Raw genomic sequence first — 56,584 nt, forward strand, 5'->3', positions numbered from 1 at the left:
GTGGCACCTCCCTCACCCGGCCTGCGGCCACCCTCTCCCTGGGGGCGAGGGGAACCAACAACAGCATCCAAGGGCGCCCTTCATGGGCGCCCTTTTCTTTTCACGGGGTGGCCGTTATAATGAGTGGCTGCGGCTTCGCCCCGGGAGGTTGTCAACGTGCATAAGTTAGCCAAGGTGGACGAGATGAACGCGGTGCTGGAGGAGCTCTCCGGCCAGCACCTCAAAGGCAAGGTGAGGGCTTTGCGACTGAGCCTCATGGCCCTTCTGACCGGAGGGCACATCCTCTTGGAGGACATCCCCGGGCTGGGGAAGACCACCATGGCCCTGGCCTTCGCCAGCGCACTCGGACTCTCCTTCGGCCGAGTCCAGTGCACCAGCGACCTCCTCCCCTCCGACATTACCGGCCTCTCCGTCTTCGACCGCACCGAGGGGCGCTTCAACTTCATCCGGGGGCCGGTCTTCAACAACATCGTCCTCATCGATGAGATCAACCGCGCCATGCCCAAGACCCAGAGCGCGCTCCTGGAGGCGATGGAGGAGCGGCGCGTCACCGTGGAAGGGGTCACCTACCAGCTCCCCGACCCCTTCCTCGTCCTGGCGACGCAGAACCCGGTGGAGCAGGTGGGGACCTACCCCCTGCCGGAGTCGCAGATGGACCGCTTCCTGATCCGCACCGGGATAGGCTACCCTCCGGAGGAGATCGAGAAGGGGATCCTGAAGCAGGGGAGCATACGGGACGAGATCCTGCACATTCCGGCGCTGGTGCGCATCGACGACCTCAAGACGGCGATCGACTGCGTGAAGAACGAGGTGTACGTCGGCGAGAAGGTGACCGACTACGTCTACGCCATCATCAAGGCGACCAGGAACCACCCGCTGATCCAGGCCGGCCTTTCCACCCGCGGCGGCATCGGTGTGGTCGACGCCGCCAAGGCCGCCGCCTATCTGCACGGCCGCGACTTTGTCGCGCCCGAGGACGTCAGGGACGTGGTCCACGCCGTCTGTCCGCATCGTCTCATCTTCCGCCCGGAGCACGAAGGGGTGGACAAGGGGCACGTATTAAACGCGATCTTAAAGGGGATTCCTCTCCCGCTCACATAAGGTTCACGAAGGGAGGGGGGCTGTACGTCGCTGCCACCCTGCTGCTGGGGGTCTCCGCGGTCAACACCGGCAACAACCTCCTCTTTCTCATCGTCGCCGCCATGCTTTCCTTCATGGCGACCACCGGTGTCCTGGGGTGGCTGAACATCCGGGGGCTCGCCCTCAGCGTGCATCTGCCCGACGAGGTCTATGCCGGCACCGAAACCTTCCTTTCGGTCACCCTCGCCAATAGCAAGAAGTTCCTCCCTTCCTTCCTGATCCGGGTTACCGTGTCGGGACGTGCAACCACCTTTTTGATGGTCGAGAAGGGGAGGGCGCAATCGGGCTCCCTGCTCCTTTCCTTCCCCCTGCGCGGCCCCCTGCAGACGCTCCCCGCCTCGGTGAGCTCGCCTTTCCCGGTGAACTTCTTCGTCCGTGCCGCCGCGGTCACCGTTTTCCAGAGCTGCACCGTGTTCCCGGCGCCTCGCGGGGGGATGGTGCCGCCGCCGGGCGGCAAACCGGATGCCGGGGAGGCGGCTTCCGTCGCCGCCTCCGGCTACGACGGGGAACTGGCCAAGATCTCGGACTACCGTGGCGGCGAGCCCCTGAAACTCATCCACTGGCGCCTGTCCGCCAAGCACGAGGTCTTGAAGGTGAAGGAGTTGACCGCGACGGCAGCAGAGCCGCTGCTGCTCGACCTCGACCTGATCCCGGGGCGCGACCTGGAACAGCGCCTTTCCTTCTGCACCTTCCTGGTGAACCGCCTCATCAAGGGGGGGCGCCCGGTCGGCCTGAAGCTGGGGGAGCGGGTCATCCCTCCCGCCACCACCCGGGCCCATCGGCTCAGACTGCTCACGGAGCTCGCCGGCTATGGTAAGGATTGACCTCCTCTTGAGCGGGCTCACCGCCTGCATCGCGCTCGTCGGTTACCTGCCGCTGCAGGCCTACCTCGACCCCTTCGCGCGCTACTTCTTCCCGGTGGCGCTCGTTGCGGCGTCCCTCCTCCATCTGCGGGGACGGGCCCTGCCGCCGCGGCTGTTGACGCCGGGCTCGATACTGCTTTTCCTGTACCTCGCCTCCGGATTTTCCATGAGCCGGCTGGTCCCGGTGACCGCCGACCTGCTGGTGGTTTTTCTCGGCGTGAGGCTTCTGGGGGAACGGACCGCCCGCAACTACCTGCAGGCATTCGCCCTGTCCCTGTTCTGCCTGGCCGCCTCTTCCCTCTACGAGATCTCCGCCCAGTTCCTGATTTACCTCTTCTCCCTGCTGCTGCTGCTCGCGGTGGCCCTGGTGCTTTTGACCTTCCACGCCGACGACCCGGCCAGCGTCCTCACCGGCACGGAGGCGCGCAAGGTTCTCGGTGTCGCCGCACTGTTGCCGGTCGCGTCCCTGCCGCTGCTCATTTTTTTCTTCTTCTTTCTCCCCAGGACCCAGTTTCCGATCTGGAACTTCATGAACGCGCCGGTGGGGAAGAAAACCGGGGTGTCGGACACGGTGCAACCGGGGAGCGCTCAGGCGGTCGCGGAGGTGAAAGGGGTGGTGCTGCGGGCGGTCGCCCCGAAGGTGCCGGAGGAGAAGCTCTACTGGCGCGCGGTGGTCTTGAACGCCTTCAGGGAGGACGCCTGGGTGAGGGAGGCTGTGCCGGCGGACACCCCGGCGCTGGTCGGGGGGCAGACTGTGCTCCAGGAGATCTACCCGGAACGCTCCGACACGCCCTATCTCCCGGCGCTCAACGTACCCAGGTCCGTCACCGGGTTGCGCAACGACGAGGCCAGCGACGGCGTCTTCAAGACGCGCCGCCCCCTGGACAAGAAGGTCAGGTACCTGGCCGGTTCCGGGCTCACCGGCACGGTCCAGGTGCGGGGCATCGACCGCGCCTTCTACCTGAGGCTCCCGGCGCACATCTCCCGGCGTATCGTCTCGCAGGGGCGGGCCCTGGCTCAGCCGGGCCGGAGTGCCGAGGACAAGATGAGGGCGCTTGAGTCGTTTTTTCGCGGGCAGCGCATCACCTACTCCAACACCGGTCTTCCCGTGGGGGGGGACCCGCTCGGCTCCTTCCTCTTCGACAAGAAACGGGGCAACTGCGAATACTTCGCCTCCAGCTACGCGATTCTGCTGCGCCTGTCCGGCATCCCCTCGCGCCTGGTGGGCGGGTACCGCGGGGGGAGCTACAACGCCATGGGGGGGTATTACCTGGTCACCGAGGACATGGCGCACGTCTGGGTCGAGGCCTACCTGGACGGGGTGGGGTGGCGAACGGTGGACCCGAGTGCCTGGGCGCTGGGAGCGGTGCGCGGCACGCAGGCCCACGGGCTTTCCATGTACATCGACATGGCCGGGTTCTACTGGGACAAGGCCGTGGTTACCTATGACCTTGACAAACAGCTGGCCTTGGTGCGAAATGCCGGAGACAAGGCGCGCGACCTGCGGCTCCCCCGCGGGTTCGGCAGGGGGGTGTTGCTGGCCCTCCCGGCGCTGGTGCCGCTGGCGCTTTGGGTTCTCTGGCGCAGGCGTCGCCCCCCCAGCATCGAGGCGCGCCTTTTGCAGCGTATGCTCCGCATTCTGGCCCGGCGCTATCCGGGCGAGATACAGGGGGGGGAGGGGCTCTTCGAGCTCTCGGCCCGGCTGCACGACCCGCACCTCGCGCGGTTCGTCGCCGTGTACGGTTCCGCACTCTATCACGACCGCCCCTTGACCAGGGGCGAGGCGGCGCAGCTCCGTGAAATCCTTCGTGAGGCATCCCAGGATGGTTCTTGACACGGGACCGGCTTTGATTTAGTTTTAGCTTTCCGTAATTCTAGGGGTATGAGGCGTTAACTTGGCTTCCAAAAAAGACAAAATTCTCGAGAGTGCCCAGCGCTTCGTGCTGAAGGGGCAGATCGACAAGGCGATCAAGGACTACCAGCAGGTGGTTGCCATGGAGCCTGGGGACATCAGGCCCCGCCAGCGTCTGGCCGAGCTCCTGGTGCGCGACAACCGCAAGGATGAGGCGATCCAGCAGTACGAGGATATCGGCAAGCACTACGCCGACAACTGCTACTTCCTCAAGGCCATCGCCATCTACAAGCAGATCCAGCGCCTGAACCCCGGCAATCCCGCCACCGCGCTCACTATCGCGCATCTGAACCACCAGCAGGGGCTGATCGGCAACGCCCTGGCGGAATACGCACAGGTGGCGGCGCTTTACGAGAAGGAAGGTGACCTGAAAGAGGCGCTCAAGGTGGTGGAGAAGATGCTGGGCGTCGATGCCGAGCATGTCGCCACCAGGATGAAGCACGCGGAACTGCTGTATTCGACCGGGTCGGCGGACCAGTCCCGCCAGGCTTTCGCCGAGCTGGCCGGCACCCTGCGTGGGCGCGGCCTGCAGCAGGATGCCGCGTCGGTGGACGCGCGCGCCCGGGAACTCTTCCCGGAAGAGGACACGCTGCAGCCGGCACCGTACTTTGACGGTAAGGAACTCTCCGCAGACGGTTTCGGGGGGGGGGAGGAGGTGCCCGGCGTGCAGGGACCAGCCGCCGCCCCGTGGGAGTCACCCATCGAGGAGCCGGTCCTCCCTGACTGGGACGCTCCGGGGGGTGAACTTCCCGACCCCTTCGCGGCGCCTGCCGCGACGTCGCAACCCGAACCCGCACCTGCCGCCGGGACGGCATCCCCGGCCACCTACGAGGCTCCTGCGCCTTGGGACACGGAGCAAAACGAAGATGAGGCTGAAGGCTCTATAGCCTGGGAAGAGGAGATCGAACTCGATCTCGACGACGACATGTTCGATGCGGCGCCGGCTCCCGAACCGGCACAGGGAGGCGAACTGCCCGCGGCCTTTCCCGAACCGGCCCCCGCCCCGTCCGCGAACGTGGAACTTCCGCTTGATTTCTCGCTGGAACTGAACTTTGACGAGGTGGGTGAGGAACTGGATGGGGGCGAGCCGGAGGAGACCGCTCCGGTGGTTGAGCTCGACCTTGACCAGGGGGGGGAGCTGGAGTTGACCCTGCCTGAACAGGAAGCGCCCTTCGGCGATTTTTCCTGGGGCGAACAAGAGGGCGCGGAGCCGCAGCAAGAGCCCGATGAACAGGAGCCTGCTCAGCTGGCTGACTACGAGGAGGCCGAGCTCGAACTCGAACCGGAACCGGAGACGGAGCTGGAGTTGGAACTGGAGCCTGAGTCAGAGCTGGAGCTGGAGCCGGAGCCGGAGTTAGAGCTTGAGCCGGAGGCGGAGCTGGAACCGGCGCCCGAACCGGCAGCACCCGACGCTGCGGAGCCCGTCCAGGTGCGGGGCTGGGAGGAAATCTTCCCCGAAGCGGCGGGAAGCGGCGCCGACTTCGACATCGAGGAACTGGAGTCACATTACGACCTGGGGATCGGCTACAAGGAGATGGGGATGTACGCCGGTGCCATCAAGGAGTTCCAGATCGCCGCGGCCAACCCGCAGCGCCGTTTCGACTGCATGACCCTGCAGGCCATCTGCTATCGCGACAAGGGGGAGGCGGCCCAGGCCGAGGAACTCCTGCGGCGCGGCCTCGACCTGACCGTCATAACCAGGGACGAGCGCACCTGTCTCAACTACGAGCTGGCCGTACTCGCGGAGGGACGCGGCGCGGTGGATGAGGCGATCGGGTTGTACCGTGAGGTGATACGCGCCAATCCCGGCTATCAGGACGCCTCGGACAGGCTTTCCGCCCTTTCCGGCGAAGAGGTCCCGGACATCATCGACCTGGAGCTGGAAGAGGGGAGCTGACCGCTACCAGGAGAGGAGGTTGAGCGGCGGGACCAGGCGTATCGGCGCCTGGAAGAAGTCGCCGATGAAGTTGGCGGGTACCGGGGGGAGCGGACCTGCCGCCTCCAGCGTTCTCTGAACGGCCCGGTCGTAGACGATGTTGCCCGAACTTTCCAAAATGGTGCTGCCGATGATCTCGCCGCTGCGGGTTATGGTGACGTTGACCACGATCGGCGCCACCTTCTGATCCTTCTGTTCCAACCACCACTTCTCGTTCACCCCCTGCAGCAGCCGAATGTAATACTCCTTGATCTCCGGACGGAGCGTCTCGCCGTCGCTGAGAGGCTTGAAGTACCCTTTGGTGAGCCCCATCCCGAAGGTGGTGCGTGACCTTTCCTCCATGGCGGTCTGGGGCTGCGCGGGTTGCGGTACCGGAGCCGCGGGCTGCGCGGCCTGTGCCTGCTGCTGTGGCGGGGTCGGCGGGAGCGGCTCCGCCTCTTCCTGGGGCTGTTCCGGCTCGGGGTCCGGCTCGGGCTGGGGCTTGACTGCGGGAGCGGCCGGGACGGGTGCGGGGATGGTGTTGAGGTCGACGTAGGTCACGGCCGGGCGGGCGGGCTCGCCTCCGCCGGGGATGCCGAGAAGGAGCGCGGCGCAGACCAGGTGCAAAGCGAGCGAGACCGCGAGCCCGGTGAGCAGCTGCTTATTGAGGCTGGTAGGGTATTCCTCTTCCTCGAGCGGATCTAACGCGTCTTGCATGGCTGCTGCCGTCCTTCTCCGGCCCCTAATCTGGGCGTCAGGCGTGGTTGGTGTCCGTCATGTATAGCAAATTGGCGGCTGCTCTGGCAACCAAAGAAAGACGTTTGAGGAAAAAGGAAGGGACCCCGGCGGGGGTCCCTTTTTACGTTCGTTCGCAGCAGTCCCCCCTCCACGTGGGGGAGGGGTAGGATGCCATCATTTCCCTCGGTTGCGGCTTCACCCACCCCCCGTCCCCCTCCCGTCTAGGGTGGGGGAGTTCCGGCAGGCAATCCGGCTTGTCCCGCTACATGCTCTGCGCGTCCACCACGGCGATGGCGGCCATGTTGACGATGGTCGCGACGTCGTCCCCTCTTTGCAGCACGTGCACCGGTTTCTTCATCCCCATCAATAGCGGTCCGATCGCCTCCGCCCCTCCCAGCCGGTGCAACAGCTTGTAGCAGATGTTCCCGGAATTCAGGTCCGGGAAGATGAGGATGTTGGCGGGACCGGTCAGGGTAGAGAAGGTGTAGTTGGCCAATAGTTCCGGCGTCACCGCCGTGTCCGCCTGCATCTCGCCATCTATCTCCAGGCTGGGGACCCTTTCCTTCACGATCTCCACGGCGCGCTTCACCTTCTGGGTCAATGCGTGGTTGACCGACCCGAAGTTTGCGAAGGAGAGCATGGCGATGCGCGGCACGATGTCGAGCAGCTGCACCTTTTCCGCCGCGAGGAGCGCGGTTTCCGCCAACTCCTCCGCGGTCGGCTCGATCTCGACCGTGGTGTCCGCCATGAAGTAGATCCCCTTCTTGAAGACCATCATGTACATGCCGTGCACGCCGGAGAGCTGCGGCTGCCTGCCGATCACCTCGAGGGCGGGGCGGATGGTGTCGGGGTAATGGGTGTCGATCCCCCCGAGCAGCGCGTCGGCGTCCCCCATGTGCACCATCATCGATCCGAAGTGGTTGCGCGACTTGCGGCGCACGATGCGCTGCGCCTCGGAGAGCGTGATCCCCTTGCGCTGCCGCATGCGGTACAGTTCCTGCGCGTAGGGCTCGGTGAGCTCGGAATCCTCGGGGTCGACGATGGTGAGGTTCAGATCCATCCCCAGCTCGGCCATCTTCTCCAGCACCTTGTTCCTGTTGCCGATCAGTATCGGCTTGGCGATCCCCTCCTCCACCAGGTGATAGGCGGCCTTGAGGATCTTCTCATTGTCCCCCTCCGGGAAGACGATCTTCTTGGGATCGCACTTGGCCTTGTTGATGATGGCGCGCATGGTCTCCTTGGAGCGTCCCTGCAGGGTTTCCAGCCACTCCACGTAACGGTCCATGTCCTCGATGGGGGTCCGCGCCACGCCGCTTTCCATGGCCGCTCTGGCCACGGCCGGCGCCACCCGCAACAGGGCCCGCGGATCGAACGGCTTGGGGATGATGTAATTGCGCCCGAAGGAGAAGCTCTCGTTACCGTAGGCGCGGCAGACCGAGTCCGGGCATTCCTCCTGCGCCAGCTGCGCCAGGGCGGAGACCGCCGCCTTCTTCATCTCCTCGTTGATGGTGCTGGCCCTGACGTCCAGGGCGCCCCGGAAGATGAAGGGAAAGCCGAGCACGTTGTTCACCTGGTTCGGGTAGTCGCTCCTGCCCGTGGCCATGATCACGTCGGAGCGGACCGAGAGCGCCTCTTCCGGGGTGATCTCCGGGTCAGGGTTGGCCATGGCCATGATGATGGGGTCCTTGGCCATCTCCCGCACCATCTGCGGGGTCACCGCCCCCTTGGCCGAGACCCCGATGAAGACGTCGGCCCCGCGCATCGCCTCCTCCAGGGTGCGCAGTTCCGTGTCCAGTGCGAGCCGCTCCTTGTACGGATTCATCCCCTCCTTGCGCCCCTTGTAGATCACGCCCTTGGTGTCGCACATGCAGAGGTTTTCCGGGGTGGCCCCGAGCGAAATGGCCAGGTTGGCGCAGGCGACCCCGGCGGCTCCGGCGCCGTTCACCACGATGCGCGCCCGCTCGATCTTCTTCCCCACCAGCTGCAGCGCATTGATGAGCGCCGCCGAACAGATGATGGCGGTGCCGTGCTGGTCGTCGTGGAAGACCGGGATGTTCATGCTCTTTTTGAGCTCCTCTTCGATGTAGAAGCACTCCGGCGCCTTGATGTCCTCCAGGTTGATGCCGCCGAAGGTCGGCTCCAAAAGCTGCACCACCTTGATCACGTCGTCCGGGTCCTCCGACTTCACCTCGAGGTCGAAGACGTCGACGTCGGCGAAACGCTTGAAGAGCACCCCTTTCCCCTCCATGACCGGCTTGCCGGCCAGGGCCCCGATGTTGCCAAGCCCCAGGACGGCGGTGCCGTTGGAGACCACCGCGACCAGGTTTCCCTTGGCCGTGTAGAGGTAGGCGTCGGAGGGGCGCTGCTCGATGGCCAGGCAAGGCTCGGCGACGCCGGGGGTGTAGGCGAGTGAGAGATCGAGAGAGGTCAGGCAGGGCTTGGAGGAGACAACTTCGATCTTCCCCTTGCGGCCGCTGGCGTGATATTCGAGCGCGTCTATCTTCTTCGTCATGACATCCTCCTCAAACAGGGGTGACGGTGAACTATCCTGACTATGAAAACGGCTGAAGCGAACTTCACGAATGAAAGAAGGAAACGGTGCTGCCACATCGAGATGCGTCAGAAATAGGAGGTTTAGATGGGGGATGCGAAATTATAGCATGTGACCTCACCGGATCAATCTCCGGTCGCTCCGCCAGATCAAGATCATTTCCAGCGCGAGCCTCGGCTCCACTCTTGTAGTGACAGGTCGTGGTTGTAAATTGAGAGAATCTGGATAATAATCTTGGCGGCTATAACAGGAAACGATGGGGAGGAGTCATGGACAGGCTTTGGGCGCCCTGGAGGATGGAATACCTGACGCAGCCGCCGGCGCCGGGCTGCATATTCTGCGCTGAGGGGGACGACCGGGAGCTACTGATCATCCACCGCACCCCGTCGGCCCGGGTCATGCTGAACCGCTACCCGTACTGCAACGGTCACCTGCTGGTTTCGCTGCACCGTCACACGGCCGAGCTGAACGATCTGACTGGCGACGAGATGCAGGAGCTTTTCCGCGTCGTCGCCCTGTGCAAGGAGGTGCTCGCCCGCTCCAGCAGTCCCGACGGTTTCAATATCGGCATGAATCTCGGGAAGGCGGCCGGGGCCGGCGTCGTGGACCATCTCCACCTGCACGTGGTGCCGCGCTGGAACGGCGACAGCAACTTCATGTCCGTGGTGGCGGAGGCGCGGGTGCTCCCCGAGGCCCTGCTGGCGACCTACGACCGGCTGCTCCCCTTCTTTCCGAAAGCGGAGGTGGCGTGACCCGGGAATTGTGCATCGGCGTCGATCTCGGCGGAAGCAACCTGAGGATGGCCCTGGTGGACCGTCAGGGGAGTGTGCTGGCGCGCAGCGCGGAGCCGACCCTGCCGGCGGCGGGGCTCGACTCACTGCTCTCGCGGCTCCTGGCCGGGGTCGGGAGGTTGCAAGGGGAGGCGACCCGCATCGGCGCCCGCACCGTGGCGCTCGCGGTCGGGGTTCCGGGGCTGGTATGCAGCGACGGCGTCGTGCGCGCCAGCGTCAACGTCCCCGGGCTCGAGGGGGTGCCCCTGGCCCGGGAGCTCTCCCTCGCGACGGGGCTGCCGGTGGCGGCCCTCAACGATGCCAACGCCTGCGCGGTGGGCGAAAAACGCTACGGCGCCGGGCGCGACTACCGCTCCCTCATCGCGCTCACCATAGGGACCGGCGTCGGGGCCGGGCTGATCCTTGACGGCAAACTCTGGACCGGGGCCGACGGCGCGGCGGGGGAGTTCGGTCACATCCCGGTCGAACCCGAGGGGCGCCCCTGCGGCTGCGGTAGCCGTGGATGTCTGGAGCAGTACGCTTCGGCTGGCGCCATCGCCGGGGAGGGGGGCGATGCCGCCGTGGTCGCTAACCGGGCGCGGCTGGGGGATGCCGCGGCGCTTGCCGTCTTCGCCGAGGCGGGACGCTACCTCGGCATCGCCATGGCGGGGGTGGTGAACCTGCTGAACCTGGAAGCCGTGATCGTGTGCGGCGGCGTGGCGCGGAGCTTCGACCTGCTGGCGCCCGCCCTGCTCCGGGAGCTCGACTCCCGCACCTTTTCCGTTGCCGGCGGCCGGGTCCGTGTCGAACCCGGGATGCTGGGAGACGACGCCGGCGTACTGGGGGCGGCGGCCACCGCGTTCGAAACCGTTCTTTAGGAAAAACGCTCATTATTCAAGCGCCGTCTGCGGCGAAGCTATGTTATAGTTACCGCTGTCCCGCCGGGCGGGGCTTCATAATTGATCACTGGAGGCGCCCATGTCGTTTAGAAGGATCTTTACACCACTGTTCACCGCGTGCGTTTTGTTCGCCCTGGCGGCAACATCGTTCGCCGCTGCCCCGGTCAAGCCCGAGGAGTCTTTCCGCAACGCATTCCCCACGGTTCCCGTGGACAGCATGACTCCGACCGAAATCCCGGGACTCTACGAGGTGATCTCGGGCCAGCGCATCTTCTACTACTACCCGGACAAGGAACTGGTGCTGACCGGCGAGATCGTGGGGAAGGATCTGAAGAGCCGCACCGCCGAGCGCAAGGGGGCCATCATGGCCAAGGTGGTCAAGGACCTGCCTTTGGACAAGGCGCTCAAGATCGGCGACGGCAAGAAGATAGTGGTGGAGTTCACCGACCCGGACTGCCCCTTCTGCCGCAGGGGCGCCGAGTACTTCACCAAGAGGACCGACGTGACCCAGTACATCTTCTTCGCGCCTCTGGCACACCCGGGGGCGATCACCAAGATCGAGTACATCCTTTCGGCGGAAAACAAGGTGCAGGCCTACGACGCCATGATGCTGGGGCAGGATATCCCGGCCAACGCGAAACCCGCCTCACCCGAGATCAAGCGCCTGGCCCAGGAACACATGGAGCTGGCCAGGAAATCCGGCGTCACCGGGACCCCCACCTTCTTCGTCAACGGGCAGATGGTGGTGGGAGCCGACCTGGCCAGGCTGGACGAACTGCTCAAGTAGCGTCGCCATCAGGCGCTGAGACCGAGACGGTGCCGAATTTGCCGTCGTAGCCGGCCTTGATCTCCACCTCACCCGAACGCATCCTCCCTATACCCGCCGCCAGCGTCGTCGTCGACCTGGCGGCTATTTTTTCGAGCGACGCCTCGAGCAGGATGTGGAATTCGTTCCCAAGCCCGCGCAACAGCTCGAAGTAGAGCGCCTCGGCCTTCTTGCTGGAGCACCCGACCCGCAGCGCCCCCCCGATCAGATCTATGAGCGGAATCACGGACCGGAACGGGGGTGCCTCCCCGGGCCTCGCGCCGGCCGGGCGGTCGGCCAGAAGTTCGACCCGGTGCAGCACCCCCACCGTCAGCTTCCCTCCGCAGGCGGGGCAGCGATAGCCGTGCGCGATGGTTTCCCGGGGGGAGAGCCTCACCCCGCAGCATCTGTGGCCGTCGGCGTGATATTTCCCCTGCTCCGGGAAGAACTCTATGGTCCCCGCCACCCCCTTGCCGCCGGCTATGGCCCGGTAGATCCCGTCGTAAGAAAGTTCGGTATCGAAGATGGTCGCCTCGCGTCCAAGCTTGCTGGCGGAGTGCGCGTCCGAGTTGGAGATGAGCGTGATACCGTCCAGGACCGACCAGCGCCAGTTCATGGCGGGGTCGGAGGAGAGGCCGGTTTCGATGGCGTGGACCTCGGGGGCGAGCTCCTCGAAGCATTCCTCCAGGGACTCGAAGCCGGAACAGGCGCCGAAGATGGAGAAGTGGGGGGTCCAGGCGTGGGCGGGGATGAGGAGCCCGTGCGGAGATGCCTGGAGAACCATGGCGAGGAGGTCCTTGGCGTCCAGTTTCAGGATCGGTCTGCCATCGGAGGCCAGGTTGCCTACGCGGGAGAGCGCGAGGTTCAGCCGGTGCGCCGCCCCGAAGTCGGGTAGCAGCACCAGGCAATGCACCTTCCTGGTGCGTCCCCCCTTGCGGTAGATGCAGCTGATCTCGCCGCTGATCAGGAAGGAGACCGGGGCGCGGCAACTGTCCGGCACCTGGCTCTGGGGAGGCTCCCGGCGCAGGCGCAGCAGTCCCGGTTCGGCAGGGATCAGTTCCCGCTCCAGTTCGGCAAGCCATTCGGGATGGGTGCAATCCCCGGTGCCGACCACCCGGATCCCCTTCAACTGCGCCCAGCGCCAGAGTTGGTCGAGGCCCAGGTCGCGGCTGGTCGCCCTGGAGAAGCGGGAGTGGATGTGCAGGTCTGCGGTGAATTTCATGTGAGGTGGCTCGGGGGGGCGCCTGGGCCGTCGTCGAGGGGGAAGGGCAGACGCCGGAAGGGGCGGCGCCGTCAGGCGCCGCTGGCTTGGGAGGAGCCGAACTTGCTGACCATGTGCTGCCGGTAGCTCGCGATGTCGCTACGCAGCGAGGCGAGCCGGGCCATCTTGTCGTCGATCTTCTCGATGTGCTCGTCCAGGATTTCGACCAGCCTGGGCACCATGCGCTCGGTCTGCTTGGCCTCGCCGTACGCCGCGTAGAGGTCCTGCATCTCCTTGATGGTGAGCCCCAGTTCCTTGAGCTTGATGATGAACTTGATGCGGCGCACGTAATAGGGGGTGAAGCCGCGCGTGGCGCCGTCGCTTCTGGGCACGCTTTCGATGATGCCGACTTCCTCCCAATAGCGGATGGTCCTGGTGGTAAGCCCCAGCGCAGCGGCGACGTCCCCGATCGAGGTTATCTCTTCGCCGTCCTTCATGATGTCCATTGAAAAACCTCGTGGTCGAAATGAATGCCCAGCTAATCTAGAACATGGCGTTCTGAGTGTCAATCGCTTTTCCGGCGGGAATGCCAGCTTTGGTGAAAACGCTTCCATACAAAATGCGACATTTACAAAACGGTGTTTTTGGTGTATCAAGTGAGACAGCAGATAAAGGGAGATCGTAAATTGGACATTTTTCAGGCCATAACCGGCAGGCGCAGCATAAGAAAGTACAAGCCTGCGCCCGTCGAGCCCGCGAAAATAAAACAGGTGCTCAATATGGCCCGGCTGGCGCCATCCTGGAAGAACATGCAGTGCTGGCGCTTCCTGGTGCTGACCGGGTCCGGGCCGAGGGGCGCGCTGGCCGGTGCCTTTCCCGATGACAATCCGGGCAAGAAGGCCCTCGTTTCGGCTCCCTGCATCATCGTCGTCTGTGCCGATCCTGGCGAGAGCGGCGTCGAGAACGGCATCGAGTACTACGTCGCCGACACGGCCCTGGCCTTTGACCACCTCTGCCTCGCCGCCCACGGCCTCGGCCTGGGCACCTGCTGGATGGGGTGGTTCGACGAGGGGGAGATCAAGCGCGCCCTGGACATTCCGGAGGGGATCCGGGTGGTGGGGATCACGCCGCTTGGCTATCCGGACCAGTCGCCCAACCCGCGCCCGCGCAAGGAGCTCGCGCAGATCGCCTTTTGCGAAAAGTGGGATAACCCGTACCAGTAGCGACAGGCGCTTGTGCGTCCACACCGGTCTGTGATCGGCCCTTTCTGCCGGCCGTCCAACACTGGGGGCAATCGACGGGTTGCCCCTCTTTTTTTGCCTTTCCAGCACTTTTGAACACACCGTCGTTGTCCCCTTTCCCTTGCGGGAGGTGGCAAGAGGGAAGATGCCATCGCGTATGCACCTGCGGCTTCACGCCCCCCCCCGGCACCCACCCCGTCAAGGAAGGGGGAGCCCCCGTGAGTTCTTTCCCCGTAGCTGTCCCAGGAACTCGTGTCCCACCGGGACTTCCCCCGCTCTGCGGCGGTGCCGGTCAGCGCGATTGCCTGTGCCGCCGGTCCGTGGTATCCTGCCCGTGCGCCGGTTTTCCCGGCAGCGGTCCGTTGCCCTCTCCGCAACGCCGCCATCCTCCTTGCCAAGGCCAGCCATGTCCATCTCGCAGTATCCCGCCAAGGTGACCATGCCCAGGCTCGATGAGCCGTATCCCACCGTGTTCGCCTTTTTGGTGGATCGTTTCCCCAGGATCCCGCGAGAGGTGTGGGAGGCGCGCATCGCGCAGGGTAAGGTGCTCGGCGAGGATGGTTCCCCGGTAAGCATCGCCACTCCGTACGCAGCGCAAAAAAGGGTCTTCTATTTCAGGGAGATGGACGAGGAGAGGGTGATCCCGTTTCCGGAAGAGATCCTGTTTCAAAACGACGAGCTGCTGGTGGCATGCAAGCCTCATTTCCTGCCGGTTACCCCTGGCGGCGCCTACCTCGACCAGAGCCTGTTGCACCGGCTCAGGAAGCGGACCGGCATCCATCACCTGGTGCCGCTGCACCGGATCGATCGCGAGACCGCCGGCCTCGTGCTCTTCTCGGTGAACCCGGAAACGCGCGGCCGTTACGCGGGGCTTTTCCGGGAGGGCCGCATCGAGAAGGAGTACCGGGCGGTCGGCCTGGGGCCGGTCCCCGACGGCAGGGAGAGCTGGCTGGTGGAGAGCAGGCTGGTGCCGGGGGAGCCGTGGTTCGTCATGGGCACCGAGCCGGGGGAGGTCAACGCGCGCTCGCGGATCCGGCTGCTCGAACAGCGGGAGGGGCGGTCCCTGTTCTCGCTGAGCCCGCTCACCGGCAAGACCCACCAGCTGCGGGTCCACATGAGCTCGCTGGGGATGCCGATCCTCAACGACAGACTCTACCCGCGGTTGCAGCCCCGGCAGCCCGATGACTTCGACAGGCCGCTGCAGCTTCTTGCGCGATGGCTCCGATTCAAGGACCCCGTTTCCGGGAAGTGGCTGGAGTTCAAGTCTGATAGGGAACTTTTGTGGTAATCTAGAACGGTTCGCGGGCTCACTGGCGCGGCAGCCGGCTCATAGGGAGGTGTGACATGGGCAAGAACGTGCTCCTGCTGGTCGATTACGGCGTCAACAACAGCATTCACATCGGGCTGTTCAAGATCCGGCTCAAGGAGGCGGGATGGCGCCCGGGCCTCGTGGAAGGGGCGTTCGAGAAGAACCTCGATCTGCCGGATTCACTGATCGAGACGACGGTGCAGGAGGAAGTCGACAGCGCCGCCAATCTGGCCGCCTTCAAGAAGACCTGTTGCGAGCTATTTGTCACAGAGGATGAACTGAAGTTCTGTTGGGACTGGAACACGCCTTGATCACTACCCATTTTCGCACCAGCTTCTGCCACCGTAGATCTAAAATCTCTGGACAACGTCCTGAAAGTTTAGTTACTATCCCGCTATGAACAAAACCGCTGCAGCATTGATCATTTTATTTACAGTCGCAGTGATATCTTTCGGTACCTGGCAGCTTTTCAAAGGGAACTTCGAGGCGGCATTTTCTTCCTTTCCGTTCCTGCTGATAATCTACTTTTTCATCAAGCCATTTCGTAACTCATAAGGTACAGGCCGCAGGGGTGTTGGCTGCTCGCTGTGTTTTTCCGGCGGTGCCCGCGACCGCAGGGAAGGCATCGACGACGCTGCCGCCGTACCAGCCATGCCGATGGGAGACTTCATGTCCAGTTGCGCGCTCGTGATCGATGATTCGGCTGCCATTCGGGAGCAGGTAATACGGACTTTGCAGGACGTAGGGCTTTTCGAGGAGTACCGGGAAGCGAAGGACGGGATGGAGGGGTTCAAGACCTTGATCGAGTCCAAGGCCGACCTGGTGATCTGTGACGTCGAGATGCCGCGCATGGACGGTTACAAGTTCCTGCAACTGGTCGCCTCGCGCCCCGACCTGCAGGGGCTTCCCATCATCATGCTGACCGGCAAGATGGACTTCAACTCCAAGATCAGGGGGCTCGAGCAGGGCGCCAGCGACTACCTCACCAAGCCCTTTGACGCCGGCGAACTGGTGGCGCGCGTCAAGGTTCAACTCAAGATCAAGTCCCTGCAGGACGAGCTGAAAACGGCCAACGAGCAACTCAAGCGGCTCACCAACATAGACCACCTCACCGGGCTCTTCAACCGGCGCTACCTCGCGGAGGTGCTCGAGGCCGAGTTCTTCAGGGCCAGGCGCAATCGCGAGAGCCTTTCCCTGGTCATGGTCGACATCGATTTCTTCAAGCAGGTCAACGACACCTACGGTCATCAAAACGGCGACCTCGTCCTTTCCTCGGTCGCCGGTCTGGTGCAGCAGCAGATGCGCGCCTACGACAGCGCCGCGCGCTACGGCGGCGAGGAGTTCGCCCTGGTCTTCCCCGGCACCTCGCTGAACGGTGGGGTGGTCGCCGCCGAACGCCTGCGGCAGGCGGTGCTCGATTTTTCATTCCCACCTCCTCTCGAGGACCTGACGGTCACCGTCAGCGCCGGGGTCGCCACCTATCCCTCCCCGCAGGTCGACAACATCGACTCGTTGTTCCGCCGGGCCGACGAGGCGCTTTACCGCGCCAAGCAGAACGGGCGCAACAGGGTAGAGACCATGCCCACGTGACGCAGTGATGGTTAGTTTTTTTTAAGAAATTACTTGAAAAAAATTTAATTTGAAGGTAAAGGTTACCTCCTGCTTGCGCTCCAAGGCGCCACATTCGGGAGGACCTGGTATGGACACCTTTGAAGAGGCTTACGCCAACTATCTGAAACTTCTAGCGAAACTCGACAAGACCGACGATATCTCCGAGAAGAACCTGCTCTTTCGCCAGCTCGCCCAGTTGCTGTGCGACCTGGAGCAGGGGCTAAAGAGCAAAAGGACGCTGGGCGGCGGCCGGGAAGAGGTCGCCTACTGGCTTTAGCTCCCTTTGCTTCCCACCGAAATCTCCCCGAAAAATCCGGCAGGAACTCCCCGCCTCCTGCCACGACGCCTCACCTGCTCATGAAAAAGTTTGACACCTCCCGTTCCTCCTATATTCTCTAAGTAAGCGATATCATTCCCGGCTAGTGGTTGGACGGCGCAGGCGTTGCGCGGCTGACAATCACGCCGGAGGAGGTTCATTATGAAGATCCTGGTATGCGTCAAGCAGGTGCCCGACATGGAATCGCGTTTCCGTCCCGACGCCGCTGGCGTCTGGTACGCGGAGACCGACCTCGCCTTTCGCGTCAACGAGTATGACGAGTACGCCATCGAGCAGGCGGTCCTGCTCAAGGAGCAGTTGGGGGGCGAACCCGAGATAACCCTGCTTTCGGTGGGACCTGACCGCGTCGTGGAAGCGATAAAGAAGGGGCTGGCCATGGGGGCGGACCGCGCGGTGCACGTGCAGGATCCGGCTTCCCATCTGAAGGACCCCTTCCAGATCGCCTCGATCATCGCGGCATATGCCAGGGGAGAGGGATTCGATCTCATCTTCACCGGTATGCAGTCCCTGGACCGCGGTTCGAGCCAGGTGGGAGTGGCCCTCGCCGAGATGCTGGGATACCCCTGCGCCACGACCGTCGTTGGTTTCGAGTACGCCGACGGGACCGTGACCGTGAAGCGCGAGCTCGAGGGGGGGGTGAAAGGGATGGTGCGGCTCACGGCGCCGGCCCTGGTGACCTGCCAGCTCGGCCTGAACCAGCCGCGCTACCCGACGCTTCCCAACATCATGAAGGCGAAGAAGAAAGAGGTGAACGTGATCCCGGTTGAGCAGCTGTTAAAGCAGGAGGCGAGGCTGGTTTTGACCCGGTTTCGCGCCCCGGCCAAGAAGGGGGGGGGCGTGGTCCTGGAAGGAGACGTTGCGGACCAGGTCGACCGGCTGATCGGGATACTAAAGGACAAGACCGCGGTGTTGCGCTAGGGAGGCGACCATGAAAGCATTACTCGTCGGCGAATGCCGCGATGGCAAACTGTTGGAGCACAGCCATGAACTGTTCGGTTTCGCCTCGCAACTGGGAGCCGAGACCGCCATGGTCTTGATCGGCAGCGAAGGGGCGCTGCCCAGTTACGGGGGGACCGTCTACCTGGCGGACGCCTCGAAATACGGGGAATACAACCCGGACCTGCACAAGCGGCTGGTGCAGGCGGCGGTGGAACGGGAGAAGCCGGACTACGTGGTTTTCATGCACACCTCGTACGGGTGGGATCTGGCGCCCCGGGTGGCGGCCCTGCTCCAGGCGCCGCAGGTTTCCGAGGTGGTCGCCCTGGCCGAGGGAGGGTTCGAGCGTCCCTGCTGCAGCCAGAAGATGCGGCAGGTGGTGCAGGCGGTTGGAAGCCCGGTGGTTCTTACCCTGCAGGGGGGAGCCTTCCCCGCGGTGGTGCCGGGGGGGACGCCGCAGCAGCAGCCGCTGGACGTTGACGGTAAGGGGCGGGGTGAGTTCCTGGGGTATGAGGCTGCGGCGCGCAAGGGGGTCGATCTCAGCAGGGCGGAGATCATCGTCAGCGCCGGGCGGGGTGTCGGCAAGAAGGAGAACCTGCCGGTGATCGCGGAGCTGGCCAAGGTATTGGGCGGCGAGGTAGGGGCGAGCCGTCCTGTCGTGGACAGCGGTTGGATGGAGGCGGGGGCGCAGGTGGGGGTGACCGGTCAGACCGTGAGTCCCAAGCTGTACATCGCCTGCGGCATCAGCGGTGCGATTCAGCATCTGGCCGGGATGAAGAAATCGGGGTTCATCGTGGCCATCAACAAGGACAGGGATGCCCCCATCGGTGAGGTTGCCGACGTCTTGGTGGTTGCAGACGTGATGCAGTTTGTGCCGGCGCTGACCGCCAAGCTGGCGAAGTAGGACTTGGGTGAACGTGTGACAGTCTGACGGTTTTGGGAGGTTGCGATGAACGGCTCGCACGACCTTATTCTGCCGCACGGAGGGTACCGGAGACTGCGGAGTTTTGCAGTTGCCCTGGCTGCCTACGACGGGACCGTCATCTTTTGCGAGCGTTTTGTTGACAAACGCTCGCGCACCCATGACCAGATGGTGCAGGCTGCGCGCAGCGGCGTACAGAACATCGCCGAAGGTTCCTTGGCCTCAGGAACCTCGAAGAAGACCGAACTGAAGCTGACCGGGGTGGCGCGGGCAAGTCTTGGGGAACTGATCAGGGACTACGAGGACTTCCTGCGGCAAAACAACCTGCCGGTTTGGGACAAGGAGTCACCCAGGGTGCGGGCCATGCGGGCAAGGCTTGCAGGGAAGCTGACCAAGGCAGTCGGAGTGTCGGATGGGGCCGACAGGTCAGACAAGTCAGACAAGTCAGACAAGTCAGACAAGTCAGACAAGTCAGACAAGTCAGACAAGTCAGACAAGTCAGACCGGTCCGACGTCTTTGACGAGCCGCTGTTAGCGGCCCTTCGGGCGCTGCGCGTGAGTACTGCGGAGGTGAGCGCCAACATAATGCTCTGCCTGTCCCACCAGGCAAGCTACCTGCTCAAACGCCAAATGGACCGCCTGGAGAGCGACTTCGTCCAAAACGGCGGCTTCACCGAAAGGCTCTACAACTACCGCAAGGAACACCGCTGACGAAAAACGGGCGCGGCAACCTTGATTGCCGCGCCCGTTGCTCATCTGCTTGCCTGCCGCCTGCTCTTCTGCTGCCGGCTTCTACCGCATCAACTCCAAAAACTCCTCTTCGGTCAGCACGCGCACGCCCAACTGACGCGCCTTCTCGAGCTTGCTGCCAGCGTCGGCGCCGGCCACGACGTAGTCGGTCTTCTTGGAGACACTCCCGGCGGCATGGGCCCCTTCCTGCTCCACCATCTTCTTGGCCTCGTCCCTGGTGAACTTCTCCAGGGCGCCGGTGAAGACGAAGGTCTTGCCGGTGAACCTGCCACCAACCCGCTTCTCCTCTACCTTGGGACTTACCCCGGCGGCCTTGAGCCGCTCCAGCACCTGCAGGTTGTCCTCGCTCTTGAAGAAATCGGCTATGCTGGTCGCGACCTGCGGCCCGACTTCGCGGATGCTGGTCAGTTCCTCCTCGCTCGCTTTAGCCAGGTTCTCGATGCTGCCGAAGGCGCCGGCCAAAAGCTTCGCGGTGTGCTCGCCGACGTGCCTGATGCCGAGCGCGAAGATGAGCCGCGAGAGGTCGCGCTCCTTGCTCGCCTCGATCGCGTTCAGGAGGTTCTCGGCGAGCTTTTTCCCCATGCGCTCGAACTGCATGAAGTCCTCTTCCCTGAGCGTGTAGATGTCCGCTACGTCCTTGATCAGCTTCAGGGCCAGCAGCTGGTCGATGAACTTGTCCCCAAGTCCCTCGATATCCATGGCGCGCCGCGAGGCGAAATGCTTCACCCGTTCCAACAACTGCGCCGGGCAGGTAAGGGCCACGCAGCGTACCGCCACCTCGTCCGGCAGGCGGACCACCTCGCCGCCGCAGACCGGGCAGCTCTCCGGCACCTGAGGCTTGACCGCACCTTCCGGGCGCTGGTCCAGGATGACCTGCACCACGGCGGGGATGACGTCGCCGGCTCGCTCGATCACGACGGTGTCCCCTTCGCGGATGTCCTTTCTCTCCAGCTCCTCCCAGTTGTGCAGGGTGGCGCGGGACACCATGACCCCGGATACGTTCACCGGCTTCAGGAAGGCCACCGGTGTGATCACCCCGGTACGCCCGACCGAGTGGAATATCTGCTCCACGACCGTGGTCGCCTGGCGCGGCGGAAATTTCCAGGCGATGGCCCAGCGCGGCGAGCGGCTTTTCTCCCCGAGCTCCCGTTGCATCCGGAAGGAATCGACCTTAACCACGACGCCGTCGATCTCGTAGGGGAGGTCGTCGCGCTTCTCCATCATCTCCTGGTAGTAGGCGAGCATCTCCTTTATCCCGTTCACTACGCGGGTCAGCGGGTTTACCGGCAGCCGCCATTCGGGGATGGTCTTCAGAAAGTGGCTCTGGGAGGTGAACTCAACGCCCCCCAGTTCCCCCGGCGCGTAGCAGAAGATGCTCAGGGGACGCTTGGCGGTGATCCGGGAGTCGAGCTGGCGCAGGGAGCCCGCCGCCGCATTCCTGGGGTTGGCGAACGGGGGCTCGCCCGCCTCCTCGCGTTCCCGGTTGAACTTGCGGAAAGGGGCCAGGGGGAGGTAGACCTCACCGCGCACCGTGAGCAGTTCCGGCGGTTCGTGCGTTTCCAGGCGCAGCGGCACGTCCTTGATGGTCTTCAGGTTCTGGGTCACGTCCTCGCCCACGACGCCGTCGCCGCGGGTGGAGCCGATCGCCAAAAGCCCCTCGCGGTACACCAGTTCCACGGCCACGCCGTCCATCTTCGGCTCGCAGACGTAGGAGATCCCGGTGTCGGCGGCAAGGCCCAAAAAGCGCTTCACGCGGTCGTCGAAGTCGATCATGTCCTGCCCGGTGAAGGCGTTCTCCAGGGAGAGCATCGGCATGCTGTGGCGCACCTGGGTGAACCTGGCCAGCGGGCGTCCGCCGACCCTGCCGGTGGGAGAGTCGGGGAGGGCGAGCTCCGGGAACTCTCTTTCCAGCCCCTGCAGTTCGCGAAACAGCGCGTCGTACTCCGCGTCCGTGATCTCCGGCATGTCCTGTTCGTAGTAAAGGCGGTTGTGGCGCTCGATCTCTTTGGAGAGCGAGGCGATGCGCCCGGCGGCGGCTTGTGCGTCCATGGTGAACCTCGTGGCGGATTGTCTTGAACGGTGCTTTATAGCACACCCGGGCGCAGTTTGGAACTGGCATGGATATAGCGCCTTGCATTGCCCTTTTGCTTCTGGTAACAATATCCGGCCGCACCTTTCCGGGGACGGCTCTTTTTTGGCCCGCACCCCCGGTGCCGTCCTGCCGCTGTGGCGCAAATGTCCGTTTTATGAGGAATTCATGCTCGACCTGTCCCGTCTCAACCCCGAACAACTCGCCGCCGTGAAACATACGGAAGGGGCCCTGCTGGTCCTGGCCGGCGCCGGGTCCGGCAAGACCGGGGTGATCACCTACCGTATCGCGCACCTGATCCTGAACAAGCAGGTGCCGCCGGACCGCATCCTCGCCGTGACCTTCACCAACAAGGCGGCCAAGGAGATGAAGGAGCGGGTCGAGCACCTGGTGGGGCGCAAGGACTCGAAGGGGATCGTCCTTTCCACCTTTCACTCACTGGGTGTCCGCGTGCTCAAGAGGGACATCGAGCGCCTGGGGTACAAGAAGAACTTCTCCATCTATTCCACCGCCGACCAGGTGGGGCTCGTGCGCCAGATCGTGCGCGAGGTGAACACCGACAGCAAGAAGTACGACGCGGAGAGCATCATCTGGCGCATCTCCGGCGCCAAGAACAAGCTGATCCCCCCCGACCGCTTCGCCCCCAATCCACTGGACGACATCGACATGATGGCCGCGCTGGTCTACCCGCGCTACCAGTCCGCGCTGAAGGCGTTCAACGCCATCGATTTCGACGACATCATCATGCTGACGGCGGAGCTGTTGCAGCACCACCCGCCGGTCCTCAAGCACTGGCAGGAGCGCTTCGGCTACATCATGGTGGACGAGTACCAGGACACCAACTCGTCCCAGTACCTCCTGGTGAACCTCCTGGCGGCCGGCTGCAAGAACCTCTGCGTGGTGGGGGACGACGACCAGTCCATCTACGGCTGGCGCGGCGCCGACGTCGGCAACATCCTCGACTTCGAGAAGGATTTCCACGGGTGCCGCACCATCAAGCTGGAGCAGAACTACCGCTCGACGGGCAACATCCTGGAAGCCGCCAACAGCGTCATCGGCAACAACAAGGTGAGAAAGGCGAAGAGGCTGTGGACCGCCTCGGGGCAGGGACCGCTCATCGACCTCTGCATCGTGCAGGACGACGAGGAGGAGGCGACGAGCGTGGTGGAGCGGATCCAGCTGGAGCGCTTCAAGAAGGACACCCCATACAGCGACTTCGCCATCCTGTACCGCACCAACGCGCAGAGCCGCGCCTTTGAGGAGCAGCTCCGTTTCGAGGACATCCCCTACGTCCTGGTCGGCGGCACCCAGTTCTTCGAGCGCAAGGAGGTCAAGGATTCGCTCTCCTACCTGAAGGTGATCGCCAACCCCCTGGACGAGGTGGCGCTTTTGCGGATCGTCAACTTCCCCAGGCGCGGCATCGGCGACAGCACGGTGATCCGCATCAACCAGTGGTCGCTGGAAAAGGAGATCCCCCTTTTCGAGGCATTCAGCCGGGTGGGGGAGATCGAGGGGATCTCGGAGGCGATCCGGGACAAGGTGCTCGCCTTCCACCAGACCCTTCTCGATGCCGCCGAGGCCTTCCGGGCGGAAGGCGGGCTGGCGGAAAAGGGGAAGACCCTCTTCGAGAAACTGAAGATAGAAGAGGAAATCTTCCGGACCATCGACGATCAGAAGGCCGCACGCCGCAAGGTGGAAAACGTGGAGCAGATCATCAACTCCATGGCCGCCTACGAGGAGCGGGTGCCGCAGGCAACGCTTGGGGGCTTCATCGAGAAGGTGTCGCTCATGGACGAGGACCGCTTCTCCGGCAAGGACAAGAAGGAGCATGGCAAGGACGCGGTGACGCTCATGTCGCTGCACTCCAGCAAGGGGCTCGAGTTCCCCTTCGTGTTCCTGGTCGGGATGGAGGATGAGATTCTGCCCCACAAGCGGGCCATCTACGAGGATGACAGCATCGACGAGGAGCGGCGCCTTTGCTACGTCGGCATCACGCGGGCCCGGCAGCAGCTGGTGATGACGCGGACGCTGTACCGGAAGAAGTACGGGAAACTCGAGGAGCGGGTTCCATCGCGCTTTCTGGAGGAGATACCGGGCACGGTGCTGAACGTGCAGCAAAGCGGGGTGGCCAAGGAAGTGACGCCGGAGGAGGCGGAAAAGAGCGCCGAGGATTTCTTCGCCAAGATGAAGGCGATGATGGGGTAGGGGCGGGGCCAGGCGCCACATTTGATGGCGATGGCAGCTTAACCCACCCCTGCCCCCTCCCGCCTTCGCGGACCGAAGCGCTACGGCGCGCAGGCCCGTCAAGGGAGGGGGGGAGCATGGCAGATGCGATCAGGGTTTGCCGAGGGTCTTCTGGCCCGGCTTCCACCCCAGCGGGCAGAGCGAGCCGGTCTGCAGCGCCTCGAGGACGCGCAGGGTCTCCTCCACGCTGCGCCCCACGTCGAGGTTGTGCACCACCTGGTATTGGAGCACCCCGTCCGGGTCGATGATGAACAGGGCGCGCAGGGCGACACCTTCCTTCTCGTCCAGGCAGCCGTATTTCTGCGCTACCTCCTTCTTGATGTCGGAGAGCAGGGGGAGCTGCAGGTTGCCCAGGTCGCCGCGCTGCACCCAGGCGAGGTGGGAGTACTTGCTGTCGGTCGAGGCACCGAGGACGACGGTGTTCAGCTTCTCGAACTCGGGGAGCGCCTGGTTGAACCCCTTGATCTCGGTGGGGCAGACGAAGGTGAAGTCCATGGGGTAGAAGAAGAGGAGCACCCACTTGCCGCGGTAGTCGTCGAGGGAGATCTGCTTGAACTCCTTGCCGGCGGTGGCGCCGACCCAGGCATCCAGTTTGAAGTTCGGAGCCGGCTCCCCGACCTTGGCGATCTGCTGCAGGTCCGATGCGGCTGCCGCTGGGAGCGCGGTGGTGAAAACGGAGAGTGTCAGTGCCGCCAAGAGGGTAATGGTTGAAACTTTCATTTGGTGCTCTCCTGTGAATATTTTAATGCCATAGCTGCATCACAATGCTGGTTCTGGTACAATCGCTGACTGTACATGATACCGTAGCAACGAGGCTGCAACCAGTAAAAACTTCCCAGGCAGTCCTTTGTGTGATATTGAAGACCGCTGCGACCCTAAAAGGTGCATCAAACCCAATATAAAGGAGCACTATAATGACTGAAGAGAAAAATCCCGTGGTCGTCATGGAGACCTCGATGGGCACCGTTAAGATCGAGCTTTACAAGGACAAGGCTCCCATCTCCGTGCGCAACTTCCTCTCCTATGTCAAGGACGCCTACTACGACGGCACCATCTTCCACCGCGTCATCAAGAACTTCATGGTCCAGGGGGGCGGGCTCGACGAGAACATGCAGCCGAAGAAGACCAAGTTCGCCATCAAGAACGAGGCGACCAACGGCCTGAAGAACGTGCGCGGCACCCTCGCCATGGCCCGTACCTCCGTGGTCGACAGCGCCACCTCCCAGTTCTTCATCAACGTCGTCGACAACGCGTTCCTCGACCACGCCGGCAAGACCCCGGACCGTTTCGGCTATGCGGTGTTCGGGCAGGTGATCGAAGGGATGGACGTCGTCGACGCCATTCGCGATGTGAAAACCGGCAACAAGGGAGGACACCAGGACGTGCCGGTGGAGCCGGTCTTCATCAACTCCATCAAGCTGGCTGAGTAGGAAAGGGTGGACACTCCCCCGCGGGGGAAGAGACAGGTGAGCGGTTGACGGGGATCCGTCAGCCGCTCATTGCGTTTGCAGGGTGACCCTGGCGGTTATCCCCGGGATGACGGCGCCGTTAGCGTCGCGGGCGGAAAAGTTCTCCAGGGTGAAGGCATCGGCCGTGGGAACAACTCCCGCCGCGACCTGGCAGGTGAGGGTCGCCAGCGGACCGACGGTAACTCCGCCGGGATTGGCGATGTTCACCAACAGCAGCGCCCCGGACCCGGCGCCGGCGGGCTGCAGGAAACTCGCGCCTGTGTAACTGCCGCTGACGGCAGGGACCAGCACCCCGTCAGGGAGGAGATTACTGCCGGTACTGGTCGGGAGCGACACCCCGGCCGGGAGGCGCAAGGTGAATTGGGCGGCGTTGAGAACCGAACCGCCGGCAGGCCCCATGGTGGTGATGGTGACCCGCGCGGTACCCGCTACAGGTTCCGGCGTGAGCACGTTGCCATCGTCCCCGGCACCGTTCGAACCAGACCCACCGCATGCGGCCAGAAGCAGGCAGAGCATCACGAGCCAAAGCACTCTCATTGTTTCCTCCCCTTGAAGAACATGGTGAATCCGCTTCAGGTGAGAGCGTGCGGGGGGGAATCATCGCCCGCGCGTATCGACGGAAATCATTGTATCCGGGATTTTGTTGGAATCAATTAATCACGAGTCAGCCGCTCTGGTATCGGGCTTATGACGGGACGGAACTCGTTGATATTGGTCGCATTTAATTATTGACAAAGGTTTTCGCCAACTATACAATCTGCAGGCTTTACAGCTACCTGCTATACACTTCGTTAGGGGGTTTTACCTTATGGAAATGAAGGACTTTATCTTTACCTCCGAGTCTGTTTCTGAGGGGCATCCGGACAAGGTTGCCGATCAGGTATCCGACGCGATTCTCGATGCGATCCTGGCCCAGGACCCCAAGTCCCGCGTCGCCTGTGAGACGCTGGTGACCACCGGTATGGCGGTCATCGCCGGAGAAATCACCACCAACGCCGTCATCGACTACCCGAAGATCGTTCGCGAGACCATAAAAGAGATCGGCTACAACGACTCCGCCATGGGCTTCGACTGGGAGACCTGCGCGGTACTCACCTCCATCGACAAGCAGTCCCCCGACATCGCCCAGGGCGTCACCGAAGGCGAGGGGATGTTCAAGGAGCAGGGTGCCGGCGACCAGGGGCTCATGTTCGGCTTCGCCTGCAACGAGACCCCTGAGCTGATGCCGATGTCGATCCTCATGGCGCACAAGCTGGTTTCCAGGCTTGCCGACGTCAGGAAGACCGGCGTGCTGGACTTCCTCCGTCCTGACTCCAAGTCCCAGGTTTCCATCCAATACATCGACGACAAGCCGGTCCACGTCGACACCGTGGTCATCTCCTCCCAGCACTCCCCCGAGGTCTCCTACGAGATGATCAAGGAAGGGATCATCGAGGAAGTCGTGAAGAAGATCATCCCTGCCAACCTGATGGACGCCAACACCAAGTTCCTGATCAACCCGACCGGGCGCTTCGTCATCGGCGGGCCGATGGGCGACTGCGGCCTCACCGGCCGCAAGATCATCGTCGACAGCTACGGCGGGCATGGCGCCCATGGCGGCGGCGCGTTCTCGGGCAAAGACCCCTCCAAGGTGGACCGTTCCGCCGCCTACATGGGGCGCTACGTGGCCAAGAACCTGGTTGCTTCCGGCGTCTGCGAGCGTTGTGAAGTTCAGGTCGCCTACGCCATCGGCGTCGCAGAACCGGTCTCCGTCATGGTCGACTGCAACGGCACCGGCAAGATCCCGTCCAAGCGCATCTCCGAGATCGTGCGTGAGGTGTTCGACCTCCGTCCGCGCGCCATCATCGAGCAGCTCGACCTGCTGCGTCCGATCTACAAGAAGACCGCCGCGTACGGCCACTTCGGCCGCGAGCTCCCCGAGTTCACCTGGGAGCGTACCGACAAGGCTGCGATCATCAGGGAGAAGGCGGGACTCTAAGGAACACGTTCTACGTTCTAAGTTCTACGTTAAAAACAAAAGGCCTTCCGGATTCCGGAGGGCCTTTTTGCGTAGGCTGCTGTTAGTGTCCAACGTGGACGTAAAACTGCCTTTAGGTTCAGGTCTTCAACGTAGAACATAGAACGGTTGCTAGCTTTTCCTGCTGAACCTGTACCCCACCCCGCGCACGGTCTGGAAGAAAACGGGGCGCGAGGGCTCGGGCTCAAAGTACTTCCGCAGCCGCACGATGAAGTTGTCCAGCGTCCTGGTCTCAGCGTCGGTGGCGTAGCCCCAGACGTTTTCCAGGATCTCGCCGCGTGGTATGGCCTCCCCCTCGCGATGAAAGAACAGCGACAACATGCGCACTTCCAGGTCGGTGAGATCGATCTCCCCCTGCCTGGTCCTGGCCCGGTAGGAGAGCAGGAACACCTCGTTGTCCCCGAAACGATACCCTTCCTCCACCGGTTCCGGCCGGTACCAGGCGCTGCGGCGCAGCATCCCCGAAACCCTGAGCAGGAACTCCTTAAGGTTGAAGGGCTTGACCAGGTAATCATCGGCGCCGGCGGCGAGCCCCGTGATACGGTCGCTCTCGGCGGAGCGGGCGGTGAGCATCAGCACCGGCACCCGCGAATCCACCACGCGGATCTTCTGGCAGACCTCGAAACCGCCGATGCCCGGGAGCATCACGTCCAGGATGATCAGGTCGAACCTCTCCATGGTGACCTTCTCGAGCGCCTCCTCGCCGCTTTCGACGTGGCTCACCAGGTACCCTTCCTGCTCCAGGTTGAAGGTGATACCCCGCGCCAGGTGCATCTCGTCCTCGACCAGCAGTATGTGCGGTTTTTCGCCGGACATTCCTAACCTCGCTGCTGCCTGCCCTGGAGGGGCAGGGTGATGTGAAAGGTGCAGCCTTTGCCAAGCCCCGGGCTCTCGACGGAGATCTTGCCGCCGTGGGCGTTCACCACGGACCGGACGATGTAGAGCCCGAGCCCTGTGCCCCTTATGTTCTCACCGGGGGTACGCACCCGGTAGAACATGTCGAAGATCTTCTCCAGCTCGTTTTTCGTGAGCCCCTTGCCGTTGTCCTGGAAATCGAGCAGGCACTGCCGGCCGCTTACACTGCGCTTGAGCGTGACCCTGATCTCGGGCGATACCGGCGAGTAGAGCAGCGCGTTCTCGAAGAGGTTTCGAAGCGCCATCTCCATCCCCTCCACATCGATGGTCGCGTTGATCCCCGGTTCCACTTCCAGGGTGAGCTTGCCTCCCTCGGGAAGTTCGCCGCTTTTTCCCTGCAGGTAGCCGGCGACGAATTCGGAGAAGTCGATTTTCTTCGCCTTGTCGCCCAACTGGCGGAACTCGATCCTGGTCGCCATGAGCAGGTTGCTGGTCAGGACGTTGAGACGATCGGTATCGGAGAGCATGGTGTCGATGAAGCCGTCGAGCTTGTCTTTGGGGAGATCCCTCATCTTCACCGTCTCCAGGTGCAACTGTATGGAGGCGAGCGGCGACTTGAGTTCGTGGGTCAGCTGCGATATGTAGCTGCGCTGCTGCAGGTAGAGCTTGGCCTGCCGGCGCCAGTAAAGAAAGATGACGTAGACCCCCGCCAGGATGGCGATCGCCATCAGGAGACCTTCAACCAGGACGATCCACTCCATTCCCTGGGCCAGCAGTTCCGGCTTGTAGCGCAGAGCGAGGTTGCGGAACTCCTTGCTCCTGCCGATGAACCAGTAGATCCAGGAGATGACCATGACCACCCAGATCAGCTGGATTCCTATCAGTGCTATCAACGGGTTGGATAGTTTCCGGTTCATTTTCATGCCCCACTGGTAGCATCGCTGCCGGGTTTTTGCAAGGGGTATCTGTGGGGGAAAGCCCCCTTTGTTTTACACTACTATTACAAAAGAATTTGAGCTTCTCTGGTAATGTGTTTACGGTCCAGTCAGATAGTCAGGAGGATGTATATGTTTAAACCGTTGCGCATTGGCAAACACGAGGCACGTTACCCGCTGATCCAGGGCGGCATGGGCGTCAGGATTTCGGCAGGATCTCTCGCTGGGCACGTTGCCAAGTGCGGCGGAGTCGGGCTGGTGGCATCCCCCGGCATAACCTTGAACAGCGAATTTTTCGATGGCAAGAACTACCTGAAAACCAACTCTGTGGCGCTGAAGGATGAGATCCGCAAAGCCTACGAGATCGCACCGGACGGCATCATCGGGGTGAACGTGATGGTCGCGCTAACCGATTTCGAGGAGTTGGTCGTCGCCGCCGTGGAAGCGGGAGCCAAGGTGCTCGTCTGCGGCGCCGGACTCCCCATGACCCTGCCGGGGTTGACCGCCCACGCGCCGGACGTGGCGCTTGTGCCGATCGTCTCTTCCGTGCGTGCGGCGCAGCTCATCGCCAAGAAATGGGACAAGGCTTACAACCGTCTGCCTGACGCAGTCGTGGTCGAGGACCCGGACACCGCTGGGGGGCACCTGGGCGAGAAGATGGAAAATATCGGCACCGGCGAGTACGACCAGTACGAAACCGTGCGCGGCGTGAAGGAGTTCTTCCGGAGCGAGTACGGGCTGGATATCCCGATAATCGCGGCCGGCGGCATCTGGGACCGCGCCGACGTCGTGCATGCTCTCGCCGAAGGTGCGGACGGCGTGCAGATGGCGAGCCGCTTCGTAACCACCGTGGAGTGCGACGCCGAGGATGCCTTCAAGCAGGCCTACCTCGACTGCAAGAAAGAGGACATCGGCCTGATCATGAGCCCCGCCGGACTTCCCGGCCGTGCCATCCTCACCAACCAGGAAGGCATCGTCTCCTACGACCGCGACCGCGGTTCGGTCTGCTCGTATGGCTGCCTCAAGAAGTGCTCCTACAAGGAGAGCGGCGAGCGTTTCTGCATCGTCAAGTCGCTGGACCGCGCCCAGCGCGGCGAGGTCGACTCCGGCCTCATCTTCTGCGGCACCAACGCCTGGAAAGCGACCCGGATCGAAACCGTGCAGGAGATCTTCGACGAACTGTTCGCCGAGGCAGGCGCAGTCGCCGAGGACCAGGCAGCCTGATAGACAACTACTCCAAGTGACAAATATCCCCCTGTGGCTCACGCTGCAGGGGGATTTTTAGTTTCCCACCCAAACCTTTTGCCACAGAGAAAATCTGAGGAAATCTGAGGATGCATGAAACCCATTGGGAGGTGAAATCGCTCACCCGCTGCTGCCTGGTTTCGCGGAGTGTTTCCATACCCTCTCCCTCTGGGAGAGGGGGGAACTCCTTCGGCGGGGGCGCCCGGCCAATGAGCGGTGACCGTCCCATCCCCTCTCCCTCTGGGAGAGGGTGCCCGAAGGGCGGGTGAGGGCGATGGCATCTCCTGCACCCTTGTCCTGCGGCGCCCTCACCCCCGACCCCTCTCCCGGTGGGCGAGGGGGGAACTCCTTCAGCGGAGGCGCCCGGCCAATGAGAGGTGAGCGTCCCATTCCCTCTCCCTCTGGGAGAGGGTGCCCGAAGGGCGGGTGAGGGCGATGGCATCTCCTGCATCCTTGTCCTGCGGCGCCCTCACCCCCGCCCCCTCTCCCGGTGGGCGAGGGGGCGGGAACTCCTTCAGCGGAGGCGCCCGGCCAATGAGAGGTGACCGTCCCATCCCCTCTCCCCGTGGGCGAGGGGGGAACTCCTTCAGCGGAGGCGCCCGGCCAATGAGAGGTGAGCGTCCCATCCCCTCTCCCTCTGGGAGAGGGTGCCCGAAGGGCGGGTGAGGGCGATGGCATCTCCTGCACCCTTGTCCTGCGGCGCCCTCACCCCCGACCCCTCTCCCGGTGGGCGAGGGGGGGAACTCCTTCAGCGGAGGTGCCCGGCCAATGAGAGGGGGAACTCCTGCGGCGGGGGCGCACGGCCAATGAGCGGTAAATAATATGGGTTTCGCCTTGTCAGACGCGGCGCGTCATGCTATATCAAGAAAACTTGATTTAAGAAAGACGCCAAGGTTGATATAGCTATGCTGGAACTTTTCAAGGCGCTGGCCGATCCGTGTCGATTGCGGTTGGTGGCGGTGCTGCTCAAATCGGAACTCACCGTCCAGGAACTGACCCAGATCCTGGGGATGGGGCAATCGCGGATCTCGCGGCACCTGAAGATCCTGGCCGAGGCGGGGGTGCTCACGGTGAAGCGTCAGGGGACCTGGAGCTACTACCGCGCCGGGGAGCAGAACCCCTTTTTCACCGCGATACGCCCGGAATTCGAACGGGCGCTGGAGCAGCTTCCGGAGCGACGCGGGGATCTCGCCGCCGTGGCACAGACCCTGGAGGCCCGCCGTAAAAGGAGCCTCGAGTTCTTCGATCAGCACGCTGCCCAGTGGGACGAGCTGTCGCGTACCCTGCTGCCGGTACCGGAGTACCAGGCGGGGGTGCTCGCGCTGATCCCCGAGGTTGCTGTGCTGCTTGAGATCGGGGTAGGCACCGGAACTCTCATGGCTGAGCTGGCGCGCAAGGCAAAACAGGTGATTGGTGTCGACCATTCACCTGCCATGCTGGTTGAGGCGCGGCGGCGCCTGGTCCAGGACGGTGTCCCGGGAGCCGAACTCCGGCTCGGAGAGATGACCCATCTTCCCATCGCCAATGGTGGCGTGGGGTGCGTTGTAGCCAACATGGTGCTGCATCACGCTCCCGACCCGCAGGCGGTGCTGGCGGAGATAGCGCGTGTGCTCCAGCCGCGGGGAACCGTGGTGCTTGCAGATCTGGCTCGCCACGAGCGGGAGTGGGCCCGAGAGCAGTTGGCCGATCAGTGGCTTGGGTTCGAAGAGGGTGAGCTCAAAGCATGGCTGGAAGGGGCGGGGCTTTTCGAGGTCACAATCGAGCGCCTCGCCGCAAGCGGTGCGGAAGACGTGCTGCTGGTGAAGGCCGTGAAACATTAGTCACTCTCCCGGAGGGAGAGGGGAATCTCCAGGTACAAAACGAAGCGCAGAAGTTAACTCATCGAAAGGAGAAGTAACGTGACCAAGGACTACATCGTAAAGGATATGTCGCTGGCCGATTGGGGCCGCAAGGAGATGATCATCGCGGAAACCGAAATGCCGGGCCTCATGGCGATCCGCGAGGAGTACGCCGCAGCTCAGCCGCTCAAGGGGGCGCGCATCGCCGGCTCGCTGCACATGACCATCCAGACCGCCATGCTCATCGAGACGCTGACGGCTCTGGGCGCCGAGGTGCGCTGGGCTTCCTGCAACATATTCTCCACCCAGGACCATGCCGCCGCGGCCATCGCCGCCGCAGGCATCCCGGTCTTCGCCCACAAGGGCGAGACGCTGGCCGAGTACTGGGACTACACCCACAAGATCTTCGAATGGCACGACGGCGGCGCCCCGAACATGATCCTCGATGACGGCGGCGACGCGACGCTCCTGCTGCACCTGGGCTCCGACGCGGAGAAGGATCCCTCCGTGATCGCCAACCCGACCTGCGAGGAGGAGCAGTTCCTGTTCGCGGCCATCAAGAAGCGGCTCGCCGAGCAGCCGGACTGGTACTCGAAGACCGCCGCCTGCATCAAGGGCGTCACCGAGGAGACCACCACCGGCGTGCACCGCCTGTACCAGATGTACGAGAAGGGGACGCTGAAGTTCCCGGCCATCAACGTGAACGACTCGGTCACCAAGTCCAAGTTCGACAACATCTACGGCTGCCGCGAGTCTCTCATGGACGGCATCAAGCGCGCCACCGACGTCATGGTGGCCGGCAAGGTGGCGGTCATCTGCGGTTACGGCGACGTGGGCAAGGGATGCGCGCAGGCGATGCGCGGACTTCAGGCCCAGGTCTGGGTCACCGAGGTCGACCCGATCTGCGCGCTGCAGGCGGCCATGGAAGGGTACAAGGTGGTCACCATGGAGTGGGCGGCGGACAAGGCCGACATCTTCGTCACCACCACCGGCAACATCGACGTCATCACCCACGACCACATGAAGGCGATGAAGCACAACGCCATCGTCTGCAACATCGGGCATTTCGACAACGAGATCGAGGTGGCGAAACTCAAGCAGTACAAGTGGGAGAACATCAAGCCGCAGGTCGACCACGTCATCTTCCCGGACGGCAAGCGCATCATCCTGCTCGCCGAAGGGCGCCTGGTGAACCTGGGCTGCGCCACCGGGCACCCCTCCTACGTCATGTCCTCCTCCTTCGCCAACCAGACCCTGGCGCAGATGGAGATCTTCTGCAACCCGGGCAAGTACCCGGTCGGCGTCTACATCCTCCCGAAGGAGCTGGACGAGAAGGTGGCGCGCCTGCAGTTGAAGACGCTCGGCGCCATGCTGACCGAGCTGACCGACGCCCAGGCCGCCTACATCGGCGTCAAGAAGGAAGGGCCGTACAAGTCCGAGCATTACAGGTACTAACGGCAACGGCAACGGCAACGGACGAAGGGGGCGTCCCCTCGTCCGTTGCTCGCTGTAGGGGCAAATAAACATTTGCCCAGCCTTTGGTACCCCGACCTCTGCCGATGGCGAGAGAGACGCAGGTGCGGTAAGGGGGGCGAATGATTATTCGCCCCTACGGTTGGTGCGAGGGGAAATATCATCACAACAAAAAGAAAGGGCGCCTGCTTCTAGCGGCGCCCTTTCTTATCCTTCCTGCTCTTTCTCTGCGTCCTTCTTCTTTTTACCCCGGTCCCCGGAGCACGCGGGAGACATTCACGTCTCGATCCCCATGCTGGGGAGGATAAAGCGCTGCAGCACGATCCAGCCCGCTACAATACCACCCAAAATCAACATTTCCTGCATATTCCACCTCCCGAATCTTGGCATCTGCTTTATCGCATATTCGGGAAGGAAAATATACCAAATTAATTATTATTATGAACCGTTCAGCTTTTGGTTCTGCTTCAGGAGCAGCACCTGATGCCGACTTCCCCCTCGCTTAACAGGTCGACTTCCCTCATCAGCGCCAGGTCCACTTCACTCCCGGCCGGGATGAAGGTGGCGTCGCAGGGGAGGGCGGCCAGGGCATCGCACCGGGTCATGGTGCTCAGGATGGCGGTGTGCTGTTCGCCGGCGCAGTAGGCGACGTGTCTGCCGTGCCGCTTCTTCACCGTCACCCTGATGAAGTGCAGCTTGCCGGGTTTCTTGTGGGCGTCCTCGGCCAGGATCCCCTTCACGAACGGGGGCAGCACCCTCTTGTGCCCCATCATCTTCAGCAGGGCCGGCTTCACCAACAGCTCGAAGGTCACCATGGTCGATACCGGATTGCCCGGGAGCGAGAAGATCGGCTTTCCCTGCCATACCGAGAAAGCGGTCGGACCGCCCGGTTTCATCCCGATCTTCCAGAACTGCTCCTCGGCGCCGAGGCTCGCGGCGACCTCCCGGACCAGGTCGCGGTCACCGGCGGAGACGCCGGCCGAGGTGATCAGGGCGTCGCAGCAAAGGCCTTCCCGCATCTTGTCACGGTGGCTCTCCACGTTGTCCCGCGCTATCCCGATGAGTACCGGTTCCGCTCCCGCCTCGCGAACGGCGGCGGCCAGCGACAGGGCATTGGAGTTGATCACCTTTCCGGCCGCGGGGCTCTCCCCCAGTTCGATCAGTTCGTCTCCGGTGGAGAGGATGGCCACCCGTGCCTTGCGATACACCGGCACCAGTGCCTGCCCCATGGCGGCCAGCATCCCAACCTCGGCGGGACGGACCTGGCTCCCGGCAGGGAGGAACTGGGTTCCCGAGGCGACGTCGCTTCCCCTGACCCGGACGTGCTGCCTGGGGAGCACCTTCTGGTTGATCACCACCTGGTCATCTTCCTGTTCGGTTTCCTCGATGGGGACGACGGCGTTGCATCCGGGGGGGATGGGGGCACCGGTCATGATCCGCACCGCGCAGCCGACGGTTACCGCGGGGCACTGCTCGCCTCCGGCGGGTACGAAGCCGGTGATGATGAGGCGGGTGGGGACCGAGGTGCAATCGGCTGCATGCACGGCGTAGCCGTCCATGGCGGAATTGTCGTACTGCGGCAGATCCCACGGGGCGATGACGTCCCTGCTCACCACGCGCCCCAGCGCGTCGGACAGCGGTACGTTTTCCTCTCCCAGCGGGGCGACGTGGGCCAGTATGATGCCTCGCGCTTCTTCAAAGCTTGGCATGATGCACCTCGGTGCTCTCTGCGGCGTCGTCGACGGCGTCGCTTGTTTTTTTTAGCGGCAGCGTTGCCGCTTTGATATCTCCCTCACCCCCAGCCCCTCTCCCGATAGGCGAGGGGGGAGAGGCGCAACGGTCAGGCGGCGTCCACCAGGGTCACCGGGACCGGAGCGTAGGAGATCTCCTGCATCTCCATTTCCAGAAGATCGATGGTGAGCTTGCGGTTCCTGAGCGGCTCACCCTTGCCGAGCAGGATCTTGCAGACTTCGGCGACCTCGAGACTCGCCACGACGGCCGGAGTGAAGCTCGGGTTGCCGAGCTGCTGCTCGATCCCCTTGCCGGCCACCCAGTGCCGGTAGATTTGCTGCACGGTGGTCTCGCCGGGGAACTGGGAGGCGACATGGCCGTACCACCCGCCGATGGCGCCGTGCACCATGGGGATCCCGGCCAGGTTGCAGAACTCGGCCAGCTGCAGCCGGTACGAGATGCTGTCGAGCGCATCCACCGCGACGTGCGTTCCCGCCAGGAGTTCGTGCCCGTTGGCAAGGCAGAAGTAGTCCTGGATGGCGGTGACCGTGACGGCGGGGTTCACCTGCGCCAGCCGCTCGGCCGCAACCGCCGCCTTGGGCTGTCCCAGCAACGCGGGGGAGGAGAGGATCTGCCGGTTCAGGTTGTGCTCCTCGAAGATGTCCGGGTCGATGGCGACGATCTGCCCGACGCCCAGCCGCGCGAGTTCCTCGAGGACGTAGCCCCCCAGGCCGCCGCAGCCGATCACCGCGACGCGGCTTTGGAACAGGCGCAGTTGCTCGTCGATCTGGATCATGTTCCGGTTGCGCTGGTAGCGGGCCGGGAACAAACGGTTTTGCAGGGCGAGCAGTTCCACCGCCCCGTGGCTCAGGTTGAAGCGCTGCGCGGCCGCGTCCTGCGCGCTCCAGGGGAGCAGGCCTTCCTTGGTGTGCTCTTTCAGAAAAGTGATGACCTTGCGCATATCAGCCTCCTCCTACCAGGGGAAAGAGCGATAGGGTATCGCCGTGGCTCAACGTGCTGTCCAGTTCACCGTGCCGGCCATTCAGCATGACGATGCCGATTTCCTCCTCGGTGAGCCCGAGGGAGAGTACCACCTGGCGCACGTCGGTCCCCTCGGCGAGTTCCTGCTCGGCGATCTTGAACCTGCCGTTTCTGAATGTGGCGAAAAGCTTGAGTGTTATCTTCATGCGGCACCTGCGTGTTGGCTCAAACGGAAAAACCCGGCGTGACTTCCGTCACGCCGGGTAGAGGTGGTTCCTAGAAGTTCCAGAACTCGTCGATTTCCGCGTCGGTGAAGTCCCACACCGCGTTGTGCGGTGCGACCGGCTCGGTCTTGAAGAAGTCCGGCAGGCGGTCGTGGACGTTGGTGAGACCGGCCTTCTGGTTGAAGTCACGCTCCAGTTTCAGGATGTGCTTGCCGAGGTTGGTGACGTCGTCGCCGGTGAGGGCGATGCCGAAGCGGGCGTTGATCATGTCGATCAGGGCCGGCAGGCACTCCGGGATGTCCAGCGCCGGGAAGGCGACGAAGATGCACATACCGGTGGAGTCGACTGCTGCGGTCGCGATCTGCAGGTTACGGGAAAGCTCGACCTGGCCGTCCTTCTTGAGCGGATCGACGTAGCCGCCGACGTTCAGGATGTTGGTGGCGATGGTGTAGCCGGAGGTGTGGTCGGCGCCCATGGTGCTGGTGGCGTAGGTGATGCCGATCCCCTTGACGGAGCGCGGGTCGTACGCCGGGATGCCCTGGTTCTTGACGACCGGTACGCGTGTCACGCCGTAGGTGCGGCCGACGGAACCGGCGCCGCCGCCAAGAATGCGGCCAAGGGCGGTACCCTTGCCGATCTCGTCGGTCAGGAGGCGGAGCATTTCCTTGGAGTCGCCCCAGTTGAGGATGCCGGCTTCCATGGCGACGCCAAACATGACGGCGGTCTCGATGGAGTCGATCCCGATGTCGTCCATCAGGTTGTCGGCGCGGGCGATGTCGTCGAGGTTGTCGATGCAGCAGTCAGCACCCAGGCCCCAGATGGTCTCGTACTCGAAACCGGAGGTGACGTATTTGCCGTCCTTGTCGTTGTAGACCTGCGAGCACTGGATGATGCAGCCTGCGTGGCAGCCATGTTTGGGCTTGCCGCCGCGTGCCACGATGGTGTCGTGCATGGTTTCGCCGGAGATCTTGTCGTGCCCTTCGAACTGGCCGGTGGTGAAGTTCCTGGTCGGGAGGCCGCCGGCCTCGTTGAGGATGTTAACGAGGACGTTGGTGCCGTAGGTCGGGAGACCCTCGCCGGAGACGGGGTGCTCGAGAACCGCCTTGGAGAACGCCTTGGCGGCAGCCTTGAATTTTTCGGGATCGGCGATCTTGACGCCCGGGGCGCCTTCGCCGTCGATGGAGATGAACTTGATCTGCTTGGAGCCCATGACCGCGCCCAGGCCGCCGCGGCCGTGGCTGCGGATCTTGCTGTCCGGGTCCTTGACGGAGATGTTGGCTGCGGTCATCTTCAGCTCGCCCGCCGGGCCGATGGTGAGGACGCCGGTCTTCTTGCCGAGGCGTGCCTCGACCGCGTCGATGACGGCGAAGTTACCCAGACCAAGCAGTTCCTTCTCCTCGCTGATGGTGACGCCGTTCACGCCCACAGCCAGGTTGTACCAGGTGCCGTCTTTCGGTGCGCCCTCGATGATCAGGGCCTTGATGCCGAGTTTCGCCAGCATCTGTGCGGCGGTGCCGCCTGCGTTGGACTCCTTGATGCCGCCGGTCAGCGGGCTCTTGGCGCCTGCGGAGAGACGGCCGGAGTTGGCTGCGGCGGTACCGGTCAGAAGGCCCGGTGCGAAGCAGAGGACGTTCTGTGCGCTGAGCGCATGGCAGGTCGGCGGAACTTCGGCGGCCACGATGGTGGAGGTGAGGCCACGGCCACCCAGGCCTGCCCATGCTGCCGGAACTTCTTCGATCTTGGTGGTGAGGTCGGTCATGTTGACGCGAAAAATCTTATCCATGCTTTTCAAGCTCCCTGTTTTTATTTAGTTCTACCGGCGCTACCTGCGACCGGGACTCCTTTCCAAGAGGGAGGCTCCGCCGTTTCCAGCGAAACCCGTTGGCCTGGAGCCATGAGGGACGGTCCCTTTTAGGCTGCGACGGCTCGGAGATTTTTTGATGCGTGACTGACCCGACACCGCTTACGCATCTGTTGCATGTGTTCGGACCTGCGCGGCGGTTGGCCCGCAGGCGGGTTTGCCTATCCCACAGCGGGGAGTGCGGGGGCGAATGATTATTCGCCCCTACAGGTGTTACGGTATCTGCTGCCCCGTTTGCCGTTTGATTTCCCCCTCCCTTGACGGGAGGGGGTAAGGGGGTGGGTGAAGTTGCCATCAGTTATGCCGGTGGCGCCTTCCCCCTCACCCTGTCCCTCCCCCGCAAGGGGGGAGGGGACGTTGGGGCGAGTTCTTACTACATTGCGTCCTTGAAGATCTGGATGACCTGCTCGAGGGTCGCTTTGCGCGGGTTGGTGAACTGGCAAGCGTCCTTCTTCGCGTTCTCCGCCATGATGGCCAGGTCCTCTTCCTTGACGTTGAGGGCCTTGAGGCCGGTCGGGATGCCGATGGAAGCGGAGAGGGTGCGGATCCTGTCGATCGCTTTCTGGCCGGCTTCGGTCACGGAGAGGCCGTCGACGTTCTCGCCCAGAGCCTTGGCGATGTCAGCGAAACGCTTCGGGCAGGCGATCAGGTTGTACTGGCTGACGGCCGGCAGCAGGATGGCGTTGCAGACGCCGTGCGGCAGGTTGTAGAAGCCGCCCAGCTGGTGAGCCATGGAGTGGACGTAGCCAAGCGATGCGTTGTTGAACGCCATGCCGGCCAGGTACTCGGCGTAAGCCATCCTGTCGCGTGCCTCGAGGTCTTCGCCGTTGGCGACAGCCTTGGAGAGGTACTCGGCGATCAGCTCGATGGCCTTGATGGCACAGGCGTCGGTGATCGGGGTGGCGATGGTGGAGACGTATGCCTCGACCGCGTGGGTCAGGGCGTCCATACCGGTGGCAGCGGTCAGAGCTGCCGGCTTGCCGACCATGAGCAGCGGGTCGTTGATGGCGATGTTCGGAGTGCAGCGCCAGTCGACGATGGCCATCTTCACGTGGGTGTCGGTGTTGGTGATGATGCAGAAGCGGGTCATTTCGGAAGCGGTGCCGGCGGTGGTGTTGATGGCGACGAATGCCGGCATGGATTTGGTGGACTTGTTCACGCCTTCGAAGTCGCGGATGTGGCCGCCGTTGCCGATGACCAGGCCGATGCCCTTACCGCAGTCGTGGGAGGAGCCGCCGCCCAGGGAGATGATCGCGTCGCAACCGTTTTCCTGGTATACCTTCACGCCGTCGTGCACGTTGATGTCGGTCGGGTTCGGCTCGGCGCCGTCGAAGATGACGGCTTTAACGCCGGCAGCTTCCACCTGCTCCTTGATCTTGTCGGCAACGCCCATGGCCGAGAGGCCTTTGTCGGTGACGATCAGCGCCTTGGATGCGCCCAGTGCCTTGACCTGCTCGCCGGTTTCCTTAGCGGAACCAACGCCCATCAGCGATACCGTCGGAATGAAGAAACCGTAAGTCTGCTCTCCTAATGCCATTTTCATTTCCCCCTGTTGTTTTTCCGGGCTCTTCACCCGGTTCTTTTTGTTTTTAAGAAATGGTGCGGTGTTGCATACACTTTCCTAAAACGGTTTTCTACGTTATCGCAAAGGGCGTACCAGAATTTGCCGTAAACACAATTTTTCGGGATATCGAATAATATTAACCAGATACCGTATACTTAACGGCCGCTATGTTTACCTTCGCAGTTTGTTCTCCCAAAGTTGCGTTCTGAAATCGAACAGTTGCGGCGTTCCACAATGGAACATTTGCTCTTTTGTGGAACGACCGTTTTGAGCAGCGAACCGCTGGTGCCCGCCTCGCCCGCTTGTTGAATTCAAAAAGACAAAAATCGGTTCGTTTCCCATGTATTCACCAGCTTAGTTCCCCCCTCATTAGTACCTGATCCCGCTTTTTGCTCCGAATCGGGACAATTGGTATCGATATTGCCTTTGTATACAGGCGAGGCATGTTTCCGGAGGGATGAAGGCATGGCACTGATCGATACCTACGGCAGGCGGATCAACTACTTGAGACTCTCGGTCACCGACCGCTGCAACATGCGCTGCTGCTACTGCATGCCGGCGCAGGGGGTGGCGAAACTCGAGCATAAAGAGATGCTGAGCTACGAGGAGCTGTACCGCGTCTCCGCCGCCTGCGTGGCGCAGGGAATAGAGAAGATCAGGGTGACCGGCGGGGAACCGCTGGTGCGCAAGGGGCTGGTCGACTTCCTGGGGCGACTCTCGGCGCTGCCGGGATTGAAGGAGCTGGTACTGACCACGAACGGTCTGCTGCTCGAGGAACTGGCCCAGCCGCTCAAGGATGCGGGGGTGGCCAGGCTCAACATCAGCCTCGATTCGCTGCAGCCGGAGACCTTCGCGCGGATCACCCGGGGCGCCGATCTGCACCGGGTGCTGGCGGGGATAGAGGCGGCCACCAAGGCGGGCTTCGGGCCGCTCAAGATCAACATGGTGGTGATGCGCGGGGTGAACGATCATGAGATCCTGGACTTCGCCGCCCTCACCCTGGAAAAGCCGTACACGGTCCGTTTCATAGAATACATGCCGACCCTCAAGGACGAGGGGTGGGGCGCCCAGAGCATGCCGGGGAGCGAGATCCTCGCTGCCATCGCCGAGCGCTACCCCCTGCTGCCGCTGGTCAGTTCCGAGATGGCGGGGCCGGCCAGGAACTACAAGATACAGGGGGCGGCGGGCGCCATCGGGATCATCACCCCGGTTTCCGGTCACTTCTGCGAGAGCTGCAACAGGATAAGGATCACCGCTACCGGCCGGGTGCGCGGCTGCCTCTTCTCCGATCAGGGGACGGACCTGAAGCCGCTTCTCGCCTCGAATGACCCGGAGGCGCTGCGGCAGACCCTGAAGAGCATCGTGACCCAGAAGCCGGGAAGGCACCACATCGCCGAGGAAGGGGCCGATCAGGCGGTGGTGAACATGTCGAGGATCGGCGGGTAAGGCAGGGGCCAGGGGCTGGGGGGTGGAGACGGCGATTACCGGGGCTGGGGGACTGGCTCCTCAGGTGCCTGTCCCCCTGACAAACTCGGCCTACACGGAGGAAGTTATGAGCGCATCGGTAGTGGCGGTCAACATAAGCCGCAACAAGGGCGAGAGAAAGAAGGCGGCGCCGGAGGTGCACCTGCGGGAGAACTTCGGCATCATCGGTGACGGTCATGCCGGCGACTGGCATCGGCAGGTGAGCCTCCTCGCCCAGGAGAGCATAGACAAGATGGTGCAGTTGGGCCTCGCGGTGGGCGCCGGGGACTTCGCGGAAAACATCACCACCCGCGGCATCGACCTCATGCACCTCCCGATCGGCGCGCGGCTCGGGATAGGGCCGGTGGTGCTGGAGATCTCCCAGATCGGGAAGGTCTGCCATACCCGCTGCGCCATCTACTACCAGGCCGGCGACTGCGTCATGCCCAAGGAAGGTATCTTCGCCACGGTAATCAGCGGCGGGGTGGTGCGCCCCGACGACAAGATCGAGCTGCTCTAGGGCAGCATATTTTAAGGAACAAAAAGAAGGGGAGAAGTCATGAAGGACAGAAGCCAGAAAAAAGTGAACATCATTTCGATCCGCATGAGCGACGACGAGCGTGACGCAATCCAGAAGCTGATGGACAAGAGGGGGAAGAAGGCTTCCTTCATCATGCGCGAGGCGTTCGCACTGTTCCGCGAGCAGTGGGAGCTTTCCAGGGCCAGCCACTAAGACAAAGCCACCAAAACCCGTGGACATGGTGGCCCGGGTGGACCCGGTGGGGTGCGGCTGAAAGTCTGAAACTGCTTGTGCAAAGAAAGGATCTTACATGTACGTGGTGGCTTGCATTAAACAGGTGCCGGATACGACGCAGGTGCAGATTGACCCGGTCACCAACACGCTGGTGCGCGATGGCATTCCCTTCATCGTCAACCCTTACGACACCCACGCGCTCGAGGAAAGCCTGCGCATGAAGGCGCGCTACGGCTTCAAGGCTGCCGCACTTTCCATGGGGCCGCCCAACACTGAGGCGACCCTGAGAAAGGCCCTGGCCCTGGGGGTGGACGAGGCGATCCTCTGCTCCGACCGCGCCTTCGGCGGCGCGGACACGCTCTCCACCAGCAACGTGCTGGCCGCGGCGATCAGGAAGCTGGCACAGGAGGACGAGGTGGGCATCGTGTTCTGCGGCAAGCAGACCATCGACGGCGACACCGCGCAGGTAGGGCCGGGCATCGCCATACGCCTTGGCTTCTCCCAGCTCACGCTGGTGGACCGCATCGAACACCTCGACTTCCTGGCCAAGAAAATCCGGGTCCGGCGCAAGCTGGAGGGACGTTACGAGATCGTGGAGGCGAAGCTTCCGGCCATGATCACCGTGGTGCGCGAGCTGAACCGCCCGCGCTACCCGACAGTCCCCATGCGGCTCAAGGCCGCCAAGGCGGAGGTGAAGGTCTGGGACAACAAGGAACTCCAGCTGGACCCGAACAGCGTCGGCCTGAAAGGTTCGCCCACCTGGGTGAGCAGGATCTTCTCGCCGCAGCGTGCCGCGGGGGAGATCATCGGCGACGGCTTGGGCGACCCGGCGGGGACCGCACGGCTGCTGCTGGAAAAGCTGGTGGCCAGCGACATGCTGGCGGTGTAGTTCTGCCGGCGCTGTGCAATTCAATAACGAGAGGACTTGAGCGGATGGCTGAAGCTACAACCAAACTGAAGAAGCCGCGGGGGAAGGTCAGGCTGATCGAGGGGAAGTGCATCGCCTGCGGCGCGCGCTGCCAGAGCAGCTGTCCGGTGGACGGCATCCAGATGAGCGAGGCGGGCGAGCCCCACATCGAACTCTCCAAGTGCATCGGCTGCCTGAAGTGCGTGAAGGCCTGCCCGGGCTCGGCCCTAGAGATCTTCTACACCCCCGAGGAACTGGAGATCCTGGCGCAGCTGGCCGGACAGCAGGACCTGGCGGAAGAGGATGCCGACCCGGAGGAACTGGCGCGCCGCGAGCTGGTGGCGGCGTACCGCGGGGTCTGGGTCTTCGTCGAGCAGACCGAGGGGGAGGCGGCCCGCGTTTCCTGGGAACTCATGGGTAAGGGGAAGGAGCTGGCCGCCAAGCTGGGTGTCGAGCTCTGCGCGGTGGTCATGGGGGACCAGGTGGAGCACCTGTGTCACGAGGCTTTCGGCTACGGCGCGGACAAGGCGTACCTCATGGACCAGCCGGTGCTCAAGCACTACCGCACCTACCCGTACCTGGACGCCCTGTGCCACCTGATCGACAAGTTCAAGCCGGAGATCGTGCTCATGGGCGCGACCGGCATGGGACGCGACCTGGCCGGCGCCGTGGCGACCCGCGTCAAGACCGGCCTCACCGCGGACTGCACCGGCCTGGACATCGACGCCAAACGGAACCTTATGCAGACCCGGCCGGCCTTCGGCGGCAACATCATGGCGACCATCATGTGCGACCGGTTCCGCCCCCAGATGGCGACGGTGCGCTCCCACGTGATGCCGATGCCGGCGCAGATGCCGGGCCGGACCGGCAAGATCGTCCCGGCCAGCCTCCCCATCTCCGAGGCGGACATCTTCACCAAGGTGCTCCAGGTGATCCGCGACAAGAAGGCCGGGGACGTCGACATCGCCGGCGCCGAGTTCATCGTTTCGGGCGGACGCGGCATGATGGCCAAGGAGAACTTCGCCATCCTGCAGGAGCTGGCCGACGAGCTTGGCGGCGTGGTGGGCGCCTCGCGCAGCGCGGTGGACGCGGGGTGGATGCCCGGCGACCGCCAGGTCGGGCAGACCGGCAAGACCGTGCGACCCAAGATATACATCGCCTGCGGCATCTCCGGCGCCATCCAGCACCTGGTGGGGATGCAGGACTCCGACCTGATCGTCGCCATCAACCGCGACAAGGAGGCTCCCATCTTCGAGGTGGCCAACTACGGGATCGTGGGCGACCTGTTCGACGTGGTCCCGGCCCTTATCGCCGCCCTGCGCGAGATGAAGGCGAGCAAGGGGAGCGTCGAGGTCAAGGACGTCAAGGCGGCGTAGGGGAAGTTCTCTTCCGTCTCTGCCAGCCTGCAAAAACTCTCCCTCGCCCTTCGGGCCTTCGCCCGCCTTAGGGCTTCGACCGGCCGGGAGAGGGTAGGGGTGAGGGCACCGCTTGCCGGGGTAATGCGTCGACGTGGGGTTGAGGCACTGCCCTCACCCTGACCCTCTCCCACCTCCGGACGGCGCCCTACGGAGGGCGAAGGGAAGTGGGCGCAGTGCGACGGAGGCTGCCACCGCCACCGCTTACCAACACACTTACAAGGACACGTAAATGCAACCTGATCCTGTCATCTTTACACCGCTTCTGGCAGCCGCCGGAGTGATCTTCGCCTGGAGCTGCTACCGCCGTTTCCGCCTGGTCGCCGTCGGCGCCTCAGAGGACCGTTTCTCGAGGCTGCCCGAAAGGCTGCAGGGTATGTTCACGTTCGCCTTTTTGCAGAAGAGGGTGGTGAGCCGTCCCTTCGGCATCAACCACCTCTTCATCTTCTGGTCCTTTCTGATCCTCGCGGTCGCCAACACCGAGTTCCTGGTGGCGGGCGTGTTCCCGGCGGCGAAGCTGTCGCGGATCCTGCCACAAGCGCTCTATCACCCGCTGGTCCTGGTGTTCGACGTGGTTTCGCTCTGCGCCCTCACCGCGGTGTTGATCGCAATGGTGCGACGCGCGGTTGCGCCCCCGTACCAGGGTGCCCGCACCGGCGAAGCCTTCGGCATCCTCTCGTTGATCGCCACGCTGATGCTCGCCTATTTCGGCGTCCACGCGGCGGAAATCGCACTGGGAGCGGAGGACGCGGCGCAGTACATGCCGGTCTCCCTGGCGCTCTCGTCGCTTCTCGCGGCTGAGGGGGGGACGACATTGTTGAGCGTCGCCGAGGTCTCCTGGTGGCTGCACGCCGGGGTGCTCCTCTTCTTCCTGAACTACCTTCCCTACAGCAAGCACATGCACATACTTGCGGCGATACCCAACTGCTTCTTCAAGGAACTGGAGACGCCGAACACTCAGCCGCGCGAGGAATTCGAGGAGGGGAACGTCTACGGCACCGGGAGCATCGACCGGTTCACCTGGAAGGACCTCTTCGACTCCTTCTCCTGCACCGAGTGCGGCCGCTGCGAGAAATCGTGCCCGGCTGCCAGCACCGGCAAACCGCTCAACCCGCGGCTGGTGATGCACGACATCAAGGTCAACCTGCTGGCCAACGGCGATCTTTTGCAGCGCGGCGGCGAGCCCACCGTGCCGGTCATCGGCGACGCCGAAGGGAGTATCAAGCCCGACGCACTCTGGTCCTGCACCAGCTGCGGCGCGTGCCTCGCGGCGTGCCCGGTCTTCATCGAACAGATGCCCAAGATCACCAAGATGCGCCGGCACCTGGTGCAGATGGAGGCCGATTTCCCGGAAGAACTCCTGAACCTTTTCGAGAACATGGAACAGCGCTCCAACCCCTGGGGGATAGCTCCGGGCGAGCGCGGCAAGTGGGCCGGCGGACGCGACGTGCATCAGTTCGAGGCGGGCAAGACCGAGTACCTTTACTTCGTCGGTTGCGCGGGCTCCTTCGACTCGCGCAGCAAACAGGTGACCCTGGCCATGACCCGGATCATGGAGGCGGCCGGCGTCTCCTTCGGCATCCTCGGCAAGGAGGAGAAGTGCTGCGGCGACAGCCTGCGCCGCCTGGGGAACGAGTACCTCTTCGACAAGATGGCGAAAGAGAATGTGGCGCTGTTCCAGGAGAAGGGGGTCCGCAAGATCGTCACCCAGTGCCCGCACTGCTTCACCACGCTCAAGAACGACTACCGCCAGTACGGCCTGGAGCTGGAGGTGATCCCGCACGCCGAGTTCATCGAATCGCTGTTGGCCCAGGGGAAGCTGAAGCTCGACCACCACGCCAAGAAGGGGGGCAACATCGTGTTCCACGATTCCTGCTACCTGGGGCGCCACAACGGCGTCTACACGGCGCCCCGGACGGTCATCGCGCAGGCGACCGGCAGCGCGCCCGCCGAGATGGAGAGAAACCGCGAGAATTCGTTCTGCTGCGGTGCCGGCGGGGGACGCATGTGGATGGAGGAGCACCTCGGCGAGAGGATCAACCTGAACCGGGTGAACGAGGCGCTGGCTGGCAAGCCCGGCACCATCTGCACCACCTGTCCCTACTGCATGACCATGATGGAAGACGGGCTGAAGGACCGCTCCAGCGGCGGCACCACGGTGAAGGACATCGCGGAGCTGGTGGCAGAAGGGCTTAAAGGGTAGGGGCAAGCGGGCGGAATCTCCTCCCCCTCCCTTGACGGGAGGGGGACGGGGGGAAGCCGCAAGTTATGGCGCTGATGGCACCTTCCCCCACCCCCTAGCCCCCTCCCGCAAGGGGCGGGGGGACGCAAGTGGATTCGCAAAGGTTGAACGTGATGATGGGGCCAGTGGATGGCTCCTCACGAACTCTCCGCCTCCCGGGAATGGCCGGACGGGACGTCTTGATTGGGGCGGCACCTCCCCTGTCCGGTCGTCTCCCGGGGGGCGAGGGGGTAGTGAATCTCTGCCCGTGACGAAGGCACATCGTAACAACAAGAGGATTCATCAGATGCAAAACAACGCGGCGGCACTGTCCGAGTTCATGCCGGCCAACGAGCCGGCCTTCCTGGAATACCCCTCCAAGCTGTTCGTGGAAACCACCAGCCGCTGCAACCTGAACTGCGTCATGTGCATGAAGCAGAACGGTGACGGCAGCCGGGCCAAGGACGGCGACCTCGACCTTGCCACGTTCAGCGAGCTGGAGCCGGCCCTCCCCAACCTGGAGGCGCTGGTGTTAAACGGAGTGGGCGAGCCGCTGCTCAACACCCGCCTGGAGCACTTCATAAGCCGCGCCAAGAAGCTGATGCCGGCGGGGAGCTGGATCGGGTTCCAGAGTAACGGCCTGCTCCTCTCCCACTTGCGCGCCGTCTCGCTCCTGAACGCGGGCGTGGACCGGGTCTGCCTCTCCATGGACGGGGTCGATGCCACCACCTTCAGTTCTATCCGCTCGGGAAGCCAGCTCGTCGACCTGGAGCATGCCCTGAACGCCCTGGGCGCCGCCAAGACCGCCTGTCATCGCCCCGACATGGAGATCGGGGTCGAGTTCGTGGTCATGCGCGACAACCTGAGCCAGCTCCCGGCGGCTCTCTCCTGGGCCGCGGAATTCGGCGTCAGCTTCGCGCTCGTTTCCCACCTGCATCCGTTTGACGAACCGCACCTCAAGCAGTGCAGCTACGACATCTGCACCGACGAGGCGATCACCCTGTTCCAGAGCTGGAAGAGCAAGGCCGATCTCAAGGGGATCGACATCCGCCGTTATTTCGAAGTTCTCTGGAATTACCACAAGACGGAAAAGGACAGGCAGGTGATAGATTTCGTGGCTGCCATGAAGTCGGATGCCCAGCAGCGCGGGGTAACACTCGACCTGAAGCGGCTTTTCGGGCTGGACATGACCAACATCCACCAGAGCCAGGATATCTTCGAGGAGGCGGCGCAGGTGGCGCGCCGGACCGGGATCGACCTACGGTTGCCGGAGATAGCGCGGCGCGAGAAGCGCGGCTGCAGCTTCGTCGAGAAGGGGAGCGCCTTCATCTCCTGGGACGGCGGGATGCATCCCTGCTACCACCTGTGGCACAACTGCCGCTCCTACGCCAACGGGTGGCTGCACCCGGTCAACCCGTGGGTGTTTGGCAACGTGAAGGAACGCGGCGTGCTCGATATCTGGAACAGCCCGGCGTTCCGGGGTTACCGGGAAAACGTGGTGCGTCACGACTACCCGTCCTGTGCCGAGTGCAACACCTCGCCCTGCGACCTGGTGCAGGCCGAGCGGTTCGACCAGGACTGCTACGTCAACACCGAGCCCTGCGGCAGCTGCCTGTGGAGCTCGGGGGTCTTCAGGTGTTTGGATTGAAAAACAGGGGCTAGGGGACTAGGGGCTAGTAAACCTCTCGGATGTTTCCAGCCCCCAGCCCCTAGTCCCTAGTCCCTTGGTTTCACAGATCCCCGGTCATCTCCTGCAACAGGTAGAGCTTCGGGTTCACCTTGCGCACGCAGTCGATCACCTCGCGCAGCATCATCTCGTCCAGGCCGCACTCCTCGTCGATCCCCTGGAAATAGGGGAACCCCTTGGGGAGCGGGGTGAGCGCGCCGTCGCGCAACAGCATCACGTCGACCACGTCGTTGACCCGTCCCTCCGCCTCCCAGGGATCGCGGTAGTTGAACTGCCGCGCCACCACGTGCAGCGCCATCCCGTTGTCGAAGATCGCCTTCACCTCGAATGAGAACTCCCTCGGCGCGCTGTAGTTCTCGCTGCGTCCGGAGCGCACCATGACCTGGGCGCCCGCTTCCCTCAATATCTCTCCAACCGATTCGGCGGTCATCGGGACCGACGTCGTCTCTTCCATATCTTTCACACCTCCAGTCTCAGTTCGATTCCCCACGGTGCGGGTTTCTCACCATCTGCGGTCAGGACCCACAGGGTCGGCAGCTCCATCTGCTCCGGTACCGGGCCGATGCCGTCGGTGAGATAGATGACCGCGGCGGGGAGGGGATGCATGGTCTTCGCGTACTCGAAGACGGGTCGCAGGTCGGTGAAGCCGCCGCCGTCGTAGCGCTGCGGCACGAAGGCGCTCCCCTTGAACGCCTCCACCTGCTGGATCCTGCTGTTGGCGTAGAGCACGGTGATGGCGGCATCGCGGCCGCGGGCTATCTGCAGCAACTCCGTGGCGAACGCTTCCCTCAACTCCGCGATGTTGGTGGAGTCGCTTACGTCGATGCCGACCAAAAGCGTCAGGCGGTGCCGTTTGCGCGATCCCGGGGTGTCGTGCTCGAAGCGGCGGTGTTCCCGCATCCAGGTGCTCTTCTTGCCGACCCTGCCCGCGGTGGCCACGAACTGCCGCAGCACCTGGCGCCAGGGGATGGGGGAGGGGCGCAGGATGGCGTCCACCACCCCCCTCACCTCGGCCGGGGCTTCGCCGTCGCTGCCGCGCAGGCTCTCCCGGGTCACCGCGCGCAGCATCTCCTCGGCCAGCGGCAGCGGCGTGCTGTCGGCGTCGCTCCAGATGGCGTGATCGTCGAGCGTCGAGGCCCCCGCGGGATCCTTGCCCCCCCCCGATGCGCCCTCGACCTCCTGTGCCTCGTCGCCGAAACCGCTCCCCGCGAGGTTGCCGACGTCGAAGGGACGCACCAGAAGGCGGTAATACTCCTCCGCGGCGAGGCCGTCGGGAAGGTCGAACTGGTTCGGGTAGATCGCGTCTTCGGGCAGCCCCGGGGTGCCCGGGTTGATGGCCAGGTCGCAGCAGAGGTCCCAGTCGTGCGAGTTCTTCCCCTTGCCACGCAGCATGTGCAGGTGCAAGAGGTGCTTCACCATGTGCTCGAGCAGCGCCTGTTGCTGAGGTGCGCTGAGGAGGGAAAAGGAGGCGGGATCGACGGCGAGCGTCGGGGTGCCGTTGCGGATGGTGACACCGGCGGCCTTCCCGTTGAGCGGTCGTTCCTCCCGGCGCAGGTTGAGCAGGAAATGGCCGTAGAAGGGGCGCTCCTTTAAAAGCCGCACGACGGCGTTTTGCAGAGTGCCCGGCGCCATGGGCTACCCCGCCTGCTCGCTGATCGCCTGCATGGCGTCGAAGATGACGGCGTCGTGCTTGTCCTTCACCAAAAGCAGCGCCACTTCCGGGATCTTCAGGAGCGATTTGACGAAGCCGAAGCGGAGGTCGCGCGGCAGGACGGCGATGTAGGAGACGAGGTTGTCCTCCTGCTCCTCGCTGAGTCCGGGGGCGACCTGGAGCAGGGCGGAAAGGTCGTTGATGGTGGCGGCCTGCACGTCGTCGCGCTGCGCCTCGGCCCGCCCTGCCACGTTCGGCCAGTCGTTCAGCACCTCGTCCGCGGTAACCGGCCTTCCCTTGCGGTCGGAGAGCCAGCGCATGAAGGCGATGGCCGCCTCCTTGCCGACGATCCCGGAGTAGACCTCCATCTCCAGGTCGGCGGGGAAGCGGCAGTTCTTCTTGAGGACGCTGACCATCTCCCAGGCGCGCTCGCTCGGTTCCACCTGCATCTCCATCGGCATCCCCTGCTTGGCAAGAAAGCCGTGGTTGCCCGCCAGGAACTGGCGCACCTCGCCGGCGAACTCACGCTTTTGGGCGTAGCGGGCCCAGCACTGGTAATCGGTCTCGACGAAGAGCATCACCATGCGGTCGATGAGCGCGCGGTCCAGGGTCGCCACCTGGTAGCTCCCGTCGGGCGGGTTGATGCTGACCACCACCTTGTGGCGGCGGGAAAGGGTATGGGTGTGGATGGCGCGCAGCATCCCCTCGGCGGGGGGCTCCACGAACTGGAAGATCGCCTGCAGGGTGTCCTCCTGCTGGGCGCGGTTCAGTTCGTCGCAGTGGATCACCGTCGGGGCGTCCTCGTCCCCAGGCAGCCACGACGGGCGCGACCACTGCATCACGTCGCCGATTCTAAACGGGATGCCGACCAGGTCGCCCACCTCCATCTGCCCCAGGCGCAGCGAGACGTATTGCCGGTCCAGCTCGCGGCAGGCCTGGAGAATCCCGGCGCTCTTACCCACGCCGCGGTGCCCCACCACGCAGGGGGTGAGGTCGGTCCTGGAGAGGATCTCCTTCACCACGATCTTCATCTGTTCCACGTTCATGTCGCGTCCTTCCCTTGCCGTCGTAACTCTGTCGATCCGCCATCTTACACAAAATCAAAACCCTTGGCCACGGAGAAAATCTGAGAGAAACCAGAGAACGGCACGGTACCCGAGAGTCCCCCTCCCCTCGCGGGAGGGGGTAGGGGGTGGGGGTAGGTGCCACATTCGCGCTGTTGGCACGTTCACCCACCCCCCTGCCCCCTCCCGTCAAGGGAGGGGGGGGGGAACGGGAGGGGAGGAAAGCTGAAAACGGTCCGGTCTTGACGGTGAAAATACCAACCGGACCACGCCGGGGGGGAGGGGGAATCCGACTTTTGTCGGTCCAGCCCGGCCACGTTTTTGGTGGTTGGACGAAGTTAATTTATATTGGTAGTATTACCGCTGTTGTTCAAAACCTGTAGACGGAGGAGGCGGTATGGGACACAAAGAGTGCTGCGAAGGGGGGTGCATGGTTAAGCTCGTGGTGGGCGGATTGATCGGAGCCGGGCTCGCGCTTTTGCTCGCTCCCCAGGCCGGGAAGAAGACGCGGAAGTACCTGGCGTCGCTGGCCGAAGAGGTGGGGGGTAAGGCCAACGAGACGGTCAGCGACTTTGCGGAGACGGTTTCCGACTTCGTTGACCGGGCCAGCGACCGCGCCTCCGAGTTCCTGAAAGAGAAGGAAGGTCTGACCAAGGAGTCCAAGAAGATGTTGTTGGCGGCTTTGGAGAAGGCACAGGAGAAACTGGAAGAGCAAAGGAAAAGGCTTGAGGATAGCATCTAGAGGAGCATGGTCCACAATCAAAAAATGGAGGTACTACCATGGCAAAAGAACCCTGGGTTGACCAAGACGTCTGTATCAGCTGTGGCCTTTGCACGGACAACGTGCCTGAAGTGTTCCGGTTTGCCGACAACGGCAAGGCCGAGGCCTATGATCCGGGCGGCGCTTCCGAGGATGAGATCCAGCGTAACGCCATCGACGTCTGCCCGGTGAGCTGCATTCATTGGCGCTGATGTTGCGATAGCAGGAAAAGGACGCGGCGAAAAGGCCGCACCCGAGACGGGTGCGGCCTTTTCTGTTTGTTCGCTCTCCCTTTGGGAGAGGGTGCCCGGAGGACGGGTGAGGGGGGATGGCGGCTGCCAGCAACTGGGGGTGACGGCGCTGAGCATCGCCACGGAAGGGGCGCAGGGGGGGGGGAAGGTTCTGGGCTAGCCCCGCCGCGCTTCACGTGCTGCTTCGCCAGGCTCCGGCCGCTCCTCGCCGTCCTCGAACCGGGTCCCCTTGCGGCACCAGCGCCCGCCGCTCACGATGGAGGAGAGGGCGCCCTCGCGCTCGACGGTATCGGCGCGGACCGAAAGGTAGACGTGGATCGGGATGAAGGCGAGGAATATCCACATGATGAGCTGGTGGGCCAGGCGCAGGTACTGCACCCCGATGACCTCGTCCAACCGGACCAGGTACCCGAAAAACCAGTTTTCCGGATCGTAGAGGGCGTACAGGGCAAAGCCGGTGATCAGGGCCAGCAGTCCCACGGCGAAGATGGCGGTGTAGGCGACCTGCTGCAGCGGGTTGTGCCCTATGTAGTGCGGCGGACGGTCGAAACGGCAGAAGAGATAATTCTGCGCCACCTGGAGCAGGTTCTTCAGGTCGCGAACGCGGACCGGGAAGAGGGCGTACCAGCGCTGGAACCGGTTCGAAGCGAGGAAGAGTCCGGCGATGCGCAGGATCGCCGCGCAGAGCAGGAGCCATCCCGCCACGAAGTGGGTGAGCCTCAGCCAGCTCAGGTAGTTGGAGTAACCGCCGGTCACCCCGTAGATGAACCGGCTGCTTCCCATCAAGAGGCCGGTAAGGGAGAGGACCACGATCAGCAGTACCGCCAGCCAGTGCAGCACGCGCAGCTGCCAGTCCCACACCGGCACGTAGTAAAAGTCCCCCGGCTCGTCGCTGCGCCGGCTCTTCTCCCTGGTGGCCCGCACCGGGATGTACCCCAGGAACTCCCAGCTTTCCCCGCCGTCCGGGGCGATACGCCCTCTCCCCACACCAAGCGCCCGGAAGCCGTGCGTCATCTGCATCTCCGCCTGGAGCTCGGCCCGGTAGCGGGTCGCCTCGTCCGGGTGGCAGAGGTAGAGGATGCTGTCCACCTCGCCCCGGGCGTAAAGCACCTCCTCACCCGAATCCACCCGGCGCACCCGGGCCACGCTCCTGGCCAGGCGCGGCTCCAGCGGCGTGAAGCCGGTCTGCTCGTAGTGGCGCAGGTCCTCCTTTTTCGACGCCGCGCTCAAGAGCGCCAGGTCCACCGGATCCCCGGTGCCAAAGGGGGCGCCCAGCGCGGCGGCGATGAGGAGGTCGCGCCGCTTCCTTCGGCCGAAGGGGACCGGGTCTCCCAGCTCGATGCGGATTTCGGATTCCGGTACCTGGTAGAGGCTCATTGCACCTTCACCTCCACGCCGCCGCCACCGGGGACCAGCAGGTGCACGGCGCAGGACTCGCACGGGTCGAATGAGTGGATGGTGCGCAGCACCTCGATGGGACGTTTGGGGTCGGAGAGCGGGTGTGTGCCGCCGCCGGCCAGGGCCTGCTCGAAGGGACCCATCTGGCCGCCGGGGTCGCGGCCGGAACTGTTCCAGGTGCTGGGGACCACGGCCTGGTAGCGGGAGACGCGCCCGTTTTCGATCTCCACCCAGTGCGACAGGGTGCCGCGGGCCGCCTCCATGAAACCGACCCCCTGCGCCTGCCGGGGCCAGCTCGACGGTTCCCACAGCTCCGGGTTGAAGGTGGCGATGTCTCCCGAACGGATCCTTTCGTTCAGCTGGGCGAACCACTGGTCCATGCGCCGGGCGAGGAGCACGGATTCCAGCGCCCGGCAGTAGGTCCGTCCCAGCGTCGAGTTCATCGCCTCGACCCCGGCGTTGAGTTTTGCGAGCCCCTCCCGGGCCAGTTGCGCCGTCTCGGCGTGCCCCTGCGCCAAAGCGAGCAGGATGCGGGCGTTGGGCCCCACCTGCACGGCGCGCCCTTCGTAGCGCGGCGCCTTGCACCAGGTGTACTTGGGCTGGTCGGAGAGCTCCTTGAAGGGGGGCTTGGGCCCGGTGTAGTTCGGCTCGGTGCGCCCCTGCCAGGGGTGGAGTCCCTGCCGGTCCCCCTCGGGCTGGCTGTACCAGGCGGAGGAGATGAATTCGGCGACCTTCCTGGCATCGAAGGGGTGGGCGGTGCGGTAATCGCCGTCCATGATGAGACCTGCCGGGACCGCGCCACCCGCCGGGGCGCCCGGGCAGGAGTAGGCGCTCTCACCGGTGGCCAGGAGGGTGGTGGATGAGGCGCCGATGGCGGCGTACTCGGGATAGAAGGAGGCGATGGCGAGGACGTCGGGGTAGTAGACCTCCTGCACGAAGCGCCGCGCCTGGTCGATCATCCCCGCCATCTCGTCCAGCCGCACCCTGTTGATGGCGATCTGGTTGTCGAGGTTTATGGAGCAGGCCATCCCCCCGACCAGGTAGTTCGGGTGCGGGTTTTTGCCGGCGAGGATGGTGTGCAGGCGGATGATCTCGCGCTGCCAGGAGAGCGCCTCCAGGTAGTGGGCGAGCGCCATCAGGTTCGCCTCGGGGGGGAGGCGGTAGGCGGGATGCCCCCAGTATCCGCCGGCGAAGATACCCAGTCCCCCGCCCGCCGAGTCGGCCACCCGCTTTTGCACCTCGCGGTACCAGGTGGCGGAGTTGTTGGGCCAGGGGGAAAGAGATGCGGCCAGGCGGGAGGTGGCGGCGGGGTCGGCCTTGAGCGCGCTCATCACGTCGACCCAGTCCAGGGCGTGCAGGTGGTAGAAGTGCATCACATGGTCCTGCAGGGTGGCCATCCCGGAGACCAGGCTGCGGATCAGCTCCGCGCAGGGAGGGATCTTGCACTTGATGGCGTCCTCGACCGCGCGGATGGAGGCGATGGCGTGCACGCCGGTGCAGACGCCGCAGATGCGCTGCGCGAAGGCCCAGGCGTCGCGCGGGTCGCGTCCCTGCAGCACCCGCTCGATACCCCTGAACTGGGTGGCGCAGGCCCAGGCGTTGCCGATCCTCCCCCCGTCCGTCTCCAGTTCGATGCGCAGGTGCCCCTCGATCCGGGTGATGGGGTCGATGACGATTCGCTCGCCGGCCATGGCAACCTCCTTTGGTGGCTAAAAACCTCCAACGCGAAGGCGCGAAGGCGCGGAGACGCGAAGAAAGTAACAGGTGAAAAACCGCGAATGAGTTTTCCCTGCTGTCTCTCTTTGCGCCGTGGCGCCTGCGCGTTCTTGCGTCACGTCTTTTGATTTTCGTCCCGCGACGGCGGCTCCGCGTCCCCCAAAACCGCGAGCGGCAGGGTCTCCGGCTTGGCCTTTTTGGTCCGCTTCCGCGCGATCACGGTCGCGGCGGAATGGACCGCCACGCCACCCACCGAGGCGGCCACGGCGGCGACGCCGATGGTGTTGGCGGTCGCCTCGACGCCGAGCCCCGGGACGACGAATCCGGGGAGCCTGCGGTAAAAGGGTGTCATGCGGTCGTAGAAGTGGCGCTCGGTGCACCCAAGGCAGGGGTGCCCGGCCTTGATGGGGAAGCTCTGCCCCAGGTTCCACTCGACCGTTGCGCAGGGGGCGAAGGTGGCGGGACCCTTGCACCCCAGGCGGTACAGGCAGTACCCCCGGCGGGCGTTCTCGTCGTCGAAGCGCTCGGCGAACTGGCCGGCATCGAAACTCGCCCGGCGCGGGCACTTGTCGTGGATCCTCTGCCCGTAGGCGAACAGGGGGCGTCCCTGGCCGTCCAGCGGCGGCGGGTGCCCGTAGGCGAGGTAGTAGGTGAGGGTGGCGGTGATGGTTTCGGCGATGGGAGGGCAGCCGCTTATGTTGATCACGGGACGGTCGGTGATGATGTCGGCGACCCCTACGGCGCCGGTGAGGTTCGGGGATGCGGCCTGCACGCAGCCGTACTCGGCGCAGGCGCCCACGGCCATGATGGCGTCCGCTTTTCGCGCCGCGCGGCGGAGCAGGTTCTCGGCCGAGTCGCCGCCGATGGTGC

Annotated in this window: 50 protein-coding genes and 1 riboswitch (1 of these 51 cut by a window edge); of the genes, 30 read left to right on the forward strand and 20 right to left on the reverse strand. The window is 63.7% G+C overall.

The window, feature by feature from the left end:
* Positions 1–183 precede the first annotated feature (183 nt).
* The 4 genes from KP001_RS01005 (at position 184) to KP001_RS01020 (ending at position 5,812) form a co-directional block, all read left to right on the forward strand.
* Positions 184–1,101 (forward strand): AAA family ATPase, encoded by a 918-nt coding sequence (locus tag KP001_RS01005; RefSeq protein ID WP_217289525.1) that lies wholly within the window; start codon positions 184–186, stop codon positions 1,099–1,101.
* 101 nt (positions 1,102–1,202) lie between these two features.
* Complete coding sequence (locus KP001_RS01010) at positions 1,203–1,964, forward strand: DUF58 domain-containing protein (protein ID WP_263634381.1); 762 nt, start codon at positions 1,203–1,205, stop codon at positions 1,962–1,964.
* On the forward strand, positions 1,951–3,837 hold the full coding sequence (locus KP001_RS01015) for a transglutaminase TgpA family protein (RefSeq protein WP_217287739.1): 1,887 nt from the start codon (positions 1,951–1,953) through the stop codon (positions 3,835–3,837). Before KP001_RS01010 ends, KP001_RS01015 begins: the two co-directional genes overlap by 14 nt.
* Positions 3,838–3,898: 61 nt before the next feature.
* Complete coding sequence (locus KP001_RS01020) at positions 3,899–5,812, forward strand: tetratricopeptide repeat protein (protein WP_217287740.1); 1,914 nt, start codon at positions 3,899–3,901, stop codon at positions 5,810–5,812.
* Between the two features lie 3 nt (positions 5,813–5,815).
* Here the strand turns inward: KP001_RS01020 and KP001_RS01025 are convergent, their stop codons facing one another.
* Positions 5,816–6,547, reverse strand: a complete 732-nt coding sequence (locus tag KP001_RS01025; RefSeq protein WP_217287741.1) for an energy transducer TonB — start codon at positions 6,545–6,547, stop codon at positions 5,816–5,818.
* A 283-nt stretch (positions 6,548–6,830) separates the two neighbouring features.
* Entirely contained in the window at positions 6,831–9,080 is a 2,250-nt protein-coding gene (locus KP001_RS01030) for an NADP-dependent malic enzyme (protein WP_217287742.1), read from the reverse strand.
* Between the two features lie 308 nt (positions 9,081–9,388).
* On the opposite strand from KP001_RS01030, the gene KP001_RS01035 reads away from it, so the two are divergent.
* The 3 genes from KP001_RS01035 (at position 9,389) to KP001_RS01045 (ending at position 11,575) form a co-directional block, all read left to right on the forward strand.
* Entirely contained in the window at positions 9,389–9,871 is a 483-nt protein-coding gene (locus tag KP001_RS01035) for an HIT family protein (protein WP_217287743.1), read from the forward strand.
* A complete protein-coding gene (locus KP001_RS01040) occupies positions 9,868–10,767 on the forward strand; it encodes an ROK family protein (RefSeq protein WP_217287744.1) in 900 nt (299 codons plus the stop codon). The genes KP001_RS01035 and KP001_RS01040 overlap by 4 nt, the downstream gene beginning before the upstream one ends.
* 100 nt (positions 10,768–10,867) lie before the next feature.
* A complete protein-coding gene (locus KP001_RS01045) occupies positions 10,868–11,575 on the forward strand; it encodes a DsbC family protein (protein ID WP_217287745.1) in 708 nt (235 codons plus the stop codon).
* Here the strand turns inward: KP001_RS01045 and KP001_RS01050 are convergent.
* Together KP001_RS01050 and KP001_RS01055 are read right to left on the reverse strand one after the other, a co-directional pair.
* Positions 11,568–12,815, reverse strand: a complete 1,248-nt coding sequence (locus tag KP001_RS01050; RefSeq protein WP_217287746.1) for an endonuclease Q family protein — start codon at positions 12,813–12,815, stop codon at positions 11,568–11,570. The genes KP001_RS01045 and KP001_RS01050 overlap by 8 nt on opposite strands.
* Before the next feature lie 71 nt (positions 12,816–12,886).
* Positions 12,887–13,300 carry a MerR family transcriptional regulator gene (locus KP001_RS01055; RefSeq protein WP_217287747.1) on the reverse strand — a complete coding sequence of 138 codons (414 nt, stop codon included), beginning with the start codon at positions 13,298–13,300 and terminating at the stop codon, positions 12,887–12,889.
* A gap of 180 nt (positions 13,301–13,480) precedes the next feature.
* On the opposite strand from KP001_RS01055, the gene KP001_RS01060 reads away from it, so the two are divergent.
* From KP001_RS01060 to KP001_RS01095, 8 genes are all read left to right on the forward strand, one after another.
* Complete coding sequence (locus KP001_RS01060; protein ID WP_217287748.1) at positions 13,481–14,017, forward strand: nitroreductase family protein; 537 nt, start codon at positions 13,481–13,483, stop codon at positions 14,015–14,017.
* A 424-nt stretch (positions 14,018–14,441) separates the two neighbouring features.
* Positions 14,442–15,323, forward strand: a complete 882-nt coding sequence (locus tag KP001_RS01065; RefSeq protein WP_217287749.1) for a pseudouridine synthase — start codon at positions 14,442–14,444, stop codon at positions 15,321–15,323.
* 56 nt (positions 15,324–15,379) lie between these two features.
* Positions 15,380–15,655 (forward strand): hypothetical protein, encoded by a 276-nt coding sequence (locus KP001_RS01070; protein WP_217287750.1) that lies wholly within the window; start codon positions 15,380–15,382, stop codon positions 15,653–15,655.
* 358 nt (positions 15,656–16,013) lie between these two features.
* Positions 16,014–16,934, forward strand: a complete 921-nt coding sequence (locus KP001_RS01075) for a diguanylate cyclase (protein WP_217287751.1) — start codon at positions 16,014–16,016, stop codon at positions 16,932–16,934.
* Positions 16,935–17,043: 109 nt separating this feature from the next.
* The gene (locus KP001_RS01080) at positions 17,044–17,232 is read left to right on the forward strand and encodes a hypothetical protein (RefSeq protein WP_217287752.1); all 189 of its coding nucleotides are present in this window, start codon (positions 17,044–17,046) and stop codon (positions 17,230–17,232) included.
* Between the two features lie 201 nt (positions 17,233–17,433).
* The gene (locus KP001_RS01085; RefSeq protein ID WP_217287753.1) at positions 17,434–18,210 is read left to right on the forward strand and encodes an electron transfer flavoprotein subunit beta/FixA family protein; all 777 of its coding nucleotides are present in this window, start codon (positions 17,434–17,436) and stop codon (positions 18,208–18,210) included.
* Between the two features lie 10 nt (positions 18,211–18,220).
* Entirely contained in the window at positions 18,221–19,132 is a 912-nt protein-coding gene (locus KP001_RS01090; RefSeq protein WP_217287754.1) for an electron transfer flavoprotein subunit alpha/FixB family protein, read from the forward strand.
* Positions 19,133–19,177: 45 nt separating this feature from the next.
* Positions 19,178–19,861 carry a four helix bundle suffix domain-containing protein gene (locus KP001_RS01095; protein ID WP_217287755.1) on the forward strand — a complete coding sequence of 228 codons (684 nt, stop codon included), beginning with the start codon at positions 19,178–19,180 and terminating at the stop codon, positions 19,859–19,861.
* A gap of 81 nt (positions 19,862–19,942) precedes the next feature.
* Here KP001_RS01095 and ligA read toward each other — a convergent pair whose 3' ends face one another.
* The gene (gene ligA / locus KP001_RS01100; protein WP_217287756.1) at positions 19,943–21,949 is read right to left on the reverse strand and encodes an NAD-dependent DNA ligase LigA; all 2,007 of its coding nucleotides are present in this window, start codon (positions 21,947–21,949) and stop codon (positions 19,943–19,945) included.
* A gap of 208 nt (positions 21,950–22,157) precedes the next feature.
* On the opposite strand from ligA, the gene KP001_RS01105 reads away from it, so the two are divergent.
* The gene (locus tag KP001_RS01105; RefSeq protein ID WP_217287757.1) at positions 22,158–24,194 is read left to right on the forward strand and encodes an ATP-dependent helicase; all 2,037 of its coding nucleotides are present in this window, start codon (positions 22,158–22,160) and stop codon (positions 24,192–24,194) included.
* A 129-nt stretch (positions 24,195–24,323) separates the two neighbouring features.
* On the opposite strand, the gene KP001_RS01110 is transcribed toward KP001_RS01105, so the two are convergent.
* Positions 24,324–24,953 carry a peroxiredoxin gene (locus KP001_RS01110; protein ID WP_224958254.1) on the reverse strand — a complete coding sequence of 210 codons (630 nt, stop codon included), beginning with the start codon at positions 24,951–24,953 and terminating at the stop codon, positions 24,324–24,326.
* Between the two features lie 194 nt (positions 24,954–25,147).
* Here KP001_RS01110 and KP001_RS01115 point away from each other — a divergent pair, with 194 nt between their 5' ends.
* Positions 25,148–25,663 carry a peptidylprolyl isomerase gene (locus tag KP001_RS01115; protein WP_217287758.1) on the forward strand — a complete coding sequence of 172 codons (516 nt, stop codon included), beginning with the start codon at positions 25,148–25,150 and terminating at the stop codon, positions 25,661–25,663.
* Positions 25,664–25,729: 66 nt separating this feature from the next.
* On the opposite strand, the gene KP001_RS01120 is transcribed toward KP001_RS01115, so the two are convergent.
* A complete protein-coding gene (locus KP001_RS01120) occupies positions 25,730–26,239 on the reverse strand; it encodes a hypothetical protein (RefSeq protein ID WP_217287759.1) in 510 nt (169 codons plus the stop codon).
* A gap of 271 nt (positions 26,240–26,510) precedes the next feature.
* Between KP001_RS01120 and metK the strand changes: the two genes are divergently transcribed.
* Positions 26,511–27,680, forward strand: coding sequence for a methionine adenosyltransferase (gene metK, locus KP001_RS01125; protein WP_217287760.1), 1,170 nt, complete (start codon positions 26,511–26,513; stop codon positions 27,678–27,680).
* Positions 27,681–27,830: 150 nt separating this feature from the next.
* Here metK and KP001_RS01130 read toward each other — a convergent pair whose 3' ends face one another.
* Positions 27,831–28,535 carry a response regulator transcription factor gene (locus tag KP001_RS01130; protein ID WP_217287761.1) on the reverse strand — a complete coding sequence of 235 codons (705 nt, stop codon included), beginning with the start codon at positions 28,533–28,535 and terminating at the stop codon, positions 27,831–27,833.
* Positions 28,536–28,537: 2 nt separating this feature from the next.
* Positions 28,538–29,497 (reverse strand): sensor histidine kinase, encoded by a 960-nt coding sequence (locus KP001_RS01135; RefSeq protein ID WP_217287762.1) that lies wholly within the window; start codon positions 29,495–29,497, stop codon positions 28,538–28,540.
* Positions 29,498–29,641: 144 nt separating this feature from the next.
* Here KP001_RS01135 and KP001_RS01140 point away from each other — a divergent pair, with 144 nt between their 5' ends.
* The 3 genes from KP001_RS01140 (at position 29,642) to ahcY (ending at position 34,047) form a co-directional block, all read left to right on the forward strand.
* A complete protein-coding gene (locus tag KP001_RS01140; RefSeq protein WP_217287763.1) occupies positions 29,642–30,733 on the forward strand; it encodes an NAD(P)H-dependent flavin oxidoreductase in 1,092 nt (363 codons plus the stop codon).
* Between the two features lie 926 nt (positions 30,734–31,659).
* Positions 31,660–32,574, forward strand: a complete 915-nt coding sequence (locus KP001_RS01145) for an ArsR/SmtB family transcription factor (RefSeq protein WP_217287764.1) — start codon at positions 31,660–31,662, stop codon at positions 32,572–32,574.
* Positions 32,575–32,652: 78 nt separating this feature from the next.
* Positions 32,653–34,047, forward strand: coding sequence for an adenosylhomocysteinase (gene ahcY / locus KP001_RS01150; protein ID WP_199387917.1), 1,395 nt, complete (start codon positions 32,653–32,655; stop codon positions 34,045–34,047).
* A 485-nt stretch (positions 34,048–34,532) separates the two neighbouring features.
* Here ahcY and KP001_RS01155 read toward each other — a convergent pair whose 3' ends face one another.
* From KP001_RS01155 to KP001_RS01175, 5 genes are all read right to left on the reverse strand, one after another.
* Entirely contained in the window at positions 34,533–35,774 is a 1,242-nt protein-coding gene (locus KP001_RS01155) for a molybdopterin molybdotransferase MoeA (RefSeq protein ID WP_217287765.1), read from the reverse strand.
* A gap of 131 nt (positions 35,775–35,905) precedes the next feature.
* Positions 35,906–36,757 carry a HesA/MoeB/ThiF family protein gene (locus tag KP001_RS01160; protein WP_217287766.1) on the reverse strand — a complete coding sequence of 284 codons (852 nt, stop codon included), beginning with the start codon at positions 36,755–36,757 and terminating at the stop codon, positions 35,906–35,908.
* A 1-nt stretch (position 36,758) separates the two neighbouring features.
* A complete protein-coding gene (locus KP001_RS01165) occupies positions 36,759–36,983 on the reverse strand; it encodes a MoaD/ThiS family protein (RefSeq protein ID WP_217287767.1) in 225 nt (74 codons plus the stop codon).
* A 70-nt stretch (positions 36,984–37,053) separates the two neighbouring features.
* Positions 37,054–38,784: an aldehyde ferredoxin oxidoreductase family protein gene (locus KP001_RS01170; RefSeq protein WP_217287768.1), complete on the reverse strand. Its 1,731-nt coding sequence runs from the start codon at positions 38,782–38,784 to the stop codon at positions 37,054–37,056.
* Positions 38,785–38,823: 39 nt separating this feature from the next.
* Positions 38,824–38,945, reverse strand: a riboswitch (molybdenum cofactor riboswitch).
* Positions 38,946–39,235: 290 nt separating this feature from the next.
* A complete protein-coding gene (locus tag KP001_RS01175) occupies positions 39,236–40,399 on the reverse strand; it encodes an iron-containing alcohol dehydrogenase (RefSeq protein ID WP_217287769.1) in 1,164 nt (387 codons plus the stop codon).
* A 492-nt stretch (positions 40,400–40,891) separates the two neighbouring features.
* Between KP001_RS01175 and moaA the strand changes: the two genes are divergently transcribed.
* The 7 genes from moaA to KP001_RS01210 all read left to right on the forward strand — a co-directional run bounded on the left by moaA (position 40,892) and on the right by KP001_RS01210 (position 48,835).
* Positions 40,892–41,872, forward strand: coding sequence for a GTP 3',8-cyclase MoaA (moaA, locus tag KP001_RS01180; protein ID WP_217287770.1), 981 nt, complete (start codon positions 40,892–40,894; stop codon positions 41,870–41,872).
* Between the two features lie 106 nt (positions 41,873–41,978).
* A complete protein-coding gene (locus KP001_RS01185; RefSeq protein ID WP_217287771.1) occupies positions 41,979–42,410 on the forward strand; it encodes an MOSC domain-containing protein in 432 nt (143 codons plus the stop codon).
* Between the two features lie 39 nt (positions 42,411–42,449).
* Entirely contained in the window at positions 42,450–42,623 is a 174-nt protein-coding gene (locus KP001_RS01190; RefSeq protein ID WP_183349134.1) for a hypothetical protein, read from the forward strand.
* Positions 42,624–42,720: 97 nt separating this feature from the next.
* Complete coding sequence (locus KP001_RS01195; protein WP_183349136.1) at positions 42,721–43,533, forward strand: electron transfer flavoprotein subunit beta/FixA family protein; 813 nt, start codon at positions 42,721–42,723, stop codon at positions 43,531–43,533.
* 44 nt (positions 43,534–43,577) lie between these two features.
* Positions 43,578–44,927 (forward strand): electron transfer flavoprotein subunit alpha, encoded by a 1,350-nt coding sequence (locus KP001_RS01200; RefSeq protein WP_217287772.1) that lies wholly within the window; start codon positions 43,578–43,580, stop codon positions 44,925–44,927.
* Between the two features lie 271 nt (positions 44,928–45,198).
* The gene (locus KP001_RS01205; RefSeq protein ID WP_217287773.1) at positions 45,199–47,169 is read left to right on the forward strand and encodes a (Fe-S)-binding protein; all 1,971 of its coding nucleotides are present in this window, start codon (positions 45,199–45,201) and stop codon (positions 47,167–47,169) included.
* A gap of 325 nt (positions 47,170–47,494) precedes the next feature.
* Positions 47,495–48,835, forward strand: a complete 1,341-nt coding sequence (locus KP001_RS01210; RefSeq protein ID WP_217287774.1) for a radical SAM/SPASM family putative metalloenzyme maturase — start codon at positions 47,495–47,497, stop codon at positions 48,833–48,835.
* Positions 48,836–48,917: 82 nt separating this feature from the next.
* Here the strand turns inward: KP001_RS01210 and KP001_RS01215 are convergent, their stop codons facing one another.
* From KP001_RS01215 to KP001_RS01225, 3 genes are read right to left on the reverse strand one after another with little or no spacing between them, the layout of a single operon-like run.
* On the reverse strand, positions 48,918–49,328 hold the full coding sequence (locus KP001_RS01215; RefSeq protein ID WP_217287775.1) for a hypothetical protein: 411 nt from the start codon (positions 49,326–49,328) through the stop codon (positions 48,918–48,920).
* A 5-nt stretch (positions 49,329–49,333) separates the two neighbouring features.
* Complete coding sequence (locus KP001_RS01220) at positions 49,334–50,506, reverse strand: vWA domain-containing protein (RefSeq protein WP_217287776.1); 1,173 nt, start codon at positions 50,504–50,506, stop codon at positions 49,334–49,336.
* A 3-nt stretch (positions 50,507–50,509) separates the two neighbouring features.
* Complete coding sequence (locus KP001_RS01225; protein ID WP_217287777.1) at positions 50,510–51,571, reverse strand: hypothetical protein; 1,062 nt, start codon at positions 51,569–51,571, stop codon at positions 50,510–50,512.
* Between the two features lie 415 nt (positions 51,572–51,986).
* Between KP001_RS01225 and KP001_RS01230 the strand changes: the two genes are divergently transcribed.
* A complete protein-coding gene (locus KP001_RS01230) occupies positions 51,987–52,331 on the forward strand; it encodes a YtxH domain-containing protein (RefSeq protein ID WP_217287778.1) in 345 nt (114 codons plus the stop codon).
* Positions 52,332–52,369: 38 nt separating this feature from the next.
* Positions 52,370–52,561 carry a ferredoxin gene (locus tag KP001_RS01235; protein WP_217287779.1) on the forward strand — a complete coding sequence of 64 codons (192 nt, stop codon included), beginning with the start codon at positions 52,370–52,372 and terminating at the stop codon, positions 52,559–52,561.
* 195 nt (positions 52,562–52,756) lie between these two features.
* Here the strand turns inward: KP001_RS01235 and KP001_RS01240 are convergent, their stop codons facing one another.
* The 3 genes from KP001_RS01240 to KP001_RS01250 form a co-directional block, all read right to left on the reverse strand.
* Entirely contained in the window at positions 52,757–53,977 is a 1,221-nt protein-coding gene (locus tag KP001_RS01240; protein WP_217287780.1) for a cytochrome b/b6 domain-containing protein, read from the reverse strand.
* On the reverse strand, positions 53,974–55,689 hold the full coding sequence (locus tag KP001_RS01245) for a nickel-dependent hydrogenase large subunit (protein WP_217287781.1): 1,716 nt from the start codon (positions 55,687–55,689) through the stop codon (positions 53,974–53,976). Before KP001_RS01245 ends, KP001_RS01240 begins: the two co-directional genes overlap by 4 nt.
* Positions 55,690–55,829: 140 nt before the next feature.
* Positions 55,830–56,584, reverse strand: the 3' portion of a protein-coding gene (locus tag KP001_RS01250; protein WP_217287782.1) for a hydrogenase small subunit. The gene runs 433 nt beyond the window's last position; the window shows 755 of its 1,188 coding nt (coding positions 434–1,188); its start codon lies beyond the right edge, outside the window — the gene reads right to left on this strand; its stop codon occupies positions 55,830–55,832.

This window comes from Geomonas subterranea, assembly GCF_019063845.1.
In the GTDB taxonomy this organism is placed as follows: domain Bacteria; phylum Desulfobacterota; class Desulfuromonadia; order Geobacterales; family Geobacteraceae; genus Geomonas; species Geomonas subterranea.

What these genes read in the sequence shown, in the direction of transcription:
- KP001_RS01005 (WP_217289525.1), top strand. Translation starts at nt 184, where the DNA reads ATGAACGCGGTGCTGGAGGAGCTCTCCGGCCAGCACCTCAAAGGCAAG.
- KP001_RS01010 (WP_263634381.1), top strand. Translation starts at nt 1,203, where the DNA reads ATGCTTTCCTTCATGGCGACCACCGGTGTCCTGGGGTGGCTGAACATC.
- KP001_RS01015 (WP_217287739.1), top strand. Translation starts at nt 1,951, where the DNA reads ATGGTAAGGATTGACCTCCTCTTGAGCGGGCTCACCGCCTGCATCGCG.
- KP001_RS01025 (WP_217287741.1), bottom strand. Translation starts at nt 6,547, where the DNA reads ATGCAAGACGCGTTAGATCCGCTCGAGGAAGAGGAATACCCTACCAGC.
- KP001_RS01030 (WP_217287742.1), bottom strand. Translation starts at nt 9,080, where the DNA reads ATGACGAAGAAGATAGACGCGCTCGAATATCACGCCAGCGGCCGCAAG.
- KP001_RS01035 (WP_217287743.1), top strand. Translation starts at nt 9,389, where the DNA reads ATGGACAGGCTTTGGGCGCCCTGGAGGATGGAATACCTGACGCAGCCG.
- KP001_RS01045 (WP_217287745.1), top strand. Translation starts at nt 10,868, where the DNA reads ATGTCGTTTAGAAGGATCTTTACACCACTGTTCACCGCGTGCGTTTTG.
- KP001_RS01050 (WP_217287746.1), bottom strand. Translation starts at nt 12,815, where the DNA reads ATGAAATTCACCGCAGACCTGCACATCCACTCCCGCTTCTCCAGGGCG.
- KP001_RS01055 (WP_217287747.1), bottom strand. Translation starts at nt 13,300, where the DNA reads ATGGACATCATGAAGGACGGCGAAGAGATAACCTCGATCGGGGACGTC.
- KP001_RS01065 (WP_217287749.1), top strand. Translation starts at nt 14,442, where the DNA reads ATGTCCATCTCGCAGTATCCCGCCAAGGTGACCATGCCCAGGCTCGAT.
- KP001_RS01070 (WP_217287750.1), top strand. Translation starts at nt 15,380, where the DNA reads ATGGGCAAGAACGTGCTCCTGCTGGTCGATTACGGCGTCAACAACAGC.
- KP001_RS01075 (WP_217287751.1), top strand. Translation starts at nt 16,014, where the DNA reads ATGTCCAGTTGCGCGCTCGTGATCGATGATTCGGCTGCCATTCGGGAG.
- KP001_RS01080 (WP_217287752.1), top strand. Translation starts at nt 17,044, where the DNA reads ATGGACACCTTTGAAGAGGCTTACGCCAACTATCTGAAACTTCTAGCG.
- KP001_RS01085 (WP_217287753.1), top strand. Translation starts at nt 17,434, where the DNA reads ATGAAGATCCTGGTATGCGTCAAGCAGGTGCCCGACATGGAATCGCGT.
- KP001_RS01090 (WP_217287754.1), top strand. Translation starts at nt 18,221, where the DNA reads ATGAAAGCATTACTCGTCGGCGAATGCCGCGATGGCAAACTGTTGGAG.
- KP001_RS01095 (WP_217287755.1), top strand. Translation starts at nt 19,178, where the DNA reads ATGAACGGCTCGCACGACCTTATTCTGCCGCACGGAGGGTACCGGAGA.
- ligA (WP_217287756.1), bottom strand. Translation starts at nt 21,949, where the DNA reads ATGGACGCACAAGCCGCCGCCGGGCGCATCGCCTCGCTCTCCAAAGAG.
- KP001_RS01105 (WP_217287757.1), top strand. Translation starts at nt 22,158, where the DNA reads ATGCTCGACCTGTCCCGTCTCAACCCCGAACAACTCGCCGCCGTGAAA.
- KP001_RS01110 (WP_224958254.1), bottom strand. Translation starts at nt 24,953, where the DNA reads ATGAAAGTTTCAACCATTACCCTCTTGGCGGCACTGACACTCTCCGTT.
- KP001_RS01115 (WP_217287758.1), top strand. Translation starts at nt 25,148, where the DNA reads ATGACTGAAGAGAAAAATCCCGTGGTCGTCATGGAGACCTCGATGGGC.
- KP001_RS01120 (WP_217287759.1), bottom strand. Translation starts at nt 26,239, where the DNA reads ATGAGAGTGCTTTGGCTCGTGATGCTCTGCCTGCTTCTGGCCGCATGC.
- metK (WP_217287760.1), top strand. Translation starts at nt 26,511, where the DNA reads ATGGAAATGAAGGACTTTATCTTTACCTCCGAGTCTGTTTCTGAGGGG.
- KP001_RS01130 (WP_217287761.1), bottom strand. Translation starts at nt 28,535, where the DNA reads ATGTCCGGCGAAAAACCGCACATACTGCTGGTCGAGGACGAGATGCAC.
- KP001_RS01135 (WP_217287762.1), bottom strand. Translation starts at nt 29,497, where the DNA reads ATGAAAATGAACCGGAAACTATCCAACCCGTTGATAGCACTGATAGGA.
- KP001_RS01140 (WP_217287763.1), top strand. Translation starts at nt 29,642, where the DNA reads ATGTTTAAACCGTTGCGCATTGGCAAACACGAGGCACGTTACCCGCTG.
- KP001_RS01145 (WP_217287764.1), top strand. Translation starts at nt 31,660, where the DNA reads ATGCTGGAACTTTTCAAGGCGCTGGCCGATCCGTGTCGATTGCGGTTG.
- KP001_RS01155 (WP_217287765.1), bottom strand. Translation starts at nt 35,774, where the DNA reads ATGCCAAGCTTTGAAGAAGCGCGAGGCATCATACTGGCCCACGTCGCC.
- KP001_RS01160 (WP_217287766.1), bottom strand. Translation starts at nt 36,757, where the DNA reads ATGCGCAAGGTCATCACTTTTCTGAAAGAGCACACCAAGGAAGGCCTG.
- KP001_RS01165 (WP_217287767.1), bottom strand. Translation starts at nt 36,983, where the DNA reads ATGAAGATAACACTCAAGCTTTTCGCCACATTCAGAAACGGCAGGTTC.
- KP001_RS01170 (WP_217287768.1), bottom strand. Translation starts at nt 38,784, where the DNA reads ATGGATAAGATTTTTCGCGTCAACATGACCGACCTCACCACCAAGATC.
- KP001_RS01175 (WP_217287769.1), bottom strand. Translation starts at nt 40,399, where the DNA reads ATGGCATTAGGAGAGCAGACTTACGGTTTCTTCATTCCGACGGTATCG.
- moaA (WP_217287770.1), top strand. Translation starts at nt 40,892, where the DNA reads ATGGCACTGATCGATACCTACGGCAGGCGGATCAACTACTTGAGACTC.
- KP001_RS01185 (WP_217287771.1), top strand. Translation starts at nt 41,979, where the DNA reads ATGAGCGCATCGGTAGTGGCGGTCAACATAAGCCGCAACAAGGGCGAG.
- KP001_RS01190 (WP_183349134.1), top strand. Translation starts at nt 42,450, where the DNA reads ATGAAGGACAGAAGCCAGAAAAAAGTGAACATCATTTCGATCCGCATG.
- KP001_RS01195 (WP_183349136.1), top strand. Translation starts at nt 42,721, where the DNA reads ATGTACGTGGTGGCTTGCATTAAACAGGTGCCGGATACGACGCAGGTG.
- KP001_RS01200 (WP_217287772.1), top strand. Translation starts at nt 43,578, where the DNA reads ATGGCTGAAGCTACAACCAAACTGAAGAAGCCGCGGGGGAAGGTCAGG.
- KP001_RS01205 (WP_217287773.1), top strand. Translation starts at nt 45,199, where the DNA reads ATGCAACCTGATCCTGTCATCTTTACACCGCTTCTGGCAGCCGCCGGA.
- KP001_RS01210 (WP_217287774.1), top strand. Translation starts at nt 47,495, where the DNA reads ATGCAAAACAACGCGGCGGCACTGTCCGAGTTCATGCCGGCCAACGAG.
- KP001_RS01215 (WP_217287775.1), bottom strand. Translation starts at nt 49,328, where the DNA reads ATGGAAGAGACGACGTCGGTCCCGATGACCGCCGAATCGGTTGGAGAG.
- KP001_RS01220 (WP_217287776.1), bottom strand. Translation starts at nt 50,506, where the DNA reads ATGGCGCCGGGCACTCTGCAAAACGCCGTCGTGCGGCTTTTAAAGGAG.
- KP001_RS01225 (WP_217287777.1), bottom strand. Translation starts at nt 51,571, where the DNA reads ATGAACGTGGAACAGATGAAGATCGTGGTGAAGGAGATCCTCTCCAGG.
- KP001_RS01230 (WP_217287778.1), top strand. Translation starts at nt 51,987, where the DNA reads ATGGGACACAAAGAGTGCTGCGAAGGGGGGTGCATGGTTAAGCTCGTG.
- KP001_RS01235 (WP_217287779.1), top strand. Translation starts at nt 52,370, where the DNA reads ATGGCAAAAGAACCCTGGGTTGACCAAGACGTCTGTATCAGCTGTGGC.
- KP001_RS01240 (WP_217287780.1), bottom strand. Translation starts at nt 53,977, where the DNA reads ATGAGCCTCTACCAGGTACCGGAATCCGAAATCCGCATCGAGCTGGGA.
- KP001_RS01245 (WP_217287781.1), bottom strand. Translation starts at nt 55,689, where the DNA reads ATGGCCGGCGAGCGAATCGTCATCGACCCCATCACCCGGATCGAGGGG.